Origin of the sequence: Oceanobacillus sp. FSL K6-3682 (genome assembly GCF_037976165.1) — a bacterium.
In the GTDB taxonomy this organism is placed as follows: domain Bacteria; phylum Bacillota; class Bacilli; order Bacillales; family Amphibacillaceae; genus Oceanobacillus; species Oceanobacillus sojae.
In genome coordinates, this window is record NZ_CP150263.1 from 3111797 (window position 1) to 3169467 (window position 57671).

Annotated in this window: 56 protein-coding genes and 1 tRNA gene (1 of these 57 cut by a window edge); 16 read left to right on the forward strand and 41 right to left on the reverse strand. The window is 35.9% G+C overall.

Going from position 1 to position 57671, the window contains the following annotated elements; all coding sequences use genetic code 11:
• From tpx to MHH51_RS15545, 3 genes are all read right to left on the reverse strand, one after another.
• Positions 1-300: the 5' portion of a thiol peroxidase gene (gene tpx, locus MHH51_RS15535; RefSeq protein ID WP_147211018.1), read on the reverse strand. 201 nt of this gene lie to the left of the window's left edge; only the first 300 of its 501 coding nucleotides appear in the window; its start codon is at positions 298-300; its stop codon lies off the left edge, out of view.
• Between the two features lie 93 nt (positions 301-393).
• Positions 394-936, reverse strand: a complete 543-nt coding sequence (gene ytfJ, locus MHH51_RS15540) for a GerW family sporulation protein (protein WP_156986006.1) — start codon at positions 934-936, stop codon at positions 394-396.
• Complete coding sequence (locus tag MHH51_RS15545; protein WP_156986005.1) at positions 936-1493, reverse strand: DUF2953 domain-containing protein; 558 nt, start codon at positions 1491-1493, stop codon at positions 936-938. Before MHH51_RS15545 ends, ytfJ begins: the two co-directional genes overlap by 1 nt.
• Positions 1494-1772: 279 nt before the next feature.
• Between MHH51_RS15545 and MHH51_RS15550 the strand changes: the two genes are divergently transcribed.
• On the forward strand, positions 1773-2570 hold the full coding sequence (locus MHH51_RS15550) for an NAD kinase (RefSeq protein WP_339282450.1): 798 nt from the start codon (positions 1773-1775) through the stop codon (positions 2568-2570).
• 165 nt (positions 2571-2735) lie between these two features.
• Here MHH51_RS15550 and MHH51_RS15555 read toward each other — a convergent pair whose 3' ends face one another.
• The 5 genes from MHH51_RS15555 to refZ form a co-directional block, all read right to left on the reverse strand.
• Positions 2736-2933, reverse strand: coding sequence for an alpha/beta-type small acid-soluble spore protein (locus tag MHH51_RS15555; RefSeq protein WP_040979745.1), 198 nt, complete (start codon positions 2931-2933; stop codon positions 2736-2738).
• 123 nt (positions 2934-3056) lie between these two features.
• Entirely contained in the window at positions 3057-4259 is a 1203-nt protein-coding gene (gene thiI / locus MHH51_RS15560) for a tRNA uracil 4-sulfurtransferase ThiI (RefSeq protein ID WP_339282451.1), read from the reverse strand.
• A gap of 5 nt (positions 4260-4264) precedes the next feature.
• Entirely contained in the window at positions 4265-5407 is a 1143-nt protein-coding gene (locus MHH51_RS15565) for a cysteine desulfurase family protein (RefSeq protein WP_339282452.1), read from the reverse strand.
• Positions 5408-5625: 218 nt separating this feature from the next.
• A complete protein-coding gene (gene ezrA / locus MHH51_RS15570) occupies positions 5626-7320 on the reverse strand; it encodes a septation ring formation regulator EzrA (protein ID WP_339282453.1) in 1695 nt (564 codons plus the stop codon).
• 174 nt (positions 7321-7494) lie between these two features.
• A complete protein-coding gene (gene refZ / locus MHH51_RS15575; RefSeq protein WP_156986000.1) occupies positions 7495-8118 on the reverse strand; it encodes a forespore capture DNA-binding protein RefZ in 624 nt (207 codons plus the stop codon).
• Positions 8119-8261: 143 nt separating this feature from the next.
• On the opposite strand from refZ, the gene MHH51_RS15580 reads away from it, so the two are divergent.
• Together MHH51_RS15580 and rpsD are read left to right on the forward strand one after the other, a co-directional pair.
• Positions 8262-8741, forward strand: coding sequence for a GAF domain-containing protein (locus MHH51_RS15580; RefSeq protein WP_156985999.1), 480 nt, complete (start codon positions 8262-8264; stop codon positions 8739-8741).
• Between the two features lie 368 nt (positions 8742-9109).
• Positions 9110-9712 carry a 30S ribosomal protein S4 gene (rpsD, locus tag MHH51_RS15585; protein ID WP_147211009.1) on the forward strand — a complete coding sequence of 201 codons (603 nt, stop codon included), beginning with the start codon at positions 9110-9112 and terminating at the stop codon, positions 9710-9712.
• A 389-nt stretch (positions 9713-10101) separates the two neighbouring features.
• Here rpsD and MHH51_RS15590 read toward each other — a convergent pair whose 3' ends face one another.
• Positions 10102-10914 (reverse strand): GntR family transcriptional regulator, encoded by an 813-nt coding sequence (locus tag MHH51_RS15590; protein ID WP_156985998.1) that lies wholly within the window; start codon positions 10912-10914, stop codon positions 10102-10104.
• Between the two features lie 1225 nt (positions 10915-12139).
• On the opposite strand from MHH51_RS15590, the gene MHH51_RS15595 reads away from it, so the two are divergent.
• Positions 12140-13561 (forward strand): NAD-dependent succinate-semialdehyde dehydrogenase, encoded by a 1422-nt coding sequence (locus tag MHH51_RS15595; protein ID WP_156985997.1) that lies wholly within the window; start codon positions 12140-12142, stop codon positions 13559-13561.
• Between the two features lie 107 nt (positions 13562-13668).
• Positions 13669-14871 (forward strand): MFS transporter, encoded by a 1203-nt coding sequence (locus MHH51_RS15600; RefSeq protein ID WP_339282454.1) that lies wholly within the window; start codon positions 13669-13671, stop codon positions 14869-14871.
• Between the two features lie 317 nt (positions 14872-15188).
• Here the strand turns inward: MHH51_RS15600 and MHH51_RS15605 are convergent, their stop codons facing one another.
• The 20 genes from MHH51_RS15605 to MHH51_RS15700 all read right to left on the reverse strand — a co-directional run bounded on the left by MHH51_RS15605 (position 15189) and on the right by MHH51_RS15700 (position 35093).
• Positions 15189-16010 (reverse strand): aldo/keto reductase, encoded by an 822-nt coding sequence (locus tag MHH51_RS15605; protein WP_339282455.1) that lies wholly within the window; start codon positions 16008-16010, stop codon positions 15189-15191.
• Between the two features lie 78 nt (positions 16011-16088).
• Positions 16089-16475 carry a transcriptional regulator GutM gene (locus MHH51_RS15610; RefSeq protein ID WP_339282456.1) on the reverse strand — a complete coding sequence of 129 codons (387 nt, stop codon included), beginning with the start codon at positions 16473-16475 and terminating at the stop codon, positions 16089-16091.
• A gap of 8 nt (positions 16476-16483) precedes the next feature.
• On the reverse strand, positions 16484-16837 hold the full coding sequence (locus MHH51_RS15615) for a PTS glucitol/sorbitol transporter subunit IIA (RefSeq protein ID WP_339282457.1): 354 nt from the start codon (positions 16835-16837) through the stop codon (positions 16484-16486).
• 290 nt (positions 16838-17127) lie between these two features.
• Positions 17128-18138 (reverse strand): PTS glucitol/sorbitol transporter subunit IIB, encoded by a 1011-nt coding sequence (locus tag MHH51_RS15620; protein ID WP_339282458.1) that lies wholly within the window; start codon positions 18136-18138, stop codon positions 17128-17130.
• Positions 18139-18154: 16 nt separating this feature from the next.
• A complete protein-coding gene (locus MHH51_RS15625; RefSeq protein WP_156985991.1) occupies positions 18155-18682 on the reverse strand; it encodes a PTS glucitol/sorbitol transporter subunit IIC in 528 nt (175 codons plus the stop codon).
• A 165-nt stretch (positions 18683-18847) separates the two neighbouring features.
• A complete protein-coding gene (locus tag MHH51_RS15630; protein ID WP_339282459.1) occupies positions 18848-19912 on the reverse strand; it encodes a zinc-binding dehydrogenase in 1065 nt (354 codons plus the stop codon).
• 63 nt (positions 19913-19975) lie between these two features.
• The gene (locus tag MHH51_RS15635; RefSeq protein WP_156985989.1) at positions 19976-20755 is read right to left on the reverse strand and encodes a hypothetical protein; all 780 of its coding nucleotides are present in this window, start codon (positions 20753-20755) and stop codon (positions 19976-19978) included.
• A gap of 258 nt (positions 20756-21013) precedes the next feature.
• Positions 21014-22252, reverse strand: coding sequence for a dicarboxylate/amino acid:cation symporter (locus tag MHH51_RS15640; RefSeq protein ID WP_339282460.1), 1239 nt, complete (start codon positions 22250-22252; stop codon positions 21014-21016).
• A 364-nt stretch (positions 22253-22616) separates the two neighbouring features.
• Positions 22617-23711: an alcohol dehydrogenase catalytic domain-containing protein gene (locus MHH51_RS15645; protein WP_339282461.1), complete on the reverse strand. Its 1095-nt coding sequence runs from the start codon at positions 23709-23711 to the stop codon at positions 22617-22619.
• 62 nt (positions 23712-23773) lie between these two features.
• Positions 23774-25348, reverse strand: a complete 1575-nt coding sequence (locus MHH51_RS15650) for an FGGY-family carbohydrate kinase (protein ID WP_339282462.1) — start codon at positions 25346-25348, stop codon at positions 23774-23776.
• A gap of 116 nt (positions 25349-25464) precedes the next feature.
• Positions 25465-26451 (reverse strand): sugar-binding transcriptional regulator, encoded by a 987-nt coding sequence (locus tag MHH51_RS15655; protein ID WP_339282463.1) that lies wholly within the window; start codon positions 26449-26451, stop codon positions 25465-25467.
• A 379-nt stretch (positions 26452-26830) separates the two neighbouring features.
• Positions 26831-27256, reverse strand: a complete 426-nt coding sequence (locus MHH51_RS15660) for a GNAT family N-acetyltransferase (RefSeq protein WP_147211004.1) — start codon at positions 27254-27256, stop codon at positions 26831-26833.
• A gap of 7 nt (positions 27257-27263) precedes the next feature.
• Positions 27264-27776: a YjcG family protein gene (locus MHH51_RS15665; protein WP_147211003.1), complete on the reverse strand. Its 513-nt coding sequence runs from the start codon at positions 27774-27776 to the stop codon at positions 27264-27266.
• Between the two features lie 92 nt (positions 27777-27868).
• Entirely contained in the window at positions 27869-28594 is a 726-nt protein-coding gene (locus tag MHH51_RS15670; protein ID WP_156985984.1) for an alpha/beta hydrolase-fold protein, read from the reverse strand.
• A gap of 74 nt (positions 28595-28668) precedes the next feature.
• A complete protein-coding gene (locus tag MHH51_RS15675) occupies positions 28669-30474 on the reverse strand; it encodes an ABC transporter ATP-binding protein (protein WP_339282464.1) in 1806 nt (601 codons plus the stop codon).
• A complete protein-coding gene (locus tag MHH51_RS15680) occupies positions 30464-32191 on the reverse strand; it encodes an ABC transporter ATP-binding protein (RefSeq protein WP_339282465.1) in 1728 nt (575 codons plus the stop codon). Before MHH51_RS15680 ends, MHH51_RS15675 begins: the two co-directional genes overlap by 11 nt.
• A 178-nt stretch (positions 32192-32369) precedes the next feature.
• The gene (locus MHH51_RS15685; protein ID WP_156985981.1) at positions 32370-32834 is read right to left on the reverse strand and encodes an NUDIX domain-containing protein; all 465 of its coding nucleotides are present in this window, start codon (positions 32832-32834) and stop codon (positions 32370-32372) included.
• Between the two features lie 297 nt (positions 32835-33131).
• Complete coding sequence (locus MHH51_RS15690; protein ID WP_339282466.1) at positions 33132-33521, reverse strand: DUF2441 domain-containing protein; 390 nt, start codon at positions 33519-33521, stop codon at positions 33132-33134.
• 76 nt (positions 33522-33597) lie between these two features.
• Complete coding sequence (locus MHH51_RS15695; protein WP_339282467.1) at positions 33598-34869, reverse strand: serine hydrolase domain-containing protein; 1272 nt, start codon at positions 34867-34869, stop codon at positions 33598-33600.
• A 151-nt stretch (positions 34870-35020) separates the two neighbouring features.
• A tRNA-Val gene (locus MHH51_RS15700) sits at positions 35021-35093 on the reverse strand.
• A 627-nt stretch (positions 35094-35720) separates the two neighbouring features.
• Between MHH51_RS15700 and MHH51_RS15705 the strand changes: the two genes are divergently transcribed.
• The 3 genes from MHH51_RS15705 to MHH51_RS15715 all read left to right on the forward strand — a co-directional run bounded on the left by MHH51_RS15705 (position 35721) and on the right by MHH51_RS15715 (position 38510).
• Complete coding sequence (locus MHH51_RS15705) at positions 35721-36476, forward strand: 3-oxoacyl-ACP reductase family protein (protein ID WP_339282468.1); 756 nt, start codon at positions 35721-35723, stop codon at positions 36474-36476.
• 29 nt (positions 36477-36505) lie between these two features.
• Positions 36506-37447, forward strand: a complete 942-nt coding sequence (locus MHH51_RS15710; protein ID WP_339282469.1) for a hypothetical protein — start codon at positions 36506-36508, stop codon at positions 37445-37447.
• Positions 37448-37796: 349 nt separating this feature from the next.
• A complete protein-coding gene (locus MHH51_RS15715) occupies positions 37797-38510 on the forward strand; it encodes a DUF421 domain-containing protein (protein WP_147210994.1) in 714 nt (237 codons plus the stop codon).
• Positions 38511-38616: 106 nt separating this feature from the next.
• Here MHH51_RS15715 and MHH51_RS15720 read toward each other — a convergent pair whose 3' ends face one another.
• Complete coding sequence (locus tag MHH51_RS15720) at positions 38617-38865, reverse strand: hypothetical protein (protein ID WP_339282470.1); 249 nt, start codon at positions 38863-38865, stop codon at positions 38617-38619.
• 224 nt (positions 38866-39089) lie between these two features.
• Between MHH51_RS15720 and MHH51_RS15725 the strand changes: the two genes are divergently transcribed.
• A complete protein-coding gene (locus tag MHH51_RS15725; RefSeq protein ID WP_147210992.1) occupies positions 39090-39560 on the forward strand; it encodes a CotY/CotZ family spore coat protein in 471 nt (156 codons plus the stop codon).
• Positions 39561-39699: 139 nt separating this feature from the next.
• Here MHH51_RS15725 and MHH51_RS15730 read toward each other — a convergent pair whose 3' ends face one another.
• Positions 39700-40146, reverse strand: a complete 447-nt coding sequence (locus MHH51_RS15730; RefSeq protein WP_147210991.1) for a CotO family spore coat protein — start codon at positions 40144-40146, stop codon at positions 39700-39702.
• Positions 40147-40294: 148 nt separating this feature from the next.
• Positions 40295-41674: a magnesium transporter gene (mgtE, locus tag MHH51_RS15735; RefSeq protein WP_147210990.1), complete on the reverse strand. Its 1380-nt coding sequence runs from the start codon at positions 41672-41674 to the stop codon at positions 40295-40297.
• A 573-nt stretch (positions 41675-42247) separates the two neighbouring features.
• Between mgtE and prpE the strand changes: the two genes are divergently transcribed.
• Positions 42248-42994 (forward strand): bis(5'-nucleosyl)-tetraphosphatase PrpE, encoded by a 747-nt coding sequence (gene prpE / locus MHH51_RS15740; protein ID WP_339282471.1) that lies wholly within the window; start codon positions 42248-42250, stop codon positions 42992-42994.
• Here the strand turns inward: prpE and MHH51_RS15745 are convergent.
• From MHH51_RS15745 to MHH51_RS15755, 3 genes are read right to left on the reverse strand one after another with little or no spacing between them, the layout of a single operon-like run.
• Positions 42981-43895: an RluA family pseudouridine synthase gene (locus MHH51_RS15745; RefSeq protein WP_339282472.1), complete on the reverse strand. Its 915-nt coding sequence runs from the start codon at positions 43893-43895 to the stop codon at positions 42981-42983. The two genes, prpE and MHH51_RS15745, sit on opposite strands and share 14 nt — an antisense overlap.
• A 1-nt stretch (position 43896) precedes the next feature.
• Positions 43897-44700 carry an NAD kinase gene (locus tag MHH51_RS15750; protein ID WP_147210988.1) on the reverse strand — a complete coding sequence of 268 codons (804 nt, stop codon included), beginning with the start codon at positions 44698-44700 and terminating at the stop codon, positions 43897-43899.
• A gap of 20 nt (positions 44701-44720) precedes the next feature.
• Complete coding sequence (locus MHH51_RS15755; protein WP_147210987.1) at positions 44721-45329, reverse strand: GTP pyrophosphokinase family protein; 609 nt, start codon at positions 45327-45329, stop codon at positions 44721-44723.
• Positions 45330-45647: 318 nt separating this feature from the next.
• Here MHH51_RS15755 and MHH51_RS15760 point away from each other — a divergent pair, with 318 nt between their 5' ends.
• The 4 genes from MHH51_RS15760 to MHH51_RS15775 all read left to right on the forward strand — a co-directional run bounded on the left by MHH51_RS15760 (position 45648) and on the right by MHH51_RS15775 (position 48211).
• Entirely contained in the window at positions 45648-46229 is a 582-nt protein-coding gene (locus tag MHH51_RS15760) for a CYTH domain-containing protein (RefSeq protein ID WP_339282473.1), read from the forward strand.
• 157 nt (positions 46230-46386) lie between these two features.
• Positions 46387-46776 (forward strand): globin, encoded by a 390-nt coding sequence (locus MHH51_RS15765; RefSeq protein WP_147210985.1) that lies wholly within the window; start codon positions 46387-46389, stop codon positions 46774-46776.
• 15 nt (positions 46777-46791) lie between these two features.
• On the forward strand, positions 46792-47655 hold the full coding sequence (locus MHH51_RS15770) for a ClpXP adapter SpxH family protein (protein WP_339282474.1): 864 nt from the start codon (positions 46792-46794) through the stop codon (positions 47653-47655).
• 376 nt (positions 47656-48031) lie between these two features.
• Positions 48032-48211: a hypothetical protein gene (locus tag MHH51_RS15775; protein ID WP_077600936.1), complete on the forward strand. Its 180-nt coding sequence runs from the start codon at positions 48032-48034 to the stop codon at positions 48209-48211.
• 130 nt (positions 48212-48341) lie between these two features.
• Here MHH51_RS15775 and pepF read toward each other — a convergent pair whose 3' ends face one another.
• The 4 genes from pepF to spxA form a co-directional block, all read right to left on the reverse strand.
• Positions 48342-50153: an oligoendopeptidase F gene (pepF, locus tag MHH51_RS15780; protein WP_147210983.1), complete on the reverse strand. Its 1812-nt coding sequence runs from the start codon at positions 50151-50153 to the stop codon at positions 48342-48344.
• Between the two features lie 96 nt (positions 50154-50249).
• A complete protein-coding gene (locus MHH51_RS15785) occupies positions 50250-51449 on the reverse strand; it encodes a competence protein CoiA family protein (RefSeq protein ID WP_339282475.1) in 1200 nt (399 codons plus the stop codon).
• Between the two features lie 204 nt (positions 51450-51653).
• On the reverse strand, positions 51654-52352 hold the full coding sequence (mecA, locus tag MHH51_RS15790) for an adaptor protein MecA (RefSeq protein ID WP_147210981.1): 699 nt from the start codon (positions 52350-52352) through the stop codon (positions 51654-51656).
• A 525-nt stretch (positions 52353-52877) separates the two neighbouring features.
• Positions 52878-53273, reverse strand: a complete 396-nt coding sequence (spxA, locus tag MHH51_RS15795) for a transcriptional regulator SpxA (RefSeq protein ID WP_077600932.1) — start codon at positions 53271-53273, stop codon at positions 52878-52880.
• Between the two features lie 425 nt (positions 53274-53698).
• On the opposite strand from spxA, the gene MHH51_RS15800 reads away from it, so the two are divergent.
• Positions 53699-54040, forward strand: coding sequence for a P-II family nitrogen regulator (locus MHH51_RS15800; protein WP_147210980.1), 342 nt, complete (start codon positions 53699-53701; stop codon positions 54038-54040).
• Between the two features lie 18 nt (positions 54041-54058).
• The gene (locus MHH51_RS15805; RefSeq protein ID WP_147210979.1) at positions 54059-55429 is read left to right on the forward strand and encodes an ammonium transporter; all 1371 of its coding nucleotides are present in this window, start codon (positions 54059-54061) and stop codon (positions 55427-55429) included.
• A gap of 111 nt (positions 55430-55540) precedes the next feature.
• Here MHH51_RS15805 and MHH51_RS15810 read toward each other — a convergent pair whose 3' ends face one another.
• Together MHH51_RS15810 and MHH51_RS15815 are read right to left on the reverse strand one after the other, a co-directional pair.
• Complete coding sequence (locus tag MHH51_RS15810; protein WP_147210978.1) at positions 55541-56137, reverse strand: GNAT family N-acetyltransferase; 597 nt, start codon at positions 56135-56137, stop codon at positions 55541-55543.
• A 196-nt stretch (positions 56138-56333) separates the two neighbouring features.
• Positions 56334-57560: a putative glycoside hydrolase gene (locus tag MHH51_RS15815; RefSeq protein WP_156985969.1), complete on the reverse strand. Its 1227-nt coding sequence runs from the start codon at positions 57558-57560 to the stop codon at positions 56334-56336.
• Between the last annotated feature and the right edge of the window lie 111 nt (positions 57561-57671).

Below are 57671 nucleotides of genomic sequence, written 5' to 3' on the forward strand. Positions count from 1 at the left end.
AATTCCATTTGCACCACACCAGCGGGCTTGAGCAAACGGTAAATCCATACTGATTGTTAAAACAACTGTATTATCAAGATTAGCAGCTTCTTCATTAAAACGGCGCGTCTGCTCAGCACATACTCCTGTATCAACAGAAGGAACCACGCTGATTAATTTAACTTTCCCGTCATAATCGGCAAGCGTTTTCTCTGATAAGTCATTTGCAATTACCGTAAAGTCAGGAGCTTTATTCCCTGCTTTTTGTTCTTCTCCGAGTAAAGTAACGGTTTCTTGTTTAAATGTAACATGTTTTGGCATTATATTTCTCCTCCCCATCTTTACAATTCTGATTCACTTACTATTATGGGGCTTGTTTTATTAACTGTCCAATCATAGCTATTATTCTGCTATCTAAATTTCAAAACGGTTAAGAATAGACTCCAGCTCTTTTTTTTCTTTCTCAGGTTCATGGTCGGAAGCTTGATTTTGTTCCTTATGATCTTTATGCTCTTTATGTTCTTTTTCATCCTTTTTGTGATGTCTTTGCTCTACTTTCTTTTCTAACGTTTTTTCTTTATTAGGCATACTTGAGCGCTGCAGAAGTTCTGGAATCAAATCAATTATTTTCTCATATAGATGTGCATGCTGATCCATATGCACCAGCTCCATATTTCCCTCTCTTAATACTAAAAAAGCAACCGGCGTTATAGAAACTCCGCCTCCGCTGCCTCCTCCAAACGGAATTTCGTGCTCTTCAAAATCACTTGACTTTAATTCTCCCGGCATGAATTCACTTCCACCGGCTGCAAAACCAAATCCAACCTTTGATACCGGAATAATTACTGTATCATCGGAAGCTTTCAAAGGATCCCCGATAATCGTATTTACCTCTACCATCTTTTGTATACTTTTCATTGCACTGGACATTAAACCTTCTATCGGATGTTCAGTCATTATTTTACCTCCTTTATTTTCAAGACGCGCATGATTCCCAGAATAGTTTTTCCTAAGCGAAAGGAAATCATACATGAAAATCTGGTCTCCAGACTGCTGCTTTTAAAGTCCGGCTGCACATGAATTTGCGGTTTTTCACAAAGCTGAAGATGCTGTGTGAGATATCCAATCAGCCAGCCTTTTATCGCCCAGATTGCACCGCTTGCTATAGATGTGGTAAAAGCATTACCAGTTCCTCCTTTGGTCTGCCATTTGAATTCAAGCACCTTTATTTCCTTTAATAAGGATCGAAACCGCAGTTGTTTTAGTAAATGAAGCTGTTTTCGGGACAATTGCTTATAAAAATGCATGTATCCTTTTTCCATTTCATTTTGATTTGGTATACGTAACTTCTTCTCTCTAAGAACACACCAGTTATAAAAAAAGACAGAAATATGCACATCATTCATTTCCGGAAATTGATAGTTGACTTTAATAATCCATTTGCTTTGGAAAAGAAATAGGATGATCAAAATACTAACCGCAATAAAAATTAACAAAATGTATAAACTATCCATAATCAACTCCCCTAAAGTAATTAAAAAAATACTTCACAATTGTTTGTTTTTCTTATACCAATTCACTATCCATACATATTTCTAAAGAGATATAACACTTAGAAAATGTTATGATGAGAATAAGCAAATCATAATTTTTAAAGATTTGTCTATCTGTATTTAATCCATGAGCTAACACCGTGTTTTATATGTTCCTGTCTGACAGCATGCATCTCTACCACGAAAACGGGAACCTGACAAAAGATTACTTCACCATAAAATTTGTTTGGAGGTTATCGTATGCAAAATCGTAATAATATTTTCTTTTTTTATCACCCTCGTCAGGAAGGCGAAAAAACAGATTACTTAAAATCGATTGCTGAACAAAATGATTTACACGTTGTTAATAATCCTAAAGATGCGTCTATTATTATCAGCTTTGGCGGAGATGGTACTTTCCTGCAGGCTGTCCGCAAGACTGGATTCCGCCAGGATTGTATCTATACAGGTATTACAGACGACGATCAAATTGGATTATACTGTGATTTTAGTATAACCAGATTCGACGAAATGATTGATGCAGTAACAAATAATAAAATTGAAGTTCGGCGTTTTCCGGCGATTAAAGTGAGTGTTGACGGTGAAAAAGCATTTTATTGCCTGAATGAGGTATCTTTGCGCTCCAGTATTATTAAAACTATCGTTATCAATGTCAAAATAGACGGCGAGCGCTTCGAAACATTTCGAGGTGATGGTATGGTCGTATCAACTCCTACAGGAAGTACAGGCTATTCCAAATCTGCACGTGGAGCAGTTATCGACCCGTTACTTTCAAGCTTTCAGGTATCTGAGGTAGCTTCTTTGAATAATAATAGCTATCGAACACTTGGTTCTTCTTTTATTCTAAGTCAGGATAGAAAGCTTCAACTGGAGGTCATTCAAGACGGCAACGATTATCCTATCATCAGTCTGGATAATGAAGCATGGCCAGTACAGCGAATTCACCATGTTGACATTGAAATGGACGAAACAGTGATCAAAACTGTAAAAATGAAAAACAACACATTCTGGAATCGTGTACAACGAACCTTCTTATAAATATTTTCAAAAACCCGATGCTCCCCTATCAGATAGGGGAGCATCGGGTTTTAACAGTTGGTTTAATAAAATATATTGCCCAAAATCAAAGTATTCTCTTAGAGCGTTTTATATAAATATAAAAGCTGCCTCCACATTTGCAGAGACAGCTAGCCATGCATTTAATTATTTAGTTCCGCCAAATTGTTGCTCAGCCATTGTTACTAATCTTTTCGTGATTTCTCCACCAACAGATCCGTTAGCACGAGAAGTTGAGTCAGGACCAAGTTGAACACCAAATTCCTGAGCAATTTCGTATTTCATTTGATCAAGTGCTTGTTGCACTCCTGGAACAACTAATTGATTTGAGTTATTATTTGCCATGTTGTTCACCTCCTTGGTACTTATAGAATGCGTCGATTGGGGTGAAAACATGCATTTTATTTAATGGTAATTTTTTCTTTTTAATTGCTATTTAAAAATCGAATATAAGAAAAGATAATCTGTTTAAAAAAGATCTGTAAAATCCTCATTGAATAAAGTTTTCTCTGTTACTTTTATTGTTTCTATACCCTCTATTGCTTCTTCAATCGATGGTGTAAAGTCATATTTTGATTCATAAAAATTAACTTTATCTCTTTTCGGTTTTGTTTTTGGAGATTTCGGTACAAAAATAGTGCAGCAATCTTCATAAGGTAAAATTGAAGTCTCATATGTTCCGATATCCTGCGCGATTCGGATAACCTCATCCTTATCCATTGCAATTAACGGACGGATGATTGGATAGTTAGTTACCTCATTGATAGTGTGCATACTATCCATCGTTTGACTGGCCACCTGTCCAAGGTTTTCCCCTGTTGTCAGTGACAAGATACCTTCACGTTTGCAAAGCTGTTCACTGACACGAAACATCACGCGGCGCATGATTGTCATAGCATAGTCATTTGGCATCTCTCTAAAAATTTCCTGCTGTAATTTTGTAAACGGAACAATATGCACTTTTATGGACTTTCCATATTTCGTAAGCTGTTTGGCCAAGTCCAGTACCTTTTGCTTGGCGCGATCACTTGTAAACGGCGGAGAATGAAAGTGAATTGCTTCTAAATGAACGCCTCTTTTCATTGCCAAAAATCCCGCCACCGGACTGTCAATTCCGCCTGAAAGCAAGAGCAGTGACTTACCAGATGTTCCAACCGGAAGTCCACCTCTGCACATGATTGTTCCACTGGTAATATAGGTCGCTTCCTTACGTATTTCTACTTTTATTTCCAAATCAGGATGGTGCACATTTACAGTAATGTCTTCTGTATTGGTTAATAAATGGCTTCCTAATATATGATTCATTTCACCGGAACGAATTGGAAAATCTTTTTTCGTACGACGGACACTCATTTTAAATGTTTTTACATTTGCTTCTTGCTTTAATGCATATAAAGCTGCTTCTTTTATTTCTTCCACATCGTTCTCAACACGAATTGCCAGACTTAAACTATGGATGCCAAAAACATTTTTTATTTTTTCTACAATCGGTTCTGGGTCATTACCGTTCAGTAAGACGAACATTCTTCCCTGTGTCCGCATGACCTTCACACCATCAAAATCCTTTATCTTCTGATGAATATTATCATGAAGCTTCAGTATAAATTGTTTCGCGTTTTTTCCTTTTAAAGCTAACTCTCCATAACGAATTAATATATGATCATATTGCATGTTATCTACCTCAATACCTCTTTAAATTGTTGAATTGCTTTTTTTATTTCCTTCACAAATATATCTACTTCTTCTTCTTTATTCTCATAAGAAAAACTTACCCGTAAACCTGAGGAAGAAACTTCCTTTGTTTTCCCGCAGGCAACCAGCACATGACTTTCCGTCAGATCCCGGGATGAGCAGGCTGACTTTGTGGAAATATATATTTCCTTTTGGCTTAAGCTATGAATAATAACCTCCGGCTTAATTCCCGGTACAGAGAAATGGATAATATGATTGGCACCGCCAGCAGGGCTGTTGATTTCAATACCCTCCAACTGGCTGAGCTCCTTCATAAGCTTATCATGCAGGGTTTTTAATATATTATCCTTCTGAATATCTTGCTTTTCTTTGATTAAACGCAGTGCTTTTACAAATGAAACAGCGCCAGCCACATTCTCTGTTCCAGAACGGATACCAGATTCTTGACTGCCACCATGAAGAAGCGGATATAATTTGGCCGTATGATTCACATACAGGAGTCCTGTCCCTTTTAGTCCATGAATTTTATGACCTGAAAAAGTACATAAATCAATACCAGTATCTGAAAGGTTTAAAGGAACCTTCCCTAACCCTTGGACAGCATCCACATGAAAAAGAACTTTAGGATGCTTTTTTAAAACATTTCCAATTTCCTCAATCGGCTGAATCGAGCCAATTTCATTGTTCACCTGCATCATTGTAACAAGAATAGTATCCTTTCGAATGGAATTTTCAACATCTGCCGCTGAAACAGTTCCATCTTCAGCTACCGGCATATAGGTTATTTCAAAACCCAATTTTTCTAAACTCCTGCATGTATCATGAATCGATGGGTGCTCCGCTTGAGTTGTAATAATATGTTTTCCACGTGATTGATGCTCAAGGGCAACTCCTTTAATCGCAGTATTATTTCCTTCCGTTCCTCCCGAAGTAAAGATTATTGTTTCCTTGGAAACGCCGATTAAATCTGCTGCCTGCTGTCTCGCAGCCTCTAACAGTTTCTCCACTTGACCGCCCAGAGGATGTATCGATGAGGAATTTGCAAAATAATTAGCTGATACTTTTGCGAAGCTTTCAATCACTTCCGGATGCGGCTTCGTTGTTGCACTGTTATCGAAGTATATCAAGTTTTCCACCTTCTTTTTAACAAAAATGTAAGGCTGACCTAAGTTAACGAATATTCCATTCTTAGCGACAGCCTTTACCTTATATTTTTCATATTATATAGTATCTGAAATCTTCAGCGGATACAAAGCAGGCAACCTGTAAGCTCAAAAATTGTTCTTCCTGCTCTTGTTCTATCCAGTAAATAATCTTGTCCCTTCATAGAAAGAAACAACGATAATTATTGGTTTCTTTCCGTTTGATACGATTCTATTTTCTGTAACGATCCCGGTTCAATCTCTTCTACTGCTTTGGCAGCATGCTCTAAAGAAAGCTCATATTCATAATTACGGAATAATCTCTCCGCTTCCTTCAGCTTGTTGTCCAGATCAGAGTGCTTACTTCTGTAGCGGTTCGCATATTGAATCACCTGCTCTGTTAAATAAGCCTGATCCAGCATCATATCTACTTGCTCATATGCCTGCTCAATCGATTTTTTAGCTTCAGTCAACGCTTGCTGTACATTGTTCATATCTAATGGATAGGTTTCTAACGCTTCCATTACCCTATCATTTTTCTGTATTGCTGTTTCAAAACGGGTCCAAATGTAGCTTGGTACTCCCGGTATATTACTCTTTTTCAGTTTTCTATTCAAATCTGTAAGCCGTCCGCGCATTTCTACCAGTTTATCTCTTGCCTCCAGCTCATCTTTCCGTAAATTTGCAATAGACTTTTTAAAGGATTCATGCTCCTCTTCCAGCTGTGCAATTTTCTTAAATCCTTCTTCAATTCCTTTTTTCAATTCTGAATGTGATTGTTTATCGTCCTCTACACTCTGGTGTAATTCTTCTACATGGCCATTTAAAGCTTTAATTGCTTTACCCATAGTCTGGAAACGTTCCATATCATCGTCTTCTACGTAGTAAGCCTTCTTTATCTCTTCTACTTCTATTTTCGCGGTTTCATACGTAGCACTTATCTGGTTTACAGAATCCTCATACTCCGGACCTTTCTGCTCTATATAATTCTTGGCTATCGCTTCCCCTTCCAGAGCTTCGTACATTTCTAAAATACGTGTCTCCATTTGCTGGAGAAGCTGTTCCACATCTGTTATATCAGCAGTTTCAAGCTGAGTTTCTATATCCCTCAATTGTTCCTGATATGTAATAATTTCTTTTTCAAAGCCTAAATGTCTAATCCGGTAGCCGCTTTCCCGCATCTCTTTCATACCGGAAGACAGGTTTGTTAATTGAGACGGCAGCTCCTGCTTCACTTGTTTGAGCAAATCAGGAAATGTATCTAATTTATTTTCTACTTTTTCAGTACTTTCCTTTAATTCACTAATACTTTCATTCGCTTTTAGATAGTCACCATCATTAACGAACGCATCGTATTGATCCAATATTGCTTCCAGCTCATCGATTTCCTTGTCAAATTGCTTTTCGGCCTTCCCATATTGGTATCTGGATTGAGAAAGCATACTTCGTAACCCTTTAATTCTCGGTTTTAATTCCTCCGCACCGCCACGGCCTGTTTCTTCTGCATAGAGTAATTCCTCTAACTCACCGATAATTTCTTTGATTTCTTCCTCAATTTTTTCGAGATGGTTTTCTGCCTCTTTCAAAATTTTATTTGCCTTAGGCACAAGAAAGCGGTCAGCTGCCTCTTCTGCATCCATCAAATACTTCTCTATGTCAGGCAAAGATTTGGTTACGATTTTTTCCCATTCCTCTTTCCATTCTTCAAATTTCTCGAGTGTTTCACCGGATAGATTCAATGTTTTAATTTTTCCAATCTGTTTTGCAACATCCCTATCCGTAATATCCAATTTCCATTTTTCAATATGGTCTACTTGATCGTAAACACGCTTTCTTACAATTAAAGCAATCGTTAAACATACAATAATCGCTAAAATAATCCCAACTACGACAGCCATACTTTGCCTCCCAACCAATAAACATCTATATAAATATATCTATAATTACAAAATCACAATAATATATCCTTTATAATATCATGTATTCCGCCCTTTTGGCTAAAGAAAATACATTTTTCTTACTGATTCAACAACTTTTTGATATTTATACGGGGAAAAGTCAATTATTTATTATTATTTGCTTTTCTCGTTAATTTTTACATTTGCATTAAATTGAATCCATTTCTGTATACTTTTGGTATATTTTTTCACAAATTGTTCGTGAGCAAATTGCCCTAAAATTTGATCTTTCCAATCTGAATGTAAAATATAAGGGGTTATCAGCATGCCTTTCAGCTGCATAAACAGATACCTTTTCTCATCCTGATCAGCATTTCTTCCGATTGTTTCCTGAAACAATTCTTTTACATAGTAATTTTCTTTCGCCAGATATGTAACCGTCATTTCTCTAACAAATACAGAATCAAGAGATAATTCACGCTGAATAAAACATGTTAATTGATGATGCGTTTGCTTATAATGTATAATTGTAAAAATTAGTTCATTTAATCGATCGATAGAAGAGCTTCCTTCTGTTGTTTCAAGTGACTCTTCTATTTTCTCTAAGTATGCTTCATAATAATTTGTTACAGCATATTCTAAAAGGCCCTGCTTTCCTTTAAAATAATAACTGATTAAGGAAACATTCACAGAGGCCCGATCAGCAATATCACGCACAGAAGTACCATGGAATCCTTTTTGAAAGAATAGGGAGGAAGCAGCGTCCACTACTTTTTGCTTGGTTACGTTATTTTTCATTCTTATTCAACTCCTTACTCTATTCATTTACGACAAAGAAGGGGATAAATCCTTTAATCGATTATCGACAAAAACTGTATTCATGTCGTTAAATGTCATTTTTCACAAAACTACTACACGCAACTTTTAGGAGGTAACACATAATGTTTCAACAACTTGATTATTCTGGAGAAAAAACAAAAGATTACGAGCTTCTTATCAAACAGCTGGATGCCTTATCCACAGGAGAAACAAATCAAATCGCGCTGCTTTCAAACGCTTCGGCACTTCTCAATCAGTTTTTAGATGAAGTAAACTGGGTTGGCTTCTACTTATCCGAAAAGGAAGAATTAGTGCTCGGCCCCTTCCAAGGTCTCCCGGCGTGCATCCGTATTCCTTTTGGAAAAGGAGTTTGCGGAACTGCCGTCTCAGAGAAGAAAACACAGCGTATATCAGATGTTCATCAATTTCCTGGTCATATCGCCTGTGATGGAGCGTCAAAATCTGAAATTGTCATACCTGTCTATCGTGATAATGAGATTATCGGTGTTTTAGATATTGACAGTCCTATTCATGACAGATTCGATGCTATTGATCAGGAATGTTTAGAAAAATTTGTTGCAGTGCTTGAAAAGCATTTATAATTACCTCATTTTATTACAAAATAGAATTTTAGACATATTCATATTATAACGGATACTTTTTTGTTATGAATTATTTTTGTTTCTAAACAAAAATAATATCTTTCCAAAAAGACTTTATACTGTGTTTTTTCTTTTTTCTATTGACAGGTGTACATGCAAATTATATACTAGAATTTGTGTAAAATAATAAAGTGGCCTAAGTGAGTCGACGCTTGCACTCATTTTGTTCCTTTCAAAGATGAATCTTATAAAGGTGTATCGTGTAACTCTCTGCTACTGGAGCGATGGTACATGAAAACAAAATGAACAACGAAACGATCACGCGCGTTTTATTTTATACAAATAAAACATAAAGGAGGAAATGTCCTATGTCACGTTATACTGGATCAGTATGGAAGAAATCACGTCGTCTTGGCATTTCATTATCTGGAACTGGTAAGGAATTAGATAAACGCCCTTACGCTCCTGGTCAACATGGACCGAACCAAAGAAAGAAAATCTCTGAATATGGCTTGCAAATGCAAGAAAAGCAAAAATTACGCTTTATGTATGGATTGAACGAGCGTCAATTCCGTAACCTATTCAATAAAGCCGGCAACATGAAAGGTATCCACGGTGAGAACTTCATGATTCTTCTTGAATCTCGTCTTGATAACCTTGTTTACCGCCTTGGTCTTGCTCGTACACGCAAGCAAGCACGTCAGCTGGTTAACCATGGTCACGTTACAGTAGATGGTTCTCGTGTAGATATCCCATCTTACTCTGTAAAACCTGGTCAAACAATCGCTCTTCGTGAAAAATCTCAAAAGCTGGATATCGTTACAGAAGCTATTGAAGTAAATAACTTCGTACCAGAATATACTACTTTTGATGCTGAGAAAAAAGAAGGTACTTATGCTCGTTTCCCTGAGCGTTCTGAACTTCCAGCTGAAATCAACGAACAGCTTATCGTTGAATTCTACTCTCGTTAATTTTGATGCTTTGCAGAGAACAACATTAAAAGAGGCTATACTAACTGGCCCAAATAGAAAAAAGAATTTTGCATCGAGTTTTCGATGCAAAATTCTTTTTTTCTTTAAATTAATGATATATCCTATCCATAAAAAATCTGGTAGAAACAGTGTATCTTCTCAGATTCACCGCTATTAAGACAAAGCCCAATTTTATATTATCCATTATACAAATGGCTTTATCTAAAATTAAATAATCCATAATCTCCTTTCTTGCTAATTTCCCAAAGATAAATTCATTAAAAATTTTACACACCTTTTCTCTAACACTTTCTTATTAATGATTTATTAACCAGCCTTTAACACTTTTAATCAATCAAAAAGCTCTTCAGTCTCTCGTGTTGGAAATACTAGTCATCTCTCTCCATGGAAAAAGTATAACTATACAAATCGTTTCGAAATACACCAGTTTCATAAAGAACTGGCACCCCATAATTATCGTAAGTAATTCGTTCCATCGACAAACCAGCTGAGTTTTTACTGATACCTAAATGTTTAGCTACTTCTGCATTAATAATTGTTGCATTTATCGTATGTGTTGCAGAACGAATAACCTTACCGCATTGTTGCTCAATGAAGAAATATAAAGATCCAGGAATATTAAAATCCTCGGTAATTCCAATATTTAACGGAATATATCCACATACATATAAAATCGGAATATCATTTCCTGTACGAATCCTCTCAATAAACAAGACTCGATCACTCACATCTATATCTAAGTTTTTAGCAACTTCCTCTGTAGGTTGTATTATTTTGCCTTGCAATAAAGTGCTTCCAGGGATCATACCCTTTTCTTCCAGTTCTTGAGACAAGCTTTTTAAATTTGGTAAAACAATATGACTCTCTGGATAGCTAATCGAAATAAAAGTACCTTTTCCGGTAATTCTCATTAGATATTTTTGTCTAACTAATTCCTCAAGAGCTTTTCGTATTGTAGCTCTGCTCATTTGAGTTTCTTCCTGCAATAAACTTTCAGTTGCAAAAAAGCTGCCTGGTTCCAATTCTTTATTAACAATAACCTTATAAAGCGAATCATAAAGTTGTTGATATAAAGGCAAAGGATTATTTCTATTAATTTTTTGTAAACTTCTTTTAATTGGATCAGCTAACAGTTTGTGGTCAAAATACTTATCGTCCTCTTTTATATGGAAATTCTGCATAACTTACACTTCCTTTTTTAATTCAACAGCACTATTTTTAATAATTCACATGTATATTCTAACATAATAATTTAACATGTATATTCTAACATAATAATTGAAATAGACTGAATAATAAATTTGACAAAACTCTTTTTATGACTTAATATGATTATACGTACAAACGGTTAAAATATCAATATAAAGGATTATTCTTTTTCAATTAAAATAAGAATTCTTCTAATTCATTCAATATTGTAAGACATTCACTAAAATTACACCCATATATCTCAACACAATAAAGTATTTTAATTATCCTTGTATATTATATATTTTAATCGCTGTAAGTCTATTAAGCTGCTAATCGGTATAAAGAAAGGACTGAGCAAATAATGTTGTCATTTATGAAAAATATTTAGTTTTAAGTAAAACATGGTAATTATAGAGTAGCTGCACCAAATGTTTTCAATTTGGAGACTGTCCGTGTAGCCTTTGAACTGGCAAAACTTCTAAAGTCTCCAATTATACTGGATTGTGTAGGAATTCATCCAATTGAAGAAGTTAATGAGATTGCCTATTTCTATGAAAGAAAATTGTTAAAATTGCTTGCTCTGTAGGTGTTTCTGATGAAGCTGAACTTGGCCACGTGGAAGTAGGACATAAATATGATAAAACGAGGGATAGTGATTTAACCAATCTTAAAGAAGCGATCTAATATGCCAAACAAACGAATATTGACTGTTTAGCTGTTGCAATTGGCACATCTCATGGTACTTGAAAAGGAGAACCACGGCTAGATTTTGAGCTATTACAAAAATTAAATAGCATTTTAGATGTACCTTTAGTCCTCCACCGAGGTTCCGAAACAGGTGATGACAACCTTAAAAGAACTATTAAAACCGGGATTCAAAAAGTAAATCTATTTGTTGATTTAAGCAAACGGGGTATGCAGGATTTAAATGCTTACTTGAAAGGAGTTAACAATGAACCAGTTAAATCAGAAATGTACTCAGATAAACCTAGAAGTGAATTTGATGATAATCCAAATATAAATATTTTTGACAGCATCAAACATATCGAGGGGGTTTTATAAAGAAACACTCATACATTACATAAAACTATTCAGCTCTGCCAACAAGGCTTAAGTTACAGTCACCAAAAACTAATAAATTTGTTTTACTGTCTGAATTAATAAGACCTGCTTGTTACAAAGCGAATAAATAATAATAAATAATGAGGTGTGTACATGGTTTATATTAATGGAAAATGGCGACAAAGCGAAACAAAAATGGAAGTACGTAATCCTGCGACTAACGAGGTTATCAAGACAGTTTTTACAGTAGGAAAAGCGGAAACAGAAGAAGCAATACAAAGTGCAAAACAAGCATTTAAATCTTGGAAAAAAACAACTTTTACAGAACGCGTTACTTATTTGGAGGAAGCTGCTAGATTACTAGAAGAACAAAGTGAAGAATTAGCACAACTTATTACAAAAGAAAACGGTAAACCTATTGCTGATGCTAGATATGAAGTAAACGACGGAATTGCCTTTTTACATTGGTATGCAGAAGAAGCAAAACGGATATATGGTGATGTTCTTCCAGCAGCCGCAAAAGATAAACAACTTTTCGTTATAAGACGTCCAATTGGTGTATGCGCAGCAATTACCCCATGGAACTTTCCATTTTCAATGATTACAAGAAAAATCGCTCCGGCCCTAGCAACTGGTTGTACAATAATCTTAAAACCTGCATCTGTTACACCTTTGTCAGCGATTAAAGTATTTGAATGTTTTCATAAAGCGGGCTTGCCAAAAGGGGTGGTTAATCTTGTTATAGGTAAAGCTAGCGAAATTGGAAATACATTAACAGCGAGTGAAGACGTAAAAAAAATCACCTTTACTGGATCTACTGATGTTGGCAAATTGTTACTAAGAGACTCTGCTGAGACTGTTAAAGCCTCTTCAATGGAGCTAGGAGGTCACGCACCATTTATTGTCTTTGCTGATTCAGACATCGATGGCGCTATAGATGGCGTCTTAATGACAAAATTTACCAATTCCGGGCAGACTTGTGTTAGCACAAACAGAATTTACGTTGAAAAAAGTATTGCTGAAGAATTCACTAGCAAGCTTGTACAGAAGGTAGAGAAATTAAAAATAGGCAATGGTTTAGATGAAGACGTTAATGTTGGTCCTGTTATTGATAGTAATTCCTTCGAGAAAATTATGAACCAGATTGCTGATGCTAAAGCGAAAAATGGAGAAGTTATCTGTGGTGGTAGACAATACGATAATAAGACAGGCGGTTATTTTATCGAACCTACTATTATTTCCAATGCTAATGAAGACATGTTAATCGCCTATGAGGAAACATTTGGGCCAGTTGTTCCAATCTTTACATTCAAAGGTGAAGAAGAAATTATTGAAAAGGCAAACCATACTCATTATGGTCTAGCAGGATATTGTTACACAAAGGATTTAGGCCGTGCTTTTAGAATGATGGAAGAATTAGAATATGGAATGGTCGGTATAAATGACCCTGCTCCATTTGCCATCCACACTCCATTCGGTGGAGTAAAAGAAAGCGGGCTTGGTCAAGAGGGGGGTAAATACGGTCTAGAAGCGTATTTAATTACAAAATACATTTCATTTAATATAAATTACTAATTATAGTAATGGGGCAACTTAACGAATAAGGTTAGGTTGCTTCATATTATTTACTTAAGAAAAATATAGCCTAAAAAGTAACAACTAAGAGGAAAGGATGCATCTTATTGAGAGAAGACACATTTGAGAAACAAGATTTAGGCAAAGATAACACCAATGTTCTTATAATTATAGGGATTTTCTTAGTTGCTCTTAATTTAAGACCAGCGCTCACTTCAATAGGACCAATTATGGGGATCATTAGAGATGAAATAGGCTTTGCAAATTGGAATGTAGCATTACTTACAAGTTTACCATTAGTAGCTTTTGCTATTATGTCAATTACTTCATCATATTTAGCTCAAAAGTACTCAAATGAGAAAATATTAATTTTTGGATTAATGATATTAAGCACGGGGATTATTTTTCGCTCTTCTACTATAATGTTCCTTTTATTTCTTGGTACACTATTTATCGGAATAGGAATTGCAGTTTGTAACGTCCTTTTACCAGGAATCATCAAAGATAAATTTCCTGACAAACTATCAGTAATGACTGGGCTATATTCCTCGATAATGGGAATTTCTGCTACTGTTGCTTCAGCAATAAGTGTACCAATTGCCAAAAACATGGGATTAGGCTGGAGAAATGCTCTTTTAATTTGGGCAGCCCCTGCAATTTTTGCATCTTTTTATTGGTTAGTGCTTATACGGCGGAAATCGATGAATCATATAAAAGAAAGGCTCACAGAAAAACAAAAGGATCTTCTAAAATCTCCGTTTGCCTGGTTTATTGCCTTTTTTATGGGGTGTCATTCCCTTTTATTCTATATCACCATCTCTTGGTTCCCAGAAATATTAATTGATTTTGGTGCTAATAAAACAATTGCTGGTTTCCTATTATCCTATTTACAGCTAGTAGGAATAGTTTCTAGTTTACTCATTCCACTTATAGCTGGAAAACTTAAATCACAAGTAGGCTTAGTTATCAGCTTAAATATTTTATTAATAATAGGAGTTATTTATTTATTGCTTTATCATAATGATATAAGCTATATTATTTCCACAACACTAATAGGATTTTCTTTAAGTGGTAACTTTACAATTGCCCTTCTGTTACTATCTATTCGTACTAAAAATACAAAACAAGCTACACTTTTATCCGGCATGGCACAATCAACTGGTTATGCTTTAGCCGCTTTAGGACCTATAGCGGTAGGCTTCATCTATGATATTACAAGAGACTGGACCATTCCCATATTCTCGCTAATATTACTTGCTATTTGCAGTTCTCTTTTAGGATTGAAAGTCGGACAAAATAAATTTGTTTAAAATAATAAAATTTCAAGAGTATAAAGGATTATATAAGGATCACTCTGGCAGAGATTATTCGTTCTAGTGGGAAGCTGGCTCACTTATATCGAAAAACAAAGAAGCTTAATGGAGATTAAATTCATAAAGATGTTGGCAAAACGTTGAGGGGCACAACCACACTTGATCGAGTACCATAAATGAAAGACTCCAAAATTAAAATAACAGTCGAAATCCGAACTATAAACGAATCCTTTAAAAAGAAATTGAATTCATAGTTCGGATTTCTTAATGGAATTTATGACAATATACCATACCAAATCGTATAATTACTTAAATCAGCTAAAATCATCATCAATATTTGGATCAGCACCTATTCGACCATTATGATCAAGATTAGCAAGCTTATCCATATCCTTTTTTACAATAGAGAAATCAAATAACTTAAAGTTTTCCTTAATTCGTGGCGGTGTAATAGATTTCGGAATAACAATTGTATCACACTCTAAATGCCATCTCAAAATAATCTGAGCTGGGGTCTTATCATATTTTTGAGCAAGTTCTTTAATCAGTTCATCTTGTAAAATTGTTCCTTTTCCAAGAGGTGCCCATGCTGTAACAGCTATTGCTCTTTCCTCACAAAAGCTTTTTAATCCCTTTTGTTGAAGATAAGGATGACATTCTACTTGGTTAACCATTGGCATTACATTCACCTTATTTTCAAGTTGTAAAAGATGTTTTTTATGATGATTAGAGACACCCGGCACACGAATAAGTTTTTCTTCATACAATTTTTCAATTGCACGATAGGTTTCAATAAATTTATCAGGTAGAGGCCAATGGGTTAAATATAAATCGATATAATCAAGTCCCAACAAACTCAATGAACGGTCAAACGCACGTAATGTTTCATCATATCCTTGCTCATCATTCCATACTTTAGTAGTAATAAACAGATCTTCCCTTGAAATTCCGGATTGACAAATTGCCTCGCCCACTTCCTTCTCATTTTTATAGTAGCTAGCAGTGTCAATCGCTCGGTATCCAACTTTTAATGCTTCCTCAACAGCATTCACCGTATCTTTCGGATCTGTCATTTTATAAACACCAAGCCCCACTTGGGGCATAAGTACATCATTTCTCAATTTTTTCGATGTCATTTTTTAATGTACCTCCTTTTTCGGTGACTTTTATCACTATTAGTAAAAGACTAGAAATGAATATTTAGTCAATAACTGCTAAACTAGTTTCTCCTTTAGCTCTTTTTCTTTACTCTTTTGATAACTTTCAACAGCCTTAGCAATTACTTTTCTTACAGTTTTTTTATAGCCATTAAGGCTTTCCTCATTTATACTCAATAAGTTTTCATTTATTAGTTCTTCACAACTGCGCCATGAAGAAAAAAAGGTTGCACCAGATATCAATAGACAGTCTCTAATATTCGCTTCCTTATCTAATTGAAGCATGATAATAGCACCAGAAAAAATACCTTTCTTTCTCTCCACTAATACATTTCCTGTTTCTAAAAACTTATTATAATGGGTATGCAATACTTTTGTCTGCTTTACTTTAAAAAACCATTGCAAAATAACTAAAACAATAAAGAATAAAAATAGAATCTCCATTTTCTCACCTACTTGATTGTAATTTCCCCAAGATTGGATAAATCGCTTTCAAAACCCGGTGTTAAATGAATATGACCAGGTAATTGTGCCTTCTTTGCTCCATCAAAACATAGTGAGGCATGTCCAAGCGAATAGAGATTTTCATTAACAATATTGCCTACAGCTGTGACCTTATACGTACAGCCTACTATACTCACAACATCACCTGACTCTACTTGTCCATCATGCTTATTTTCTTCGGTAACAACACAGAATGGTTTTAAATCTTCCGGAGCACTTTGATTAAAAAGAATTAATAACCCCGTTTTCAACATATCCTCAACATTTGAACCAACTTCGACAATATTTACGTTATATTTCAAGTAAATTACCTCCTTAAAAATATTTACGATAAACATTTTAACATATTATTTATCTTTTCTTTTTGATATTTTATAAATCTATTATTGTACCTATTATGTTAGTTTTAACTTTAAAAAATAAAGAGAACTGAATTGGTTAGTCTATCATTTATACAATCCTATTAATAAAAACAGATACCTGTTTTACTAATTAAATGAAAGTTAATTAGCATAAACCATTTATTTCCTACTCTCATCTACTGTTAACTTTTCGGCAACTGCGAATTTTTAATTTTAATATTTCCATCACTTTAATTATAGAGTCCAATACTAAACAGATATGCAATAACAACAGCAATAGGGCTTGAAATTTGTCTCGCGATCAGGAATGCTGGTGTACCATATTCTATTGTTTTTGGTTTCGCCTGCATTAAAGACATACCTACAGGGAAGAAATCCCCACCTACTTGTGCGTTGATAGCAAACAAAGCTGGTAATGCGAATTGTGGCGGAATTGCTCCTGCTGCAATTTGCGTGCCTACTAGAACACCAACGACTTGCGCAACAGCTGCTCCTGGCCCCAAGATAGGTGACAAGAACGGGAAACTACAAATAATAGAAATAAGCAGTAATCCCCAAAGTGACGACCCTAGCGGGGTTAAAGCGTTCGCAATCAATTCCCCTACTCCTGTATATTGCACTAGTGCTACTAAAATACTAACGAATGCCATGAATGGTATAATCGTTTTCAATAACAGATCGACCGTTTTTCTACCAGAGTCTAAGAACATGGAAACTACAGAGCCAACGCCAGAACCAATTTTGGTTAATAGGTTAAATATCAGGTTACCGCTTTCTTCGGCTGCACGTTGTTTATCGACTTTTTTTGGTTGTTTCTCTATTTCAGGTTCTACTACCGCAGCGTGTTCATGATCTGGCTGGTCTGATTCTTGTACTATTGTAAAATTTCCTTTTTTAACCCCAGAAACGTATATTTCCTCTTTAATGTGCTCAGCTAAAGGGCCAGATGGACCAATCGCATTTAAATTAATCGTGTAAACCCCTTTTTGTGGGTAAACACCACATCTTAATGTACCGCCACAGTTAATAATTGCACAAACAATCTCATCATCATTCGGTACCTCTTTAAATCCATCAACTGCCACACCGCCTATAGCGTCTGCAATATGTGTAGCTAAATCATGAATTCCTCCACCTGTCATTGATAATACTTTGTTTTTCTTCCCTTCACATTGTAAATAAAGTGGGCCACCCCAACCACTACCACCTTTTTCAACTTTAATCATTATATTTTTAGACATTTTTTATCACCCCCTGTTAAACCTCGTAATTATTTCTTCTGGCAATAATTGTAAATACTATCTCGGTAATAATACCACTGATGACACCTACAACAATACCGGTAATAACATAGCGAATAGCTAAAGCTCCAACTGGTAAACCAAGTGCCTCAATACCTTGGGCAACTCCTAGCCAAACAAATAATTCAGCTGGATTTGTATGGGGAAATAAACTAGTTAAGGGATGTCCATTTCTAAAAAACGCTTCCATTAATCCTGGTTTTGACTTTTCCGGCAGGAACCTTCCCATAGTACCACTTGCTGGGCTTCCAAGGAAAAATGCAGCAAATATCGGGAATATCGAATATTTTAATATGCTACTTTTTGCTAATAATTTTCCTATTCTTTCAATTCGGTTTTCACCAACAAGATTTACAATAAATTGAATTAAAGTTAGCATTCCTACAAGTATAGGAACAATACCAGTAAACATGCCGACAAACGTATCCCCTACAAATCCGAAAAAGCCCATAAACTGTTCCGCAAAATCAACGACAAACGACATAACTTCATCCTCCTTCTATTTGTTATACTGATTTTGATTGAGATTTTAAAAAATCTTAATGCCAAAAAATTAATTTATTATATGTTTGCGCTTACATCCTGTGAAGAGAGAGTGTGACATCCTCTCCAATTACTTCATACATCGTAGTATTTTTATTGTGTAAAGTTATTCTGATTCTTCTTGTAATAAAACACTTACGCGGTAACTTCCTTGCTTACTAGCAATCTCGTAAGCTTTTTGGATTTCTTCTAGAGGTACTTTTGTTTCAATTAATTTTGACACATCAACTTTTCCATCATTTAATAAATTTGCAGATTTATTAAAGTCATTTATATCAGCTCCATAGGTCCCAATCAATTCCATTTTTCTATAATGGGCTAAATTCGAATCTACATGTAATTCAGGAGCAGGATATCCTGCAGCAAAAAGCAACAATCTACCATTTAAGCGTTTAACCATTTCTAATGCTTGATTATTTGCTTTCGTAGCTCCAACGGCAAGAATAACTGCATCTGCCCCCTTATCATTTGTTAATTCTTTTACTTTTTCTACTGGATCACATTCTTTCACATCAATAACATTTAGCCCCATTGATCTTGCCGCTTCAATCTTCTTATCCATCATTTCAGTAACAATGACTTCTGCACCATATGCTGTAGCAGCTAGTGCATTTAATATCCCCATTGTTCCAGCACCAATGACAACAACACGTTCTAATGCGCTAACCCTTAATCGCTTTAGACCACTCACCACAGTTGCAAGCGGCTCCAAAAATCCAGCCTCACTAAATGATAATTTGGGATTCATTTTAATCACTGCATTTGCATCTTTAACATTATAAGTTGCAAAACCTAAATGACCGTAATATCCTTCATCATTTTTATCTTTAAAAGGGTTTGATATCTCTACACACTCGCTCGTTCTCCCAGTTTGACAAGCCGTACATTCTCCACAATAATCATAAGCAAGTGCAACATGATCTCCTATACTTAATTCATCTCTTACATTTTTACCTTTTGCGACAAGGATTCCAGCACCTTCATGTCCACCTGCCATCGGATATGGTTGATGTTCCCTTAGACCCAGCCATTGCCCGAAATCTGTTGTACAAATATTACAATTTTTTTGCTTAATGAGGACTTGATTATCACCAACCTCAGGGATTTCTCCTTCATGTACCTCTGCATTTTTTGCGTTTGTTAAAACAGCAAACTTTCTCATTTTAGTCATCAAAATTCCTCCCTTAAGTTATTCTTGTGCTAAATATTTCGAGTTACTTAATAATTAACATTTTTAGTTTCTGGGCTTATGGATAATTTCTGCAAATCTAGCTAATAATTCTTTTGCTTCTTTGGGCGGCCGTTGCCAAACATTCCTGCCAATTGCAACACCATTAATACCAACATTAATAGCATCATCTACCATATTCACTAAATCTTCCGTAGTCCCACTTTTATTTCCACCTAGCAGAATAATAGGAATATCAAAATAATTCACCCAATTTTCAAGTGTTTTTGTATCACCAGGGTGAGCTACTTTTAATATATCCGCACCTAGTTCAAACGCAGCCCTATTTGCATCAGAGATAACTTTTGCTCGCTCTTTAGGATCTTCGATTGGCTTTGATGTAAGGGGCTCCACTAAAACCGGCATTTCCCATTTTTCTGCTTCCTCAATAACTGAGGCTATCAATTTCATAGAACGCATTCTTTCCTCAGCAGGACGATCCCAAAACAAGACAAGCTTTATACAATCATATCCTTTACGGACTGCAAACTCTGGACTGAATGTTAAATGATGTTCCATTCGTTCATTTTTTACTTCATAACTAAAAATATCCGAATTTAACATTCGGCCTGGTGTGCCTTTTCCATAAAAAACTTCTTCAGCTTGTCTAGCAACACCATCATTTAGTAATATTGCGTCAATATCAGGTGTTTGTAACTCTTTAAGAATCTTAACTGGGTCTTCTAATCCTTCAATACTCCCTCCAATTCCATGATCTACAGGTAATATAAGTGAATTACCTGTGTCCTTTCTAAAAATTCTTGACAGCCGTAACGATTTTCCCATTTGGTCGTCCACTCCTTAGATTATTTTGTATAAAGCATCAACCCATTATTGTTTAAATTATTACAACTTAAACCGTTTGTACGTATAATGGTTTAAAATTATAATAGTATAATTAATATTCTTTGTCAATTCATTATTTTAAAATTTCAATTTATTTATTATTGATTAATGTCTGTAAAATGAAAAGATCTCATAATATGATTTGTAACATATAAAAAAACAAGACGCTTTGTACTTATGCGTCTTGTTTTTTGTATATTAAGCACTGGATGATACATCTGCCTTTTCCATCCACTCTTTCCCTTCAATATGTCTTGCCACAACCATACTTGAAACGGTATCACCTGTCGAGTTAACCATCGTAGCCGGCGGATCAACAACAACTCCGATCGCAGTAATGATTGGCAGAGCTTCGATTGGAAAACCGTACAGCGTAATTATCATTAATTCTCCCGTAAAACCTCCGCCCGGGATTCCACTCATAACAATACCGGATAATAAACAAATACCAATAGCAGTTAAAAATGTATCAATCCCGGTGAAGTCCTTGTTAAATACTCCAAAAATAAAAGCGATTTTTAACATAGCTGATAAACAGGAACCATCCATATGAATAGTTGCTCCGAGAGGCATGATCGTCTCACGGATATCTTTTGGAACTCCAATTCGTTCGGCTGCCTGCAGGTTAACCGGAATGGTTGCCACACTACTGCCTGTTCCCAGCGAGGTAGCAGCAGGACCTAGTATATTCTTCCAAAAACGGCTTATTCCTTTTCTTCCTCCGGCGATGAATGCATATAATGTAAAGCCGATAGCAAAATACAGTATAGCAACTGGATAATAAATAATCACTGCTTTTGCATAATCACCAATCAGTGCTGTTCCGAATTCTCCTACCAATGAGGCAAAGTATGCACCCAATCCAATTGGCGCATAGTACATAATCAGCTGAATCAGCTTCATAAATACGTCAGAGGCGCTGGTCAGGAACCTTGCAAGTGGTCTTCCTTTCTCTCCTGTCAATCCTGTTGCGACACCAATCAGTATCGACATAACAATAAGAGCCATCATATTATCTCTTGAGAACAGTTCAACAAAATCAGGAACAGTAAATGTATTGACTAGTTGATCTGCCAAGCTCTGCTCTTCAACATTATCTGGGGCACTCAATGGAATATCTACCCCTGAACCCGGCTCAAAAATAACTACGGCAACAAGCATAAATACAGCTGCAATCACTCCAGTTATGATAAATACCGTAATCATGGAACCCATGATTTTCCCAAGTCTTTTCATACTGTCCATGCTGGCAATAGCAGACGATATAGAGAAGAAAACAAGAGGGATGACAATCATAAATAATAAATTAATAAATAGATCTCCAAACGGCTTTATTACTGTTGCATCTTCTCCAAAAATCAAACCGATTATCGCTCCAACAATAATAGAAGCTAAAAGGATAAGCGGAAACCGGTAGGCTTTTAATTTTTCTAACATCTTTTTATTTCCTTTCCCTTTACAATATGATTTTAATAGAATCTATTTTATTTTACAGGAATGATGAAATGATGAAAAGTTATTAAATATTCATATAATTATTAAATTCTCTTTCGGAAAGGTTTTTATAAAAATTTTTCTGCTCATCATCAAGGAGCATTAAAGGTAAAGAAGATTACCAAATAAAATAATCAAACTATACAAAAAATCACTATTCTATACGACCGTATAGAATAGTGATTCCTTAAGACAAGTTGTATTTTATTTTCACCGGTGATAAAATGAAGCGACGGACATATTGGTCTGGAGACATGGTAGAGTGGAATCAATCAGTCTTATTCCAGAACGATATGTCAGTCCTCAATTATTTTACATAAGCTGCATCTTCTTTATCCTTTGATGCTTTACTGCTTAATTCTGGTTTTACAACGATTTTAATATGCTCCGGCTGTGGACCTGCAACTAATATATCTCTTGCTTCTTCTAAATCTACTACCTTAGAAATCATAAAGTCGGTTTTTATTCGGCCAGTTGTAATTAAATCTGCTGCAATACGTAATTGTCTTGCTGTCGAATCCGATGTTCCTGTAATTGTAATTTCATTATAGTGAATTACATTCAAATCAAGAGTGGCTTCAGGCTTTTGCTTAGGCATCCCCCCAAAAACATTGATTCTGCCTCTTCTCCTTACCCATTGCAATGCGTCACTAACTATTCCTGGTACTGGTACAGCAACAACCACTACATTAACCCCTAATCCACCCGTAAGCTCTTTTATTTTTTCAGCTGGATCTTCTTCTTGTGGGGAGAAAACAATATCTGCTCCATGTTGTTTTGCAATCTCTAAACGATTCTTATCAAAATCACTGGCAATAATTTGTTTGGCACCATTCAATTTAGCTAATTGAATATGAAACAATCCCATCGGTCCGCAGCCGACAACAAGTACACTGTCTCCCAGCTTCACTTCAGCTATTTCCTGACCATTAATGGCACAGGACAAAGGTTCACTCAATGCAACCTGCTGCAATTTATCACTTGAAACCTTCAATACATTTCCGGATCGGATGGAACGTTCAGGAACTCTCATATATTCTGCAAATCCGCCATCATAATTATATGCGGTTGCTTGTTTGTCCAAGCATTGATTTTCATAGCCCTCCAGACATAATTCACATTTGCCGCAGGGACTTACTGCTGCAACAACAATATGCTCGCCGACTTCAAATTCATCCTTCCAGCTTTCACCAACCTTAACAATGGTTGACGCTATTTCATGTCCCATAACCCGAGGTAAGTCCATTCCATGCGCTGATCCCCCTGCTGAAATATTTCGAAAATCACTGCCGCAAATTGTGCAGGAATCAATTTTAATCAAAAGTTCATTATCGTTAATCTCAGGAACGGGGATATCATCTACTCTCATATCTTTTGATCCATATAATCGTAATGCCTTCAATGCAAAATCCTCCTTAAATACTGATTTAAATCCTGCTATGCTTTTATCATCTTTTAATCTAGTTATACAGATTGTTTTACTACTTTTTCAGCAGCAATTCCATCAAGCTTGCTTGTAGCATGCATCCATTCTTTAAATTGCGGATAAGCTTTTTGATATTGCTCACTGTATAATTTATAGATTTCATGATTCTCCGGATTAGGCTCTATACGCTTCTTATAGCGTACCATATGACTTACTGCTTCATCTGCATTTGCATAAGCTCCCGCTGTAACCGCTGCCATAATAGCTGAACCTAAACAGGCTACCTGATTCGATTCCGGAACATTGATTGGTAAATTACTTACATCTGCATGAATCTGCAAATACAAATCACTGTTAGTTGCTCCTCCTGCTAAATATAACTCTTCTACCGGAATACCATTTTCTTTAAAGTTTTTAATATTTAATTCAGTACCATACGCAATCGCTTCCATAATAGCCCGGTAAATATGTGCCCGTGTATGCTTTAAAGTCAAACCGGAGATAAAACCGCGGACATTCGCATCAACATAAGGTGTACGGTTTCCCTGCCAATACTCCAGCACAAGAAGACCTTCTGATCCTGGCGGCAGCTCAGCAGCCTCTTTATTTAAGATATCGTAGACACTGATGCCTTCCTGTTTTGCCTGTTCCTCAATATCTATTCCAAAATGTGTTTTAAACCATTTAATAACAGAGCCTGAAGAAGCCTGGCCGCCTTCAGCTAATTTCATTCCTGGAAAAACAACTCCTGGATATGTTCCAAAGATTCCTTCTTTATGGATTGATTTATCTGTAAATGCCAGATTACAATGCGAAGATCCTGTAATTAGTGCAAGCTTTCCAGGTTTTGTCACGCCAAGGCCAATCATTCCATTTAAGCAATCTACTCCCCCCTGGCCGACAGGTGTACCTTCTGCTAATCCTAAATGCTCCGCTGCATAAGGAGTGAGGCCACCGATATATTCCCCCAGATATTTAATTTCTTCAGGAAGCTTATCAAAAATATCCTCTAAGCCAATTGTTTTATAAAAGTCCTCAGGAACTCCACCATTATCCTGGTCATAATACCATCTCAATGTAGTCGTACTTGCTGAACCAGTGTTTCTCCCAGTCATCATAAATGTATACCAATCTACATAATCCATAATTTTTTCTGTTTCATGATAATTCTGAGGCTCATGATTTTTAACCCATAGTACTTTACTAGGCATCCATTCTGCCGAAACATTACCAAAGCCGTTATATTTTAATGCTTCATGACCTGTTGCAGCCATCTTCTCCGCTTCTTCTGATGAACGGATATCCATCCAGATAACAGCTTTTCTTACAGGTGTTCCATCTTTTTTACAGAACACAACGCTGGAGCAGGTAGTATCTAAACCGATACTGATAATTTCATCTTTAGAAGCATTTGCATCCTTCATTGCTTTTTTTATACTTTCTGCCAGAGACGCCCACCAATCGTTTGGATCCTGTTCAGCCCAGCCCGGCTTCGGGTAATATGTTTTATAAGGTGTTATTCCCTCTCCGACTTCATTTCCTTTTAAATCAAAAATTCCTACACGAACACTTTCTGTTCCGCCATCCACACCAATAACAAGTTCTCTTTTCACAAATACCCTCTCCCCTATATTTTCTTTTAAAACATGTCTATGAAAAACAGGTGAAAACTATTAGAAGCTTAAAAGAAATATTTTGATGAAGGTTGCCAGATATATATAGAGTTCATTTATTTTATTTCGATCTCTGATTCCATACCTTGTTTTACCTTTTCTTTTTGGTTTCTCAACAAGTATTCTGCAACATGTTCATCGGTAATTAACGTATCCACCCATTCCCCTGCAAGTGCTGAATCAATTGCTTCTTTCTTATAATCATTTCCAGATACTAATACAACTTTAGAATGTTTGCTGATCTCTTCAATGCTTGATCCAATCACCCTGTTATGGATGTCAATATTGGGAATTCTTCCATCAGAATCAAAGAACCAGCAAGCCACTTCCCCCACGACATTCTCTTCTTTCGACTGTATTTTTTCTTCTTCCGTTAATAAATGAATATGGGCATAAGAAGAGAATTCTACACCAACGCTAATAAAGGTTATATCTGTTTCTAATGATTTTTTAAATACATTTTGAACAGTTAAGTCACTTAGTATAGATTCTTTTAATTCCTGGTTAGAAACAATAGCTGGTGCGTATAGTGGATAACACTTTGCCCCTAATTTCTCTGCAACTCTTTGGGAAATGGTATTGGCATCTAAACCATAACCCATTCCCGGCCAATTCCCCCCCATAATTGGAACTACTTCACAATCAATTTTCTGCTCATCCCCTAAATAGTAAGCAAGCCTCTTTAACGTTTCCCCCATAGAAAAGCCAACAGTCATACCATCGTTCACCTGGTTCACAAGATATTCTGCTCCTGCCTGCCCCAGGGAATTTAATATATTCTCCTCTTTCGTTGAATATACTGGAACTACAATGGCTTCACTTATTCCAAATACTTCCTCCAACTGCTGCTCTAAGTCAAAACAGCGGGTTACCGGGGTCGTTACATTTATCTGAACAATACCTTGCTCCCGCGCCTCTAGTAAAAGCCTTGATATTTTACTTCTGGAAAAATTAAGCTCCTGAGCAATATCATGCTGGGACATATTATCGATATAATACATATATGCAATTTTTGATAATAACCTCAAATCTACTTTAGACATAATGAAAATATAGCCTCCTGCTTATCTCAATTATTTATTTTTTATCATATCACTCCTTTGTCATTTTTTGAACGAGGTTATTACCGAATAACAATTGAACAAATGTGCAAAATATAAATCATTTGTTCATTTTTGATTAGTATAAATCAATAAAATTTTAATGTCAACGCTTTCATTAGATTTTTTATTTAAATATTTCCTAATTAATAGAAATTTATTCGGGTTTTCTTGACTTTTTGATAGAAAATTGCATTTGTTCCACTTTGTGAACGTTTTTTGAAATATTTATAAAATAAATTTTCATTCATAAGAATTTTACAGTCATTTAATCTGCAATAAAAAAAGGTCTTATCCCAGAGAGATAAGAGCCTTCTTAAAATTATAAGTATTTAACCATTGTAACATGCGGAATACCTGCATCCAGAAATTCTCCAGAAGTAACCTCATAGCCCAGCTTTTGATAAAAATCCTGTGCATGTGTCTGTGCGTTTAGCTTAGCTTTATGAAAATCCCGGTTTTTGATTTCTTCTTCCATCTTAAGCATTAATTTTTTCCCGAGAGATTTTCCACGCTGCGATTTCAAGACACAGATTCGTTCCAGCTTACCGTAACCATCTTCCGTGAATCGTAAACGGGCGGCAGCAACAGGGAGTTCATCCTCATATGCAATAAAATGCGTTGCAGTTTTATCAAATTCATCTATTTCTCTTTCCGGCGGTACGTTCTGCTCCTCAACAAATACCTCTGACCGGATTTGATATACAGCTTCTAACTCTATAGGAGCAGTCGCAATCTTTACTAACATGAATATTTTATTCCTTTCCCAATAAAAATGTTTCATAAACCGTCCAGGAGCCATTTTCTAATTCATATAACAGCTGGAAACGGTCAATATAATCTTTGATTTCAAAGCCTTCCATTTTCAATCTTCCTACAATATCTCTGAATTCATCATGCACCAAGTCCTGTGCAATCGTAATGTGCGGCACAAAAGAATGGTCCTGGTTATTTTCAAATATCCCCTGCTGCAGCTGTTCGTTCAGCATCTTTAATTGTTCAATCGGTTCAACTTTTAAATAAATAGTGTTTGTTATTGGTTCAAAGGTACTGACTTTATTAATATGGATATAAAAAGGATCTACACTTCCCGCAACTTTACGCAATTCCTGAGTAACTTCATCTATCTTCTCAGGGTCTGTTTCAAACGGGTACTTTAATGTAATGTGTGGAGGGATTAAAGAGTACCTTGGGTCATAACGTTTTCTTAATGCATTGGCTTGATCCTGTACAGTTTTTGAAGGGAAAATCGCGATTCCATATTTCATTAATACAACCTCCTGGTATTATATTATTTATTATAAGCTATATATAATCTATATCTACATAAGTATAGCAAAAGAAAATGAAAATAGAAATTTTAATCAAACAATGTTGTCAATAGACGCCGCATATCATTTTGCCAATACTTCCAAGTATGAATGCCGTCTTCTAATTCGTGATACGTATAAGCTGCTCCGGCTTTTTCCAATGCTTTATTTAATTTCCGGTTGGGTTCTACAAAATCAGCTGTATTCCCATCACTCATTTGAACCTCTGTTTCTTTTGTACCAATTGTATGGTAAATATCCAGAGTGGACAAAGGCTTCGCCTGCTCTACATATGCTAATACCGTATCATCAACATATGGAGATTGAATACCTATCTTTCCAAATGTATGCGGGTATTTCATTGCTGTCATCAATGCAAGTGTACCTGCCAGAGAATCACCGATTAAAGAACGCGATTTCCCCATATGGTATGTCGGTATGAAATCATCTAAGTAAGGAACAACCTCACGAACTAGAAAATTTATATACGCTTCATTCTGTTCGCCAGATGGGTGATATTTCTTCCTGCGGTCATATTTATCTTTATAGTGAATACCGACAAAGACAACATTGTGCATTTCTTTTTCATCATGAAGCTTATCGCTTAATGTAGCAATTCTTCCCATTTGAAAATAATCTTTTCCATCCTGCATAATACAGATTTCATATTTATACAGTTCAGAAAAAGTCTCCGGGTGATAAATCTGTAATGTCATGGTCTCTTTTAAAAAAGAGCTGTCTATTTCTTTTTCAATCATTTTTCCTTTTCTGCGCAAACGTCCCACCTCAGCCTTTTTATAATATAGCAATAGTCTATCATTGTATGATCGGCCTGTCACTTGAAGCATTTTTATTGATAAAGCTGATAATACTTTCCCTGCAGGTTCATTAATTCCTGATGATTTCCCTGCTCCATGATTTCCCCATTTTCGAGCATAATAATTTCATCTGCTTCCCGAATAGTATTAAGCCTATGGGCGATAACAAAACTAGTTCGCCCCTTCATCAGACGTTTTAATGCTTCCTGAATTTTTAATTCTGTTACGGTATCAATATTACTGGTTGCTTCATCAAGTATTAAAATTTTAGGTTCTGCTAATAATGCGCGTGCAATGGTCAATAGCTGTTTTTGACCTTGGCTTATACCGCTTCCATCCTGATCCAGTATCGTATCATATTTATCCTGTAAAGATAGAATAAAGTCATGGGCATTGGCATCTTTAGCTGCCTGCTCTATTTCCTCGTCAGTTGCTTCCAGTCTTCCGTAACGAATGTTTTCACGGATGGTTCCGTGAAATAAGAAAGTATCCTGTAACACAAAGGCCATATGTTTACGAAGGCTGGAGCGTTTTATTTTTTTGATATCAATACCATCCAATGTGATCTGGCCGCTATTATAATTATAAAAGCGGGAAATAAGGTTAATAATAGTTGTTTTTCCGGCTCCGGTATGCCCTACAAACGCAATCATTTCTCCCGGTCTTGCCTCAAAGCTGATATCATTCAGAATTTTAGCTGATTCATAGCCAAAGCTTACTTGATTAAAAACAAGATGACCTTTTGTATCTGGAATCTCTACAGCATCTTTCTCATCGATTTCTTCTCCAGTTTCATCCATTACCTGAAAGACTCTTTCTGCACCGGCGATAGCGGATAATAATAAATTAAATTGGTTGGATAGTTCGTTTAAAGGTCTAGTAAATTGTCGTGCGTATTCTGTAAAGATAACAATTGTCCCTACAGTCACCAGTGATCCATCTGAGGTGATAACAAGTACCCCGCCTACAAAGGCAATCATTGCAAAGCTTAAAAAATTCAACGTATTCATGATTTTAGGAATAAACCCGGAGATTGTTAATGCCCAAAAACCTGTGTTCTGCAAGGATTTATTTCTTTGCTCAAACTGGCTGGTTACGTAATCTTCCTGTGAATATGTTTTGACAACGTGCTGACCGGAAACGATTTCTTCCACATAGCCGTTTACATCACCCAAGTCACGCTGCTGCAGTTTATATAATGGCCCGGTTCTTCTAGTAATCCAGCGCATTGAAAAAAACATGACAGGAATAATAGACATCGTCACTAGTGTTAAAACAGGACTCAAATAAAGCATAATACTGACTGTCCCTAGTAAGGTAAGGATACTGGCAAAAATTTGAATGACAGACTGGTTCAATGTGTTATTAATATTATCTATATCATTTGTTAACCGACTCATTAATTCTCCGTGCTGCCTCTTGTCAAAATAGGAGATAGGCAGCCGGTGAAATTGTTCAAACAGGTTTTTCCGCAATGTATATACCGTTTGCTGTGAAATATCGACCATCCAATAGTTTTGGAGAAACAGTGACAAAGAATGGATAATATATACAATAACCAGCCCCACAAGTAAAAGCCCCAGTCCATTAAGCTGCTGGACCGCAATAAAATTATCAATTGACACCCCTACGAGAAATGGTCCCAAAAGAGCAAATATCGAACTGATAAAAACCATCAAAATGACAAGAAATAATTTTCCCTTCTCCATCTTTAAATAATTCCAAATCTGCTTTAAGGTTGCTCCCATATTTTCTGCTTTTTTAGAATCAAATTTGTTCACATTCGATAAATCAATCCGTTTATATTGAAAGGCCGCTTTTAAAGAGTTATTTCGCATGGAGAACCTCCTTTTCCTGCTGTGATTCCGCGATAGCCCGATACAAATTAGAACGGCTCAGCAAATCTTCATGTGAGCCTATGTCCAGAATCTTTCCCTGATCGAGCAGGAGAATGCGATCTGTTTTTTTAGCAGTGGCTATTTTTTGTGTAATTAGGAGTACAGTACACTGATAATTATTTAATGCCTTCAGGAATCGTGCTTCTGTAGCTAAATCAAGAGCACTCGTGCTGTCGTCAAGCATTAAAATCTCCGGTTTACGGATAAGTGCTCTTGCAATGGATATACGTTGTTTTTGTCCACCTGAAAGATTAACTCCTTTTTGACCGACTCTTGTTTCATATTGATGTTCCAAATTTTGAATGGTGTCATGGATTTGTGCATCCTTAGCAGCTTGAATCACTTCTTCCATCGTTGCATCCTTTTTTCCAAAAGCGATGTTATCAAAAATGGACCCGGTAAATAAAAGCGGTGACTGGGGAACATAGCCGATACTATTTCGTAAAGCTTTAAATGAATAGCCATCTAAAGGTATGTCATCTATATATATCCTCCCTCTTGAAACTTCATAAAGCCGGGGCATTAACTGGAATAAAGAAGTCTTCCCGGAACCGGTTGCTCCTATAATCGCAAGGCGTTCACCAGAATTTACGGAAAAAGATATATCGGACAGTGTTTCAGCTAATTCATCTGGATAGCGGAAAGAAACATCTTCATAAACAATACAGCCTTTAGATACAGAATAATCCGTCTGCTTCTGTTTCTCCCCTTCTCCATCATCCTCTATCAGTACCTCATTAATTCGCTCAACAGATGCTTTTGTCCTAGAAAGAGCCATAATAATGAAAGAAAACATAGAAATAGACATTGCTACCCGTAGTGCATAATTAATCATCGTAACGACTTCTCCTATATTTGCCTGACCATTAATCGTTTGAATACTTCCAAACCAAATAATAAAAATTAAGCTTAAATTCATCACAAAAAGTAAAATTGGTCCAGTTGATTCAACGATTCGAAAGGTTTTCCTTGTCGTTAAAGCAAGCGTACGGTTAGCATTATCAAACCGGTTTTCTTCTGTGTAACGACGTGTAAAGGCTTTGATAAGTCTCATGCCGGCAAGGTTTTCCTGCATCACTCGATTGACACTGTCCACTTGACTCTGGACCTGCTTAAATAATTTACTTGAGATTTTTAATACCCACAAAAGGAATAGAACAAGAAGCGGTACAGTAATTAGAAAAATTAACGCCAACCGGGCATTTACCATAAAAGCCATAATAACACCGCCAATTACAGTCAAGGGTGCCTTTGCCATAATACGAAGAACCATGAAAACGGTATTTTGAATCTGCCGGATATCATTTGTAAACCTTGTAACCAGAGAGGATGTAGGATATTTATTCAATTTTGCATAGGAAAAGCTTTGAATCTTTGCAAATAATTCTTTTCGTAAATCATAAGCATAGGAAAAACTGACATGAGATGATAGAAAAGAATTCAGAACTCCTGCAAGGAATGATAATAAAGCCAAACCAATCATAATTGATCCCCAGAACACAATATTCTGGATATCCTGATTCACAACCCCCTGATTAATCATTAACCCTAAGAAAAGAGGGAGCAATAACTCTACTGCCAGCTCGATTAGCATAAGTGAAAATGCAATAATCGAAGGAAATTTATATGGACCTAAATAAGAAAAAACTTTTCGCAAATAATCCACCTACCAACCAAAAAGTAAAAGTATTCAGAAATTCAATTAAAAATAAATTATTTATTTTATTATAGAATGAACGCTGATAAATAAGCCAGTATTTAGTTCGGGTTTCGAAATGATGTTTAAAGTCATCATAACCCGCTGTTATTTGGAGTATTTCTGACATTATTCTAAATTAATTGATGTCGCCAAGATACACTGGGAATTCTTTCCTTGAAATATAAGCAATAATCTTATCTCTTATTGCCTGAGGGTATAAACGATAATTCATTAAATCTGATATCGTCAGCCGTTCAACACTTATTTGCCCATCATCAGGTACAACACCATTTCCTATCTCTTTATTACTGCTTTTAATTTCACATGAAAACATATACTCTATCTGATGCAATTCAGAATCAAACTCAAAATGCTCATGATTTTTCCCGATATATTCTCTTATAAACAGGAGATTACCTATTTCGACATCTGCATTAATTTCTTCTATACATTCTCTTTTTAATGCTTGATGCAGTGTTTCTCCATGTTCTTGACCACCGCCAGGTAAAATAAAATAATATCCATCTTTATCTAGTTTTTTTATGGCTAACAGTTGTTTATCCTGAATAATAATTGCTTTTGCTGAGTTTCTTATGTTCATTGGAACCCTCCTTTGAAATAATATAAATTGAGTACTGTTAAAAAAGAAAAAAGATACATTTAATTTGGTAAGTTTCCTTATCCCCTTAAAGGCTTCATAGTGTCATTTCCAAATTATAGATTCATTATAGAACTTCATTCAGTTAAGAAAAGTCCTTTATAATTTCGACAACTTCTATGCGACCGTCGATTAAGGTTTCAACTAACGGTTCTTTTCCAAATCTATTAAGTTTATTAGCCCAATAGTAATCTGCGTTTTTGTTATTTACCTCCTCATCGCCAGTTCCATCAAAAATATTTAAGCATCGCCATTAAATCTTCTGCCGTCTGTTCGTAATTTTACGATTTGATAAACCTTTCTGTTACTATTTATAAATGAAGCGGCCCACATTTCTGCATCTGATAAAGTTTTTGAGGTGTATAAACAAGACATTCTCGATGGATAGTTTGTATATTTTTCCTTTCTGACTTTTTCTAAAGCTAATTCTCTATATGTTCTGACTGTCCAATAATCTAAATTTGAATTTATAAATTTTGAAAGTTCATCCACGGGATGATCACCGTCTAATATTTTTTTACAAGTCATGACCCGATTATAAATTCCATTATAGTGATTTTCGTCAAAAATGATTACTTGCCCTGGCTGCATAGACTTTTCAGTAACGACATGATACAAATACAATTCCAAGAGTATTGTACTCCCTTCCATCTTATGTTTTTATTGAGAATCAGGAAAACACAATTGCTTCTATATTAAAGTTTCATCATTTTACGAGATTATCCCTGACATATCCAAAAAACGTCATTTCGCCATGTTCATCCTCAGAAATACGATAAGGTTCAATCTGATCAAAGTATCGCCGGACAAATCTTCCTTCACCTACCGGATAGATTTCAATATAAAGATTACCTGAGAATCTTACAAAGTATAATTTGCCATTAATAAGTTCTACTTTGATCTTATTTTTTAAATAGGTACCGCAATACTTTTTAAGTTCGTTCTCACTAAGAGGGATTTCTTCAAACTTTGCTGGAATATCTACCTCAACATGATGGAGAATATCCGCAATTGCGTTGCCCAATCTATATTGATTGATAGCTTCATTATTTGAAAGTATGATAATACAAATATTTCCATCAAAATAATTCTGCATATAAGTACTTATTCCAAGATGGTCTCCCCCATGTGAGTATCTTCCCGTTCCATAAACATGATGATATTCCAACCCATAGCAGTAATTATTTTTATTCTCATTAAAAAATCGATTATACGCTTTCTGTGATAGTATTTTTCTATCACGTAAGCAGATGTACCATTTATATAAATCATCACAGTTAGAAATAATTGCTCCAGCACCGATACTAAATTTTTCGTTATAATATGGACTTTTGATAATCACATCAAAATCTTTCACATAATTACCGGATCTGTTTTTAATAATTTTACATCCGTCATCAATATCGCTATTCATCATATTCAAAGGTAGAAATATGCTGTTCCGGATATAGTCCTCATACCTCTCTCCCGTTACATTTTCAATAATCCATGCAAGCAAATTATAATTTACATTATTATAATCATATTTCACATCTGCTGGAAAAACAGGTTCTTTATTTATATACCGTTGAAAGAAGTCGTTTTTGGAATAGTCCATTCTATTGTATCCAGAGAAAAAATCATTTTCAAAATTATAGAAATTGCTTAAACCTGATGTGTGTGATAATAAATGATGTATAGTTATTGATTTGTCAATCTTCATATCACCAGGAAGAAATAAAGATGCCGGCTTATCAATATCCAATACACCCTTATCATGCAGGAGCATAATCGCAAAGGCAGTAAATTGCTTGGTCATGGAGGCGATTGAAAAGCATGAACTTATATTATTTTTGATTCCAAACTCAATATTCGCATAACCGTATGCGTTTTCAAAAAGAATGTCATCATTTTTTATAACTTGAATAACCCCGTAGAAGTCCCACGATTCCAAATATTCGTTGATATATGCATCTATTTTTGATCTTATTTCCTGCATCAGCATCCACTCCTTAAAAATAAAATTAAATACTCTATTGATTCCCGATCTCTCCAAAAAAACCTTCAAAAACGAAAAAAGACACATCCATAAATAATGTGTCTTCACGCAATTAGAGAGAAATTATTCCCTATGAACCGCTTTAAGTAAATGACTCCGATTGGGCTCGAACCAACGACCTCTTGCCTGTCAAGCAAGCGCTCTCCCAGCTGAGCTACGGAATCGTATGTAGGTACAATACATATTATACAGCCTAATGGAAAAGAAAACAAGCTAACAATATTTGTATCAGCATTATAATTTTGTAGTTTAATGAAATTAGTAGAATACTACAACTATCAAACTGATAAATACACTTAAATTAAGAAATTATCATTCATAAATATAATTATTTCCTATGCCTTATTTTCAGCACTATAGTACGGCGTTTCCTTAATAAATCAGGATTATTATAATATTAAAACACATAAATGAAAGCGTTGACATAAAATTCCCATTCATTTATACTAACCAAAAATGAACAAATGATTTTTTATTTGCACTTTTGTTCAAAAATTAATGAATAAGTTTCTTATACGAAATAACAAGGGAGTGATTTGATTACCAAAATAAGTATCGGAACTAACAAGAAGTTTTATTTTCATTATACTTAAAGCAGATTAGAGATTATTATCAAAAATTACTTCATATGGATTACCTCGTCTTTGCCTATATTTATATGACTGTTAGAAAGAATTTACAGTAGTATGCCGATTCTATCCTAATTAATGGAAATAAATGAAGTGTACAGCAGCTATTCAATCATAATAGATATTTTATAGTAAATTGCTGAAATGAGGAGGAATAAGTAAATGGATTTAGGAATTAGAAATAAAACAGCACTTATCACTGGGGGATCCAGAGGTATCGGAAAAGAAATTGCTTTATCTCTCGCTAATGAAGGTGCAAATGTTGTTATTACCTATCAAAGTAATCAGGCAAAAGCTGATGAAGTGATAAAAGCTGTGGAAGCTGCCGGACAAAAGGGACTTGCAATTCAAGCCGACCTGGCAAATATGGATGACGCTGTGTCTATTATTTCCCAAAGTATCGAAGCATTTGAGACAGTAGATATTCTCGTAAATAATGCAGCAATCTGGCCTACAGGCTACGTGAAATCCATTAAACTAGAAGATTGGAAAAGAACCTTAGACGTAAACCTCACTTCTGTATTCCTGACATCCCAGGCGTTTTTAAATCATTGTTTAGAAAAAGAACTGCCGGGAAATATTCTAAATATAACATCTCAGGCAGCTTTCCATGGTTCAACTACCGGTCACTCACATTATGCAGCCAGCAAAGCCGGAATGGTTGCCTTCACAAAATCTATGGCACGCGAACATGCAAAGGATAATATACGTGTTAACAATCTGGCACCTGGTATTGTAGAAACAGATTTGATTCGGGAAAAATTAGAAACTGACGCCCCTTCTTATTTAAACCGTGTTCCGTTGGGCAGAGCTGCACAACCTGATGAGGTTGCTGATATAGCCGTCTTTTTTGTTTCCAAAAAAGCCAGCTATATTACTGGAGCAACAATTGATGCTACCGGCGGAATGCTGATGTGATAAAATTCGAATTTTAGGGAGGAATTAAAATGTCCTTAGTTGCAATTTTAGCTGCTTTTGGCGGCGGCGTATTCGGTGCACTCATTGGTGGTACAACAGCCTTTATCTTTACAGGATTTTTAGGAATGGCCGGAGTTGCTGCAGCTGTAGCAGCAGGCAGTACATTAATTTTAGATTATGTTGCTTTTGGTCCATTTTTTGGCCCGCATGTAGCCTTCGTCGGAGCTGTTGCGGCAGCGGCTTATGCAGGAAGGATTAGTAAGAAACATTTAGAAAGCGCTACCTTTATTGACAATCCAGTTAATGCAAAAACAATTCTTGGCGACCATGAAGATAAAGACAAAATTTTTGCCGAAGATGACAGGCATGTTGATGGCGCAGATACAACTGTTCCGTTATTCAAAACAACAGACCCAATGGTACTTATCGTCGGCGGTATATTTGGTATTTTAGGCTATTTCGTTGAATATCTATATGGACCTATTTTAGGTATTCCAATTGATACAATTGCTTTAACAGTGGTTACATTCGCTATTATTACCCGTTTCTTATTTGGTCATTCCGGTTTAACAGGTATTTTCCCTACAGATGAAAAACGCTTTCCTTTTTCGGGAAAAATGTTACTCTTCAACGCTATTTGGGGATTTGCATTTGCCGGCCTTGTAGGTTATGCAGCAATTGCGTTAGATATTGATAATATTGGTTTCACTATTAGTGCAGCCTCTCTTATTTTCTTATACTTCGGATTAAAATTTCCTGTATCCCACCACGTATCTATGGTGGCCGGCCATGCAGCAATTGCATTAGCAAGTCCATGGTTAGCAGCATTATTCGGTTTATTCGCTGTTATTACAGGGGAATATGTGCAGCGCCTTTTTAACACACATGTTGATACACATATTGATATGCCAGCAATTGTAATCGCATTCTGGAGTTTTATTGTTTTGGGAGTTATTGCACCATTTATTTAAAATCATTAGAAAGCTCATATTTGCTAAATCATCAAAAGCGAATATGAGCTTTTCTTATCTGCCGGATTGCTGACAACATGTTTTCTTACCCGGTACGAAGTAACCCCCCACTTTCGTTTTTTATTACTATTGCAGAAATCCAATATATCTATACTTAACTTGTACCTCTCAGTATAGATTTCTATCTTCAGAAATTCAGTGCCCGCTCAAAGCTTCTTTTACAGGATGATTATTTGATAAGAGCAAACATCTTTCATTCAGCTTACATTCCTTTTCTTTTTAGGTACATTTTTTATCCGCTTCTGTACACAATATAAAATACTGTGTAAAAGATAAAGGAGCGTATCATATGTCTAGTTACATGAGTATGTTTGTAGAGGTTATCTTTGGATTTTTTGCTTTGTTTTTAATCACAAAAATCTTAGGAAAGACTCAAATTTCTCAAATTACCCCATTTGATTTTATTTCTGCATTACTATTGGGGGAATTAGTTGGGAATGCTTTATTTGATCCAAATGCAGGAATAGGAGAAATAGCCTTTGTTGTAGCTCTTTATGGTATTCTTATGTATATTGTGGAAATTATTTCACAAAAGTATAAGCGGACACGACATTTACTTGAAGGAAGTCCAACAATAGTAATTTATCGTGGAAAGCTTGTCAGGGATATGATGAAAAAAACCAAGCTGGATATTAATCAGCTGCAGCATCTTTTGAGAGAAAAAGACGTATTTTCCATCAGTGAGGTTGAATTTGCCGTGTTAGAAGCAAACGGAACCGTATCCGTTCTCAAAAAAACAGATTATCAAACGCCTACACGCAAGGATTTGAAATTATCTCCTCAAGATGTAGCTTTACCAATTACTCTTATTAATGATGGGGAAATTATAAAAGATAACATGGAAGAGAAAAACCTTCCAGTTTCCTGGTTGGAGGAATCTATTCGCGAACAGGGTTATAAAGATATTTCAGAAATTTTCTATGCAGAATACACAAAAGGAAATCCCTTATATATTGTCCCTTTCTTTAACCGGGAGCATCAAAAATATAGCGATTTTGATTGAGTTTAATCTTAAAACTCATAGAAGACGCTGTGAATGTCTGCCCCGTCGAAAACATTTTCTTAACGTATAAATAAAAGAAGCATTCCTCTTATAATAAGAGGAATGCTTATATATATTTGTTTACATATCTTCCTTTACCTGTGATTAAGGATGAGTCTAGTGGCAGGTCTAAAGGCTTTTGAGGTTCCGATCTATTGCGGTAATAACGGTCATATGTTGCACTAAGCTCCTGATGTCTCCGCTCTAACTGAACTTTAAAGGAACCTTCTATATGATGGTCTTTTCTCTGTGTCGGCTGCAGCCTTTGCTGATAATCAATATATTGTGAGTTCTGTACCGGAAGAATATATCCCACCCTCTGCACCTCCCTTATATATTCATTTATATATACCCCGTGCAAGAAAAATGAAACCGTTTTATTTATACATTATTATATACAGATTATTTTATGTTGTATAGTCAGAATTTTATTTTTATTGAAATAGCCCTTCCTCATAGCTACACTCGCCCACACCAACACTGGGAAGACACATATCCTATAAGGAAAGAAAATTCAAATTGTGAAAGGAGCATTTTCTCATGGGTTGTGGAAAAAATTATGATACTGGAAGTTGTGTTGCAGATATTTTAAAAGACATTGTTGATGCTCAAAACGATATTGTAGAAAACTGCTGTGATACGAGCTGTGAACAATCAATTAATGACCTTTTATGCACAAATGAGGTAACTAATGATTTAGACACGGTGCCTGTTATTTTATACTGCAAAGATTGCAAACCATTTAAAGGGTTCGGCACAACAAAAAATCATCACAACAAAATGAATCCAATTTTATCTAGTTTTATTTTCAGAGTAAAGAAAGTAGATAAAGACAATTGCGCTATTCTTGAGTTACTACTCAGTGATGGAGAAAGCTGTGGATTTGATCATATGAAGGACCCTACTGATCAAAATACAGAAGACCTGGAAGCAACAGGTATTTGTATCACAGTAGATTTAGATTGCTTTTGCCATGTTACCTGCCTGCCGGCAATCAGAGCATTTCATTAAAATAATTTTCATTAGAAAACTTGGTTGTCACCAAGCCTTTAGGTGACAACCTTAGTTACACTTATGCAGTAAGAAAGTATAAACTTTCTTAACTGCCAAAAGATACACCATCCAGGGAGGCCCTCCCGGATGGTGTCTTTTAAAATCCTAATAAATGAATGTTTTCAATATCTTTTATTGCAATCTCTATTTTGTTTTTTCGATTATTTAATTGTAAAGCCAGTGTATCCGAATTGTTTTCACGAATTACACCGCGATACTTCTTCTTGGAAACTGTGATTATTTCACATTTTATAGGAGGAGCAAATTCAGAGCGGTTTGTTAAATAGCTTATTTTTTCTATAATTGTCATTTCCATAAACTTCTTCTTACTTGATTGCTGTTCAGTTGTTTTGGAGCTGTCCCCATCCGAATTTTTCCCGTCTTTGGACTGCTTTCTTTTCGCCTGCGGAACAGATTTCATCTCCGTTTGCCTTTTTCGCCTGTAATCACCAACATAATTTTCTTGCATTGGAGCTGAAAATTCCTTCAGCTGAGGCTGGCTAATATAGAGTAAAGGAGCCTGCGCTTTGTTTTTATTTGTCATCGTTCATCCACCTCTTTTGGCTTTCTTAGCTTATCTTTTATAGTGTATGAACCTAGAAATTGATTTGTGTCTGGCCTGATAATTACTCTAATTAACCAAAAAAAGACTGTCGCCAAAAAATAGCGACAATCCTATTTCATCCTTATTATCAAATTAAATAACTCATAAATGCAGTTGCCATTCCGAAATAAATCAATGTGGAAATAAGGTCATTGATTGTTGTAATAAAAGGTCCTGACGCCACTGCCGGGTCAATATTCAACCGGTTCATCAGCATTGGAATAAGAGCACCTGCAAGTGTTGCTACGAGAAGAGAACCCATAATAGATAAGCCTAAAAGAATACCTAAATAAATATTGCCCTGCCAGATAAAAATGATAGTAGCAAGAATGATTCCGCAGAATATACCATTAATCAGTCCCGTTAATGCCTCTCGCCCCAAAAGCTTCCATTTCCCGGTATTTTCGAACTCACCTGTCGCCATACCACGTACGGATACAGCAAGTGCTTGTGTTCCTGAATTACCTGCCGTTCCACCAATTAAAGGAATAAAGGCCGCTAAAATAGCTACTTGCTCCAAGGTCTGTTCAAAACTGGCAATTAACGTAGCAGTCAGCATACCTAAAAATAGCAGGATAACCAGCCAGGGAAGTCTTTTTCTTGCAGAACGGATCGCTGTGTCATCTTTAATATCCGTATTGGACATCGCTGCTAATTTGGAGTAGTCTTCACTTGCCTCTTCTTCCATAACGTCTAAAATATCATCGACTGTGATAATACCAAGAAGATGATCTTGAAAATCAACTACCGGAAGTGCAAGGAAATCGTAATCTCTAAACATCTGTGCAACATCTTCCTGGTCTTTTGCGACTGATACAGCAACCACTTTGGTACTCATAACTTCTTTAATCAAAGTATCACTATCTGCAATAATTAAATCTCTGATAGATAAGACACCTACTAGGCGTTTGCTATTATCCAGGACAAACAAGTAATAAATTGTCTCTGCATCGGGTGCTTCTTTTTTTAATTGCTGCATAGTCTCTGCAACGGTCTGATCCTCAAAAAGTACAACATACTCCGTGGTCATGATACTACCAGCGGTTTTTTCCTCATAATGAAGAAGCTGTTTTATATCATCAGCAGATTCTTTATCCATGATGGTCAAATAGCTTACTACTTTTTCTTTATCCAGTTCATTTAGAATATCTACTGCGTCATCGACAGGCATTTCACTAAAAATCATCGCAGCATATCTCGGATCCATCTCCTCAAAAAACTCAATGACATCATCTAAATCAATGTTAATTAATATCTCTGACATTTCTTCAGGAGATAAATACGTGTATATCTGCGCTCTTCTGCCTTCATTCTGCTGTTGGAAAAATACTGCTTGATCATATGGGTGGATTTCGAGAAATTCTGTCCGAAACTCCTCCATATTTTCATTTTCTAATGCTTCTTGAACTTTATCAATGTGTTCTTGAAACTGTTCTTCATATTGAACATCATATTGATCCTTTTTCATAGCAGTTCCTCCTTTCTTTTCGCTAATTTTTATATACTTACACATCCTACCCTATTTTACAAGAAGCGAAACAAATAGCAAGCCTTATCTATAATAAAAAGACTTTCCATTGTGATTTTATCAGTTGTTATTTTGCTGATCATTCACTTAAAATTAATCATTATTATTAGATCTATAAGCTGCCGAGAACGCTGCTTCTATTAGTATAGAAAAGGGTAATACCTCCTTTTTATATCTTTCACCCTCTCTTTTTTGTTGGCTAAGGTAAACTTTATTACCCATCACTCACTTTATGTATTTCGTTTCTATTTGTCAAGTATATTTTGTAAATGCTATTATTTTGCATTAAGGAAACATTTTGTTCTGCTAATTTATTTTAATGATTAGGCTGCTATATTAAATATGTTTAACACCAATAGGAAAGAAACGCTTAAAGGCAAGAATACGTTTTGTATTGAATATGAGGTTGATTACAGCGAAGGAAAATAATTGTATTCAATTTTACATGCATTAGCTAAAAAAAGTTATACTATAGAAGTAAAGCTACATTCATCGACAATAGGAGGATATAGGATGCAATTAGATATTATTGGAGATGTGCATGGATGTTTGGACGAGCTTCTGGAATTGCTGGAAACACTTGGATATCGTCAGGAGAACAGCTCCTATGCTCATCCTGGAGGTAACAAGCTAGTATTTGTAGGAGATTTGACAGATCGCGGACCAAATTCCACAGCTGTTATCCAGCTTGTCTATCAATTAGTTAGAGAGCAGGAAATAGCCTATTATGTACCAGGAAATCACTGCAATAAGCTCTATCGTTATTTTTCAGGAAACCAGGTGCAGGAAAAACACGGTTTAGAAACGACGGTTGCTGAATGGAAAAGCTTAAACGAAGCTCAAAAAAAGAACATTCAGGAAAAGTTTATGACACTTTACGAGAATGCTCCTTTGTATTTATATTTTGAAAACCTGAAGTTAGTTGTAGCCCACGCAGGGATTAAAGAAAATTTAATCGGGCAGATGAATTCCCGCACAAAGACATTTGTTCTCTATGGTGATATTACCGGTAAAACAGATCATCTGGGCCGCCCCATCCGTCGGGATTGGGCAAAGCATTATAAAGGAGAGCCTTGGATTGTTTATGGTCATACGCCAGTTTTAGAGGCACGCCAAATTAATCGGACAATCAATATAGATACAGGCTGTGTCTTTGGAAATAAGCTGACCGCTTACCAGTTTCCAAAGCAGAGGATTGTTTCTGTACCCTCAAAACAACCCTTCCAGCCTGATCGTTTTACAGATTTCACTGCTGATTAACGGCTAATTTTTCTTTACACGCAGCAATATCCAACGGGAGCCCGCAATTAAATTTCATTCTTTTATTTTGAAAAGGATGCAGCCATTCTATTTCCGCACAATGCAGTGCCTGGCGGGAAATAACATCTGCCTCTCCACCATAGAGAGTATCACCAAGCAGCGGATGGCCTGAATAGCTGAAATGAACACGAATTTGATGCGTCCGCCCGGTTTTCAGCTGAATACGCAATAGAGAAGCTCCTTTTAATACCGACAATGTCTGATAGTCCGTAACTGCTTCCTTCCCTTCTATCCAATTTACCTCCCGTTCTATTATCGAGGTTTTCTTCCGGGCGATTGGTGCATTTATAGTGCCGGCAGGAGGATTTATTTCACCTGAAATAATCGCTTCATACATACGTTGAATCTCATTCTTTTTTTGTGCCTCTGACAACAAGGCGTGGACATAACGATTTTTTGCAACTAAAACAAGACCAGACGTGTCTCTGTCTAATCTTGTTACAATATGCACTGTTGCCGGGTGCCCAGATGATTGATAATAGGCCTGAATTCCATTTGCCAGCGAATAATGACGGTCATTCATAGAGGGGAGGCATGCCTGTCCAGCCGGTTTGTTTAATACTAAATGGTCTTCATCCTCATACTCAATTGAAAGGTCCATTTCTGTTGCCTCAATACTGCCTATAGCTTCTTCCGGAAATATAACAGTTAATTGATCATTCAGCTTAAGCTTTTCTGTTATATAACTGTCCACTGTATTAATTAAAAATTTGCCGCCCTCTTTTTTCATTGCAGTCAGCAGTCTTCTTGAAAAACCTTGTTTTTCCTGTAAAAATTCCTTAATGGTAAGCTTGGCGCTCGTTTGATCAATCACCCAGCTTTTTTGTATGCTTGCAGTCAACTTAGTCCACCTCAGTAACAAATGAATCTCTCACGCGATGCCAAAAAGGAAATTGTCTGAATCGTGCAAAGCGTATTTTATCCTTTGCCACACGGCATTGAATCGATTTGACTTCATGATAATTTTTCGTAAAATGGTCGATTTGAATTAAGAAAGAATTATCTACCATCGGTTTTAAAAAACATGTATGGTGTTTAGGCAAGACTAATGGTGAACCGATAGTACGGAAAACACGATTATTGATCGAAGCATTTTCCGTTATTTGAATTGCTTCTAAGGATGGATGAATAATCGCCCCTCCTAACGCCTTATTATAAGCTGTACTTCCAGAAGGCGTGGATATACAAATTCCGTCGCCGCGAAATGTTTCGAAATGTTCACCTTTCAATTCCACATCTAAAACAACAGATGATCCATCTGCTGTTTTAATCATTGCTTCATTTAAAGCAAGATGCCTGTCTTCCTTTTTACCTAAATCATCCCGAATGATTACTTCCATCAATGGATATTCTACAGTTTGAAATGGAGTTCTAGCAATCTCAATCAAGAGCTTCTCCACTTCATCCTGCGTCCAATCCGTATAAAATCCTAAATGTCCGGTATGAACCCCGATAAAAGCTGTTTCCTTTAAACGATGAGTGTAACGGTGGAAGGCTTCTAAAAAGGTCCCGTCGCCGCCAACTGAAATGGCTAAATCGGGCTCTTCTTTATCATATTCCAATCCAAAAGACTCCAAATATTGCCGCATCATGGTTTTTATTTTATTTGATCGCTTGTCTCCTCTAGAAACAATTTTAAACTTCATTATATCTTCCCATCCTTTATCTATGATTTACGATGAAAAACACGTTGGGCTTCATGGATTTCGCTTCTGATTTTAGACATTTCTTCATCTAATTTAAAAGCAGCTTCGGCAGCTTTTTGCAAACGTAACTTAACCTCTGAAGGTAATTTCCCCTCATATTTGTAATTTAAGGAATGCTCATTGGTTGCCCAAAAATTCATCGCAAGTGTACGTATTTGAATTTCAGCTAAAACCATAATTTGACCTCTGACCGTTTCAACTGGATATTCGATAATCATATGATAAGATCTATAACCGCTGTCTTTTTTATGAAAAACATAATCTTTTTCTTCAATAATTTGAAAATCACTGCGTTTTCGCAGCATCTCAACGATAGGATAGATATCATCAACAAATTGACAAACAACTCTTATCCCTGCTATATCCTGTAATTTATCTAAATTCTCAAGAGGAATCTGCCTTTCCCGTGCCTTTTCAATAATGCTTGGTATCGGCTTTACCCTTCCTGTTACAAATTCAATTGGTGAATTGCTGGATTCTCTTTCGTATTCAGAACGAATCCCTTTTAACTTTACCTTTAATTCTTCTACTGCCTGTTTATAAGGCGCTAAAGTTTTTCCCCAGTCCATCGAACCACCCTATATGTAAACTAATATAATCCTCTTTATTTTATCACAGAGTAGCATTAGTACAAAGGAAAGAGGAAATTAAAAAAATACTGTCTATATTACAACCTGTTTCCCAGAAAATACAAGCTGCTATTTTCTATAGATATAGCCGTCGTTTCTCTGTCCGTTATACAACATTGACTATTGTATAGAGGTTTTCTTTTTCCAGCCGTGTCATTTAAACTGTTTGTTAAGCCTACTCTCATAGTTATTTTTTGCAATGCTTCTCAATACAAGCCATAATAGAGATAATCTAATTTTAGAACTGGAGATTTATGAATGAGCCAAGAAGTAGAAATTGAATTTAAGAACCTGTTAACTATCCAGGAATATAATCTATTAGCCGAGGATTTATTCTCACAGGCGGAAATGATAGAGCAGACAAATTATTACTTTGAAACAGATTCCCTTGATTTAAAAGCAAACCGGTCTGCATTACGAATACGTAAAAAGAACGAAACATATACTTTAACATTAAAAGAACCTCATCCAGACGGATTATTAGAGACACATGACACACTGTCAGAAAAAGAATTTCTGTCATGGACTTCTGGGAGGCCAACAGAAGCTCCGAATGTAGCAGAACAGTTGAGACAGCTATCTGTCAATTTGTCATCCCTAAATTATGCAGGAAGAATGACTACCTTCCGAAAAGAAATACCTTATCAGGATACATTAATTGTTTTAGATAAAAGTATTTATTTAGATACAGAGGATGCTGAACTGGAATTAGAAGCAGCTTCAAAACACTATGGAGAAAAGGTTTTTAACAGCTTATTAGCAAACTATCATATTCCTGTCCGGAAGACGCCTGCTAAAATAGCACGTTTTTTTCACCAAAAACAGAGAATTTCTTTGTAAAATGAGATCATTTATAAACCGGTATTTATTCTCAGTAAACAACAATTATTATGTATCTATTGTAATAACTAATAAAACTTAATCTATCTGTTACGGTACAGATTATTTGATGAAGTGAATCCATATTGCTACAATACTATTACAAGGAGCACTAATTATGAAACAATTTAAAAGAGAAACTGTATATAATGGAATTGGCGGTTATGAAAAGATGGAGGAGATAGTGGAAACATTCTATGGATATGTTAAGCAAAACCCTGTTCTGATACCACTATTTCCAGAAGACTTAACAGAAACAAAGCATAAACAGAAATTATTTCTCACACAATTTTTTGGCGGCCCCAGGCTCTATGAAGAAGAACGGGGACACCCTATGTTAAGAAGACGGCACCTTCCTTTTCCAATAACACCAAGTGCCAGAGATGCCTGGTTAGCTTGTATGAATCAGTCACTAGTAGAAAATAAAGTAGAAGAACCATATTTTACGGAAATGATTGAGCGTTTGACATTGACCGCCAATCATATGATGAACACCCCTGAATCTTAGAAAGGAGCATTCAAAATGAATGGGAATCAACAAGAACTATCATCTTCTAATCAAATAGACCCTACTTTTAACTACATGAAATATGTGCAAAAACCGATTGAAATGTATGTTTTTATTGATCCATTATGTTCTGAATGCTGGGCACTGGAGCCTTATCTAAAAAAATTGTATGTTGAATACGGACGTTTTTTTACGATAAAGCATGTAATCAGTGGACAATTGACTGCATTAAATCCAAATGGATTAAATAAAATCAAACAAAAAAAACCATCTCGATTAGCTCCTTTTTCAGCCAGCTACGAGGATCTTGATTATCCCTGGGTTCCTGCTCTTGCTATTAAAGCTGCTGAATTACAAGGTAAAAAGGCCGGAAAACAATTTATCCGAAAAATTCAGGAGACTTTGTTTTTTGATAAACAGAATATCTGTAATGAAGAAATTCTATTAAAATGTGCAGCGGGTGCAGCCTTAGATTTAGAAGAGTTTCATAGGGATCTATTCTCTGAAACTTCCAAACGTGCATTACAATGTGACTTGAAGCTTGCATGTGAGATGGAAGTAGATTATACACCTACCATTGTTTTATTTAACCAGGAAGTGGAAGAGGATGGTGTGAAGCTTTCCGGTCTTTATCCATACGATATATATGAATTTGTCTTAAAAGAAATTTTACAGCGCACACCAATCCCATCTGTGAAACCTCCTTTAATTAACTATCTGAAGCTGCAGCAGACAGTAGGGACCAGAGAAGTGTCTGTTATCTATGACTGGTCTATTGACCAGACAGAAAAAGAACTGAAAAAACTGCAGTTCCAGCAAATTATTGAAAGGATACCTGAAAAAAATGAATCGTATTGGAGATATCTCGGAACGGTGTAAATGGTGATACAGGCAGATTTAACAGACCTGTTAAATGCACTTTTTATCTTCTAATACTATAAATAAAATCTGATCCGGATGAAGAAGCCAGGATTAGGTTTTATTTATATAGTGCAAAAAAAAGATACACGGGGCAGCGTGTATCTTTTTTTTCCGTCTTTGTATAATTACAAAGGGGGGATGGGAGAAAGTTTCATGATCAAACAAAAGGGGTATTTGTTTGTAATCAACTTACAATTATATTTTAGCAAGTTCCTTTTCAAATTTCAATAACTATGTTCATCTTTTCACAAAATATTCACTTCTAAGATAACAACTCGGACATATAATTCAATACTAAGAAGCAAAAGCCATTTTTAATAAAGGAGGATTTTTTATGCGACGCAATTATTTTCCTCTCTTATTCGTATTATTAGTTATTCTTGCCTTTTTCTTCAATTTATTAGGATTTATGAATATGGTCCCGATTTATATAACGCTCCCTTTATTACTCGCATCTATTTATTGTATGCTTTCTTCCATTGCTTATCAAAACACAAAAGGATATCGGCGATAAGATTAAAAATGAAATCAACTATATATCAAACGGCCAGGCAACCTTCATAGCTCATCTGGCCGTTTGATTTTCTTTGTTTTTCTTACGAAGCTATTCGTAAAAACTTTTTATTTCAACAACAGACAATCTTTTACTTATCCAGCAGTTCTTCCATTTCCGTCAGCTTTTCTTCAAAGACATCCAGAGCATCTAAAATAGCTTGTTTATGCGTCATATCTACACCAGCTTTTTTCAATACATCAATAGGGTCTTCACTGCTTCCTGATTTCAAGAAACCTAAATAACGATCTACAGCCCCTTCTTCACCATCTAGGATCTGTTTCGATAATGCAGTGGCTGCAGAATATCCTGTTGCATATTGATATACATAATAATTCATGTAAAAATGCGGAATACGTGCCCATTCCAAGCCAATCTTCTCGTCACTTACAACATCTTCACCATAATACTTTTTGTTTAAATCATAATAAACTTCTGTCAGCCTATCTGCAGTTAAGGCTTCACCATTTTGAGCCAATACATGAATATCATGTTCAAACTCAGCAAACATGGTCTGACGAAATACAGTTCCACGGAAGCCTTCTAAAAAGTGATTTAGAATATACAGCTTTTCTTTTTCATCATCAAGATGCTTTAATAAATAATCGTTTAATAAGGCTTCGTTTGTTGTAGAAGCAACCTCTGCCACAAAGATAGAATAATTCCCATAGCGGAACGGCTGATTCTTTCTGGAATAGTAGCTGTGTACGGAATGCCCAAGCTCATGAGCCAGCGTAAATGTATTGTTCACATCATCCTGCCAATTCAAAAGAATATATGGATTCGTTCCATATGTTCCGGACGAATATGCACCACTGCGCTTCCCTTTATTTTCTTCGACATCAATCCATCGTTTACCAAAAGCTTCTTCTAAAATATCTGCATAGTCCTCACCCAAAGGTTTGAGACCTTCCTGCACATATTTTTTAGCTTCATCATAAGTAACAGGCATTTTCACATCTTTGACCAACGGTGTGTATAAATCATACATATGCAGCTCATCTACACCAAGAATTTTCTTTCTTAATTTTGTATAACGGTGTAATAAAGGTAATTTTTCATGAACTGCTTCAATTAAATTATCATACACTTCTTCAGGAATATGATTATTATCTAAAGCTGCCTGACGTGCACTTTCATAATTTCGAACTTTCGCATTGAAATTATGTGATTTTACTTCTCCACTCAATGTGGAAGCAAATGTATTTTTAAATGAGCCGTACGTGTCATACATTGCATTGAAGGCCTGCTCACGCACATTCCGATCGGATGATTCTAAAAAGGTAGAGTATCTGCCATGTGTCAGTTCTACTTCTTCTCCATCTTCATTTGTAATAGACGGGAAGGTCAAATCTGCATTATTCAGCATACTGAATGTTTGTGATATTGCTCCAATTGGTTCGTCCGCTTCTGCAAGTAGTACCTCTTCCTTCTCACTCAACACATGCGGGCGGCTGCGGTTAATATCATCCAATACCTTTTTATAATTTTGGAGCTCTTTATTTTCTTCTATAAACTGCTTGAGCTGTTCTTCCGGTATTTCCAGAATTTCTGGTACAAGAAAACTAAATTGGCTGGATGCAGCAGTCAGCAGATTTTCTGCTTGTGCATTTAAGCCCTGATAATAAGAATTTGTTGTATCCTGGTCTGTACGCAAATGTCCATAAACATACAGCTTACCTAGACGCTCTGATAACTCATCCTGCAGCTTAAATGCTTCTAATAGCGTATCCGAGGAGGTGTTTAATTTTCCTTTATACGCTGCCAATTTTGAAATATCATTTTTCAAGCTTTGGAATTCTTCTTTCCACTTTTCGTCTGTTTCAAAAATATCCTCCAGACGCCAGGTTAATTCTTCAGGTATTTCATCACGCTTTGGTAATTGCTTTGTTGCTTTTGCCATACGGTTATTGCCTCCCTTTTTACAAATGAACAGTATTTTCAGTATTTGACTCGTCTCAGGATGCTAATTTAAAAAGTTATACTGTTTTTATTCTTCTTATTTAGTATAACGAAATAAGTGGTAATCATGCTCGTATTTTGCTTTTTTTTCCGTGAAAAACTGTTTAAAAAAGGATTGATCTCCCAAAAAGGCTTGTTCTTGAGAGGAATAGTAAATGATTTCCTGGTTTGTTCGAAGAATCGTGGAGGATTGTATTTCAATATAACCTGATTGTTGCAGCTGACTAAGGTAAACCCCGAGCGCATCTGAAAAATCTGAATTTTCTTTGCTGTAAAATGAGTAAAGTACGTTTTTCAGCACAGCTATATCAATCCTATCACCTGCTTTTAAATCCGCTATACAGCAAACATATAGTTCTGTTTGCCATTTATAGTATGGGACAGCAGTTGAAGCCTGATACGGAACAGGCAAAAAACAAATACTCGGTAAATGCTGAAAGATATAGCCCTTCTCATACAACCACCTGCGCAGTTTAAATGTTTCTCCATAGAAACCTTCCACTTTTGTACGCTGGCGATATAGCTCTTTCGCCCAAACTGCAGCAAAACTGCCAGGCATTTTTGCTTTTTGAAAAAGATGTTTAAAATGAAGCTTGTGAAGAGGGTATACCAGCTGCTTTGCAAAAAGCTTTGAGGTTTGAAGCGGATATAAACGATGAAGAACGGCCATTTCTGATATAAAGGGATCATAAAAGAATAATTGAGGATATTTCTTTTGAGGTGAAAAACGGATAAATGTATCTAAAAATTGATTAGTCCGAAACGTATACGCTCCTTTTTGTTTTAAATATTTCGCTCCAAGAATCCAAATTGACTCAATGCCTAATGATTTATAGCCTTGCATCCGGCTTAAAATTACTTCCTGCGATATTTTAGAGCATTGAAATTCTACAGCTATTTTCTTCCCGCCAACGTTGAGAAAAATATCAGCTCTTTGGCAAATTTCCGGGAAATATACTTCTAATTCTACCTGCATATTAAACCGGTTTAACCAATTAAATAATTGCAGCTTCCCTTTTTCATGATAAGGACCTTCCCCGCCTCCCGAAAGCAGACATTCTGTATGTGGCAAATGGGCAAAATGAGCTGCTACTCTTTCACCAGACCTGATAATCACTCTCTCCTTACATGCGGGGCAATAAAATAAATCTTTTTCTTGTTTCCATTCTGCAATTTCCTTCTGTGAATGCTGAAACAGCAGAATAGATTCTTCTTTTTTGTTCATAGCCCGTTGCAAATTTTACCACCTCCAGTACTATGTATTTCGACAGCATCCCTTCTTTTCCTGCTAAAATAGAAAAGAATTTATTTTTGCTGCAGCATAGTCTGTGTAGTAGCGTGTTTTTCTCTTCAATATGTATGCTGGAAGATGTTAATAAAAAAGATTCCATAAAAAAAACCTACAACAAATCGTTTCATATGATTTCTTGTAGGCCTCATATTATACGTCTTTAGGAAAATACTGACGAATCTGTTCAAACGCATCACTTTCCATAATTCTCTTTCCATACTCTTCAAGCAAATGAACAGAAATTGATGAATCTGTTGCAAATTCGAGTACTTGACTGATGACATCTTCCTGACGATGCTCATCTAATACATCATAGGAAAATTCGATATATAAATAGTATTTGTCATTGTAGGAATATAAAGTTTCTTCTCCAAAATCACTTACATTCTGCAGCTGGTGACTAAGCTGAATCATATTCTCAAATTCTTCAAATTCTACAATAATCCATAAATTTTCTTCCATCAAATCATCCGTCTTCTCGTCTTCATCTTCGTCTTCCTTTTTGCTATCCCCAAACTTCTCATCTAAAATATTTTCAAGCTGATCGTCTACTGGTAAATCAATATTTCCATCCTCTGTTTCCAGCTCTAGATGTTCGCCGTTTTTAGAGACTTTTGCTTTTGTAACAATAATTTCAAGTCCTTTTTCCATAGCTTGAACTTGTATCCAAAGCGGCCCGTCAGGATTAAAATCTTCACGATAATTTACTTCATCCATCATCTGCCAAAATAATTGCTCGCTTCTTTCACGATTGTACCAAATTTCTTCTTTTTCAAAACCGAGTTCTTCTATATCAACATAAGAAATATAAAATTTGATGGTGTTTTCATTAATTCTTTCTATCTCCACAGTAAGCTCCCCCTTGTCATTAAGATAGAATCATCTCCTGCATGTTCATCTTACACAATGCCTGAGCCGACAGCATGTAATCAATATTTATATAATAGATGTACCCAAACCAATATAATCCTAATCATGAATTCCTTTTATCATATTGTATGCAAAAATGCAATCCACAAGAAATGAATATGCCTAGTTATCATTAATTTTCTGAAAAAACAGTTGATGTTCCCTGATTATTTCCTGCTAAATATCATTGTGTTTACACTTTTTATTTAGTTAGTTATTCTAACGTATTTCAGGTGTTTTGTCATTTATCAGGGCTTTTTCATTAGAAAAAAGATTTTTGTTTTCTGCTAAAAAGAATTGTTGTGTCGGAAAGCTTGTCCTATTACAGCCTTCGGGATATTTACATTTCAGGTGCAGGCGTCTAAAAGAGAGGCTTCCTAAAAAACTCACTCTTCCAGTCTACAATCATAAGTAAAGGCACAGAAAAAAATCTGCGCCTTTACTTATTTATTTATTTTTTTATTATTAATTAACCATTCGTTGTGCTTCACGCAATTGGAATGTTCTAACTGTCCTTGGTAAGAAACGACGAATTTCATCTTCGTTATAACCAACCTGCAGCCTTTTTTCATCTAAAATAATAGGACGGCGTAATAAGCCGGGATTTTCTTGAATTAAATTAAATAAATCTTTCATAGGCAGCTGATCAATATTTACATTCAACTTTTGAAAAACCTTCGACCTTGTTGAAATAATCTCATCTGTTCCATCCTCAGTCATACGCAATATCTCTTTAATTTCATCAAGAGATAAAGGCTCAGAAAAGATATTACGTTCTGTAAAAGGAATATTATGCTCTTCCAGCCATGCTTTTGCTTTTCTACATGAAGTACAGCTTGGTGAGGTATAAAGTGTTACCATAAAACTTCACTCCTCAATCTATTTTATATTTTCGGCAATCCTACCTGACTTTATTAAATAATAATAAGTCTAATCTATATGTACTTATTATACACCAAATATCTAATAAAAGGTAGGGGGTGCGATAAAATGATTTATTTTATTTATCCTACCGCTTCTCACATTTTTAAGATTCCCTTATCCAATTGATAATAAACCCATATTTATAAATAAATTTCATCTGAATAGCTCATCCAATAAAGTTAGCCTGCCCAATCTCCCTTCATACCAATACTTATCCTTATTTTAACATTTCTCAATTGAAAACGCTTTATAGAAATCATCTCAAAAAAACACTTGCTTTTTTAATAAAAGGACATTATGATAATTAACATAACTTTTGATGTTAGGTTTCTTGACATATATTTTTAAAAGGGGGATATTCATTGAAAAAAGTAGAAGCAATTATACGCCCAGAGAAATTTCAAGATTTACGGGAAAGATTAGCATCTATCGGGTTTGACGGCCTGACGGTTACAGAGGTAGCAGGAACAGGTAAGCAAAAAGGAAAGGTTGGTGTATACCGTTCTACAGAATTCGAGGTCACCTTACTCTCTAAGCTGAAGGTGGAATTAGTTGTTTCTGAAGAAAGAGTAGATGATATTGTCGGCCACATTATCGATGCTTGCAAAACAAATCAAATTGGCGACGGAAAAATTTTCATACATCCAATTGAGCAGGTAATTCGAATTCGCACTGGAGAAAGCGGGACAAAAGCAATTTATTAAATTTCAGGAGGAATCCCTATGTTCAGGAAAACATTTATATCAGCAATCTTATTATTTTTATTTACCACGCCAGTATATGCAGCTGCACCAACTGTAGAATCATTAGAGCTATCCATTAATCTTGTGTGGGTAATGCTGGGAGCCTTTTTAGTTTTCTTTATGCATGCTGGCTTTGCGATGGTTGAATCAGGTTTTACCCGTTCTAAAAATACATTGAATATTTTAATGAAGAACTTTTTAACTATTTGTATTGCTTCTATTCTCTTTTTTGCAGCCGGATATGGAATTATGTTTGGTTCCTCAGCAGGCTCAATTATTGGAACAGATGGTTTCTTCTTAACTGGTGTGAATGATATCGGCTTCTTCGTATTCCAGGCTATGTTTGTTGCAACCTCAGCAACGATTATGTCTGGTGCAGTTGCTGAACGAATTAAGTTAGGCAGCTATGCACTTATCGTTGTTGCAGTAACTCTATTTATCTACCCTATAGTCGGACACTGGATTTGGCAAGGAGACGGCTGGTTAACCACTCTAGGATTCAGTGATTTCGCCGGTTCTACAGTAGTTCATTTAACTGGAGCAATCGCAGCATTAATGGTTGTATTAATTCTTGGTCCAAGAATCGGAAAGTACAACGGTAAAAAAGTAAATGTTATTCCGGGACACAACTTACCTTTAGGGGCACTCGGAGTATTTATTCTATGGTTAGGATGGTTTGGGTTCAACGGAGGCAGCACATTGGCAGCTGATCCATCTCTTGTTCCCAGTGTTATTGCAACAACTTTATTATCTACTTCTGCTGCATTAGTATCTTCTTCTTTCTACACAAAATTACGTTTTAAAAAGGTAGATGCATCTTTATCAATGAATGGTGTTTTAGGTGGACTCGTAGGTATTACTGCTGGAGCAGCAGAAATTTCACTAGGCGGATCTATTATCGTGGGTCTCGTCTCTGGTATTTTACTCGTGGAAGCCATTCGCTTTATTGATACCAGACTACGCGTCGATGATCCGGTCGGAGCTATCGCAGTCCATGGTGCCTGCGGAATTTGGGGTACACTAGCTATCGGATTTTTCTCTGTCGATACAGGTTTATTTTACGGAAATGGATTTAACCAGTTAGGAATCCAGGCAATCGGGATATTAGCAGTAATTATTTGGGTATCTATAACAGTTGGCGGTTTTACTTATCTGCTAAACAAAGTCTCTCCTATTCGTGTTTCTGCTGAAGAAGAAAAAGCCGGACTGGATTTTGCTGAACATGGTTCCAGCGCTTATAATTTTAAGGATAGCTATCTGGAAGGAACTTCAAGCACCAAAGCCCCACTCGCTCTGGCCGATCGTCTTAATCACTCTGGACCATCTTTGGAAAGCCCGACAAAACCATAAATACTAAAAAAGCTGTAGAACAGATTTTTCTACAGCTTTTTTAATTAAAATAAAAGACATCATCTCTCTAGGAATGATATTCTTTTTAAAATATACACTTTTCATTTACGTTTAATTAGATTTTTTCCGTTTTTGCATACCAGCTAAAAGATTATCTGATTTTTCATCCTCATTGTAACGCAATACCTCTTCAGAAGGCTGATATTTTTTCCCGTAAATTTCTTTGTCTTTATATGTATGAATATCTTCATACATTTTTTTCATTTGACCATAAATCACTTCTTCTGAATCATCCTGCGGTGACCAATATAAAATCTCCATTGGTGTTTCTTCATTTGTTGCCAATGACCTGCGGTTATAGCCGATAGATCTTGCATGATGAAAACCTTCCCGGGAATAAAATTTTAATCTTTTTTCCGTATCTGTATCATCATAATCAATTGGCTCCACTTCCAAAATAATTGCCTTATTTTTTTCCTTGAGTTTATTCATCAATTGATGACCGATACCTTGTCCACGCGTGTTCGATGACACCCAGAGGTAATCGATAAAAATAAACGTATCAAATTCTGCATACATCAATACATGCTTTGGGCTTTCATCTTTAAAATAAACATCACCCTTTTCTTCCAGCAATAACTCCATATGCTTCTTAGATTTCATTTCTTCTACTGGAAAATAATCGTTCAGCTTTTCATACCAATTCATTCAGGTTGCTCCTTTTCGATTATTGTCGTTTTATTATAACCGATATCATTTTAATTGTGAAATGATACCGGGGCAGAAGGGTGGAACAAAGACTTCCAGGTAAAAATAACAAAAGGGAATAACTGCGGGCAGTACAATAAGATTAATGATTCAGAGTAATAAAAGAGCCACAGAATAAGGATCTGCGGCTCTTTTATTACTCTTCTTTACCAATTAAATAGTCTACATTCTCTGTATAATTATTACCTGCATTCCATAATAAATACTCATCAATACCATTCTCATACAATGCTTTAATTTGCGCTTCTACTTCCTCTTTTCCGTACTGGAATGTCGGTCCGCTGTATAGCCAGGGAGCACTGAAATCCTGCAGCCAAGGGCGTGATACTGGCGGCTCTTCTAAAGCACCCAATACTTCGTTTTCAACTTTGGAGTATTCATCGACAAGGGCATATGGTTCTTCATCCGGATTAGAAATTCCAAAATAAGAACCCCAATGGCTTGGATAAATCATAGATGAAATAATATCCACATTCTCTGAGATTTTCGAGAAGTTTTGACCAATTCCCGGTGTTTCCTCAATCGTTGCTGCGTATCCAAAAATATCAACAGATACATCAACATCGTAATCGCTTAGTTCTTCACGGGCGTAAGCAACAAAATCAGTCACTGCTTCAACACGCTTTTGAATATTATCCATATCTAAATCTGCATAATCCCCCATGGAATACTCCAATTCTTCATCCCTTTCTTCAAAACCTTCTGGGAAACGGACATAGTCAAATTGAATTTCTTTAAAGCCCATTTCTGCTGCCATTTTAGCAATCTCTACATTATACTCCCAGACTTCTTTTTCAAATGGATTGACAAAAGCGTCCCCTTTATTATTCTTCCATACTTCTCCGTTTTCTTTATAGGATAGATCAGGACGGGCTTCAGCTAAAATATTATCTTTAAAAACAACGATACGCGCAATTGGATAGATCTCTTCCTGCTCCAACCGTTCCATCATTGCATCAGGATCAGAAATAAATGTTGTTCCTATATCTTCATATACTGACCCTTCTTCAGGAGCAAAAGTGATATGTCCGTAATCCTCTTTCACATCAATTACCATTGAATTTAAATCTGTAGAGGATACCAAATCTATTAAACTTTCCATCTTTTCCCCACCAGCAGAATTTCCAGTTACATAGATTCCCCGTACTGCATCTGGATATGTAAAGTTATAATCAGATGTAATGACGAAGCGGCTAAACCGTTGAGACAGATCAATTTCTGTTAAGCCGGTCGTTCGCTCTTTATGCGATTTTGCTTCAACATCCACACCATCCTCTGCATGAACTACATTTGCTTGTCCCAGCCCAGTAAATGCCGCACCAGCAACAGCAAAACTTACTAACAAGCTCTTCCATTTCCTCATCCAATCAATCTCCTACATATGTATTTTATTATTAGTATAAAGGAATGATAGTATTTTTTAAAAGGAAAACTCGAAAAAAGTGGAAAAAAGTTTTATTTTAAAATAGGACCT

Excerpts from the sequence above, each read along its gene's own strand:
- MHH51_RS15580 (WP_156985999.1), top strand. The coding sequence starts at position 8,262 with ATGTTTCAACAACTTGATTATTCTGGAGAAAAAACAAAAGATTACGAG.
- ezrA (WP_339282453.1), bottom strand. The coding sequence starts at position 7,320 with ATGGCTGTCGTAGTTGGGATTATTTTAGCGATTATTGTATGTTTAACG.
- spxA (WP_077600932.1), bottom strand. The coding sequence starts at position 53,273 with ATGGTAACACTTTATACCTCACCAAGCTGTACTTCATGTAGAAAAGCA.
- MHH51_RS15765 (WP_147210985.1), top strand. The coding sequence starts at position 46,387 with ATGAAACAATTTAAAAGAGAAACTGTATATAATGGAATTGGCGGTTAT.
- MHH51_RS15685 (WP_156985981.1), bottom strand. The coding sequence starts at position 32,834 with ATGAACATAAGAAACTCAGCAAAAGCAATTATTATTCAGGATAAACAA.
- MHH51_RS15625 (WP_156985991.1), bottom strand. The coding sequence starts at position 18,682 with ATGTCGTTTGTCGTTGATTTTGCGGAACAGTTTATGGGCTTTTTCGGA.
- pepF (WP_147210983.1), bottom strand. The coding sequence starts at position 50,153 with ATGGCAAAAGCAACAAAGCAATTACCAAAGCGTGATGAAATACCTGAA.
- MHH51_RS15760 (WP_339282473.1), top strand. The coding sequence starts at position 45,648 with ATGAGCCAAGAAGTAGAAATTGAATTTAAGAACCTGTTAACTATCCAG.
- MHH51_RS15550 (WP_339282450.1), top strand. The coding sequence starts at position 1,773 with ATGCAAAATCGTAATAATATTTTCTTTTTTTATCACCCTCGTCAGGAA.
- MHH51_RS15655 (WP_339282463.1), bottom strand. The coding sequence starts at position 26,451 with ATGTCTAAAGTAGATTTGAGGTTATTATCAAAAATTGCATATATGTAT.
- MHH51_RS15610 (WP_339282456.1), bottom strand. The coding sequence starts at position 16,475 with ATGGAGATTCTATTTTTATTCTTTATTGTTTTAGTTATTTTGCAATGG.
- prpE (WP_339282471.1), top strand. The coding sequence starts at position 42,248 with ATGCAATTAGATATTATTGGAGATGTGCATGGATGTTTGGACGAGCTT.
- MHH51_RS15630 (WP_339282459.1), bottom strand. The coding sequence starts at position 19,912 with ATGACTAAAATGAGAAAGTTTGCTGTTTTAACAAACGCAAAAAATGCA.
- MHH51_RS15545 (WP_156986005.1), bottom strand. The coding sequence starts at position 1,493 with ATGGATAGTTTATACATTTTGTTAATTTTTATTGCGGTTAGTATTTTG.
- MHH51_RS15665 (WP_147211003.1), bottom strand. The coding sequence starts at position 27,776 with ATGAAATATGGAATCGCGATTTTCCCTTCAAAAACTGTACAGGATCAA.
- mgtE (WP_147210990.1), bottom strand. The coding sequence starts at position 41,674 with ATGAAAAAGGATCAATATGATGTTCAATATGAAGAACAGTTTCAAGAA.
- MHH51_RS15750 (WP_147210988.1), bottom strand. The coding sequence starts at position 44,700 with ATGAAGTTTAAAATTGTTTCTAGAGGAGACAAGCGATCAAATAAAATA.
- MHH51_RS15730 (WP_147210991.1), bottom strand. The coding sequence starts at position 40,146 with ATGACAAATAAAAACAAAGCGCAGGCTCCTTTACTCTATATTAGCCAG.
- MHH51_RS15635 (WP_156985989.1), bottom strand. The coding sequence starts at position 20,755 with ATGGGAAAATCGTTACGGCTGTCAAGAATTTTTAGAAAGGACACAGGT.
- MHH51_RS15590 (WP_156985998.1), bottom strand. The coding sequence starts at position 10,914 with ATGCAGAATTTCCATATAAAAGAGGACGATAAGTATTTTGACCACAAA.
- ytfJ (WP_156986006.1), bottom strand. The coding sequence starts at position 936 with ATGACTGAACATCCGATAGAAGGTTTAATGTCCAGTGCAATGAAAAGT.
- rpsD (WP_147211009.1), top strand. The coding sequence starts at position 9,110 with ATGTCACGTTATACTGGATCAGTATGGAAGAAATCACGTCGTCTTGGC.
- MHH51_RS15595 (WP_156985997.1), top strand. The coding sequence starts at position 12,140 with ATGGTTTATATTAATGGAAAATGGCGACAAAGCGAAACAAAAATGGAA.
- MHH51_RS15805 (WP_147210979.1), top strand. The coding sequence starts at position 54,059 with ATGTTCAGGAAAACATTTATATCAGCAATCTTATTATTTTTATTTACC.
- MHH51_RS15640 (WP_339282460.1), bottom strand. The coding sequence starts at position 22,252 with ATGTTAGAAAAATTAAAAGCCTACCGGTTTCCGCTTATCCTTTTAGCT.
- refZ (WP_156986000.1), bottom strand. The coding sequence starts at position 8,118 with ATGAAAAATAACGTAACCAAGCAAAAAGTAGTGGACGCTGCTTCCTCC.
- MHH51_RS15695 (WP_339282467.1), bottom strand. The coding sequence starts at position 34,869 with ATGCAGGAAATAAGATCAAAAATAGATGCATATATCAACGAATATTTG.
- MHH51_RS15710 (WP_339282469.1), top strand. The coding sequence starts at position 36,506 with ATGTCCTTAGTTGCAATTTTAGCTGCTTTTGGCGGCGGCGTATTCGGT.
- thiI (WP_339282451.1), bottom strand. The coding sequence starts at position 4,259 with ATGCAATATGATCATATATTAATTCGTTATGGAGAGTTAGCTTTAAAA.
- MHH51_RS15815 (WP_156985969.1), bottom strand. The coding sequence starts at position 57,560 with ATGAGGAAATGGAAGAGCTTGTTAGTAAGTTTTGCTGTTGCTGGTGCG.
- MHH51_RS15755 (WP_147210987.1), bottom strand. The coding sequence starts at position 45,329 with ATGGACTGGGGAAAAACTTTAGCGCCTTATAAACAGGCAGTAGAAGAA.
- MHH51_RS15705 (WP_339282468.1), top strand. The coding sequence starts at position 35,721 with ATGGATTTAGGAATTAGAAATAAAACAGCACTTATCACTGGGGGATCC.
- MHH51_RS15620 (WP_339282458.1), bottom strand. The coding sequence starts at position 18,138 with ATGTCTAAAAATATAATGATTAAAGTTGAAAAAGGTGGTAGTGGTTGG.
- MHH51_RS15605 (WP_339282455.1), bottom strand. The coding sequence starts at position 16,010 with ATGACATCGAAAAAATTGAGAAATGATGTACTTATGCCCCAAGTGGGG.
- MHH51_RS15775 (WP_077600936.1), top strand. The coding sequence starts at position 48,032 with ATGCGACGCAATTATTTTCCTCTCTTATTCGTATTATTAGTTATTCTT.
- MHH51_RS15675 (WP_339282464.1), bottom strand. The coding sequence starts at position 30,474 with ATGCGAAATAACTCTTTAAAAGCGGCCTTTCAATATAAACGGATTGAT.
- MHH51_RS15770 (WP_339282474.1), top strand. The coding sequence starts at position 46,792 with ATGAATGGGAATCAACAAGAACTATCATCTTCTAATCAAATAGACCCT.
- MHH51_RS15810 (WP_147210978.1), bottom strand. The coding sequence starts at position 56,137 with ATGAATTGGTATGAAAAGCTGAACGATTATTTTCCAGTAGAAGAAATG.
- MHH51_RS15660 (WP_147211004.1), bottom strand. The coding sequence starts at position 27,256 with ATGTTAGTAAAGATTGCGACTGCTCCTATAGAGTTAGAAGCTGTATAT.
- MHH51_RS15725 (WP_147210992.1), top strand. The coding sequence starts at position 39,090 with ATGGGTTGTGGAAAAAATTATGATACTGGAAGTTGTGTTGCAGATATT.
- MHH51_RS15715 (WP_147210994.1), top strand. The coding sequence starts at position 37,797 with ATGTCTAGTTACATGAGTATGTTTGTAGAGGTTATCTTTGGATTTTTT.
- MHH51_RS15555 (WP_040979745.1), bottom strand. The coding sequence starts at position 2,933 with ATGGCAAATAATAACTCAAATCAATTAGTTGTTCCAGGAGTGCAACAA.